Origin of the sequence: Roseovarius albus, assembly GCF_900172335.1 — a bacterium.
Classification (GTDB): domain Bacteria; phylum Pseudomonadota; class Alphaproteobacteria; order Rhodobacterales; family Rhodobacteraceae; genus Roseovarius; species Roseovarius albus.
The window spans coordinates 1-57,671 of sequence record NZ_FWFX01000017.1 but is presented as its reverse complement, the minus strand read 5'-3'; the positions used below and the strand labels follow the sequence as shown (position 1 = coordinate 57,671).

Annotated in this window: 41 protein-coding genes and 2 tRNA genes (1 of these 43 running past the window's edge); 8 read left to right on the top strand and 35 right to left on the bottom strand. The window is 52.1% G+C overall.

All coding sequences use genetic code 11. From position 1 onward, the window contains the following. Together ROA7450_RS18985 and ROA7450_RS18980 are read left to right on the top strand one after the other, a co-directional pair. On the top strand, positions 1–55 hold the end of the coding sequence (locus tag ROA7450_RS18985) for a potassium channel family protein (protein WP_085807538.1). 722 nt of this gene lie to the left of the window's left edge; the window shows 55 of its 777 coding nt (coding positions 723–777); the start codon falls outside the window, past its left edge; it ends in the stop codon at positions 53–55. Positions 56–220: 165 nt separating this feature from the next. Beyond that, positions 221–2,230 (top strand): CapA family protein, encoded by a 2,010-nt coding sequence (locus ROA7450_RS18980; RefSeq protein WP_159454109.1) that lies wholly within the window; start codon positions 221–223, stop codon positions 2,228–2,230. A gap of 33 nt (positions 2,231–2,263) precedes the next feature. Here ROA7450_RS18980 and ROA7450_RS18975 read toward each other — a convergent pair. The 5 genes from ROA7450_RS18975 to hutI form a co-directional block, all read right to left on the bottom strand. Continuing rightward, positions 2,264–2,337, bottom strand: a tRNA-Gly gene (locus ROA7450_RS18975). Between the two features lie 72 nt (positions 2,338–2,409). Further along, the gene (gene hutU / locus ROA7450_RS18970) at positions 2,410–4,080 is read right to left on the bottom strand and encodes a urocanate hydratase (RefSeq protein ID WP_085807536.1); all 1,671 of its coding nucleotides are present in this window, start codon (positions 4,078–4,080) and stop codon (positions 2,410–2,412) included. After that, the gene (gene hutG / locus ROA7450_RS18965; protein ID WP_085807535.1) at positions 4,077–4,892 is read right to left on the bottom strand and encodes an N-formylglutamate deformylase; all 816 of its coding nucleotides are present in this window, start codon (positions 4,890–4,892) and stop codon (positions 4,077–4,079) included. The genes hutU and hutG overlap by 4 nt, the downstream gene beginning before the upstream one ends. Continuing rightward, positions 4,892–6,427 (bottom strand): histidine ammonia-lyase, encoded by a 1,536-nt coding sequence (gene hutH, locus ROA7450_RS18960; RefSeq protein WP_085807534.1) that lies wholly within the window; start codon positions 6,425–6,427, stop codon positions 4,892–4,894. The genes hutG and hutH overlap by 1 nt, the downstream gene beginning before the upstream one ends. Further along, a complete protein-coding gene (gene hutI / locus ROA7450_RS18955) occupies positions 6,424–7,629 on the bottom strand; it encodes an imidazolonepropionase (protein ID WP_085807533.1) in 1,206 nt (401 codons plus the stop codon). The genes hutH and hutI overlap by 4 nt, the downstream gene beginning before the upstream one ends. A gap of 83 nt (positions 7,630–7,712) precedes the next feature. Between hutI and ROA7450_RS18950 the strand changes: the two genes are divergently transcribed. Beyond that, positions 7,713–9,074: a formimidoylglutamate deiminase gene (locus ROA7450_RS18950; RefSeq protein WP_085807532.1), complete on the top strand. Its 1,362-nt coding sequence runs from the start codon at positions 7,713–7,715 to the stop codon at positions 9,072–9,074. 9 nt (positions 9,075–9,083) lie between these two features. On the opposite strand, the gene hutC is transcribed toward ROA7450_RS18950, so the two are convergent. Together hutC and ROA7450_RS18940 are read right to left on the bottom strand one after the other, a co-directional pair. After that, complete coding sequence (gene hutC, locus ROA7450_RS18945) at positions 9,084–9,773, bottom strand: histidine utilization transcriptional repressor HutC (protein ID WP_085807531.1); 690 nt, start codon at positions 9,771–9,773, stop codon at positions 9,084–9,086. Between the two features lie 257 nt (positions 9,774–10,030). Continuing rightward, positions 10,031–10,104, bottom strand: a tRNA-Gly gene (locus ROA7450_RS18940). An 824-nt stretch (positions 10,105–10,928) separates the two neighbouring features. On the opposite strand from ROA7450_RS18940, the gene ROA7450_RS18935 reads away from it, so the two are divergent. Together ROA7450_RS18935 and ROA7450_RS18930 are read left to right on the top strand one after the other, a co-directional pair. Beyond that, complete coding sequence (locus ROA7450_RS18935; protein ID WP_143534537.1) at positions 10,929–12,734, top strand: hypothetical protein; 1,806 nt, start codon at positions 10,929–10,931, stop codon at positions 12,732–12,734. Beyond that, on the top strand, positions 12,731–13,792 hold the full coding sequence (locus tag ROA7450_RS18930) for a transporter substrate-binding domain-containing protein (protein ID WP_085807529.1): 1,062 nt from the start codon (positions 12,731–12,733) through the stop codon (positions 13,790–13,792). The genes ROA7450_RS18935 and ROA7450_RS18930 overlap by 4 nt, the downstream gene beginning before the upstream one ends. A gap of 628 nt (positions 13,793–14,420) precedes the next feature. Here ROA7450_RS18930 and ROA7450_RS18925 read toward each other — a convergent pair. From ROA7450_RS18925 to ROA7450_RS18895, 8 genes are all read right to left on the bottom strand, one after another. Further along, positions 14,421–15,308, bottom strand: coding sequence for an HNH endonuclease (locus tag ROA7450_RS18925; protein ID WP_085807528.1), 888 nt, complete (start codon positions 15,306–15,308; stop codon positions 14,421–14,423). Between the two features lie 29 nt (positions 15,309–15,337). Next, positions 15,338–17,602 (bottom strand): AAA family ATPase, encoded by a 2,265-nt coding sequence (locus tag ROA7450_RS18920; RefSeq protein WP_085807527.1) that lies wholly within the window; start codon positions 17,600–17,602, stop codon positions 15,338–15,340. A 9-nt stretch (positions 17,603–17,611) separates the two neighbouring features. After that, the gene (locus ROA7450_RS18915) at positions 17,612–18,973 is read right to left on the bottom strand and encodes a hypothetical protein (protein ID WP_234999599.1); all 1,362 of its coding nucleotides are present in this window, start codon (positions 18,971–18,973) and stop codon (positions 17,612–17,614) included. 515 nt (positions 18,974–19,488) lie between these two features. Further along, complete coding sequence (locus tag ROA7450_RS18910; protein ID WP_085807525.1) at positions 19,489–21,465, bottom strand: pentapeptide repeat-containing protein; 1,977 nt, start codon at positions 21,463–21,465, stop codon at positions 19,489–19,491. Between the two features lie 606 nt (positions 21,466–22,071). Beyond that, positions 22,072–24,081, bottom strand: a complete 2,010-nt coding sequence (locus tag ROA7450_RS18905; protein ID WP_159454108.1) for an N-acetylmuramoyl-L-alanine amidase — start codon at positions 24,079–24,081, stop codon at positions 22,072–22,074. After that, the gene (locus ROA7450_RS20840; RefSeq protein ID WP_143534536.1) at positions 24,081–26,111 is read right to left on the bottom strand and encodes a hypothetical protein; all 2,031 of its coding nucleotides are present in this window, start codon (positions 26,109–26,111) and stop codon (positions 24,081–24,083) included. The genes ROA7450_RS18905 and ROA7450_RS20840 overlap by 1 nt, the downstream gene beginning before the upstream one ends. Positions 26,112–26,151: 40 nt before the next feature. After that, positions 26,152–26,958: a hypothetical protein gene (locus tag ROA7450_RS18900; protein ID WP_085807523.1), complete on the bottom strand. Its 807-nt coding sequence runs from the start codon at positions 26,956–26,958 to the stop codon at positions 26,152–26,154. Between the two features lie 11 nt (positions 26,959–26,969). Beyond that, entirely contained in the window at positions 26,970–28,865 is a 1,896-nt protein-coding gene (locus tag ROA7450_RS18895; RefSeq protein ID WP_085807522.1) for a hypothetical protein, read from the bottom strand. Between the two features lie 269 nt (positions 28,866–29,134). On the opposite strand from ROA7450_RS18895, the gene ROA7450_RS18890 reads away from it, so the two are divergent. After that, the gene (locus tag ROA7450_RS18890) at positions 29,135–29,689 is read left to right on the top strand and encodes an IS110 family transposase (protein WP_234999598.1); all 555 of its coding nucleotides are present in this window, start codon (positions 29,135–29,137) and stop codon (positions 29,687–29,689) included. A gap of 259 nt (positions 29,690–29,948) precedes the next feature. On the opposite strand, the gene ROA7450_RS18885 is transcribed toward ROA7450_RS18890, so the two are convergent. The 18 genes from ROA7450_RS18885 to ROA7450_RS18800 form a co-directional block, all read right to left on the bottom strand. Next, on the bottom strand, positions 29,949–32,396 hold the full coding sequence (locus ROA7450_RS18885; protein WP_085807521.1) for an AAA family ATPase: 2,448 nt from the start codon (positions 32,394–32,396) through the stop codon (positions 29,949–29,951). Then, positions 32,396–32,983 (bottom strand): hypothetical protein, encoded by a 588-nt coding sequence (locus tag ROA7450_RS18880; protein ID WP_085807520.1) that lies wholly within the window; start codon positions 32,981–32,983, stop codon positions 32,396–32,398. Before ROA7450_RS18880 ends, ROA7450_RS18885 begins: the two co-directional genes overlap by 1 nt. Further along, positions 32,980–34,683 carry an SIR2 family protein gene (locus ROA7450_RS18875; protein ID WP_085807519.1) on the bottom strand — a complete coding sequence of 568 codons (1,704 nt, stop codon included), beginning with the start codon at positions 34,681–34,683 and terminating at the stop codon, positions 32,980–32,982. Before ROA7450_RS18875 ends, ROA7450_RS18880 begins: the two co-directional genes overlap by 4 nt. Positions 34,684–35,174: 491 nt before the next feature. Continuing rightward, on the bottom strand, positions 35,175–36,344 hold the full coding sequence (locus ROA7450_RS18870; protein ID WP_085807518.1) for an AAA family ATPase: 1,170 nt from the start codon (positions 36,342–36,344) through the stop codon (positions 35,175–35,177). Between the two features lie 2 nt (positions 36,345–36,346). Beyond that, positions 36,347–36,751 (bottom strand): hypothetical protein, encoded by a 405-nt coding sequence (locus ROA7450_RS18865; protein WP_143534535.1) that lies wholly within the window; start codon positions 36,749–36,751, stop codon positions 36,347–36,349. A gap of 68 nt (positions 36,752–36,819) precedes the next feature. Next, complete coding sequence (locus ROA7450_RS21550) at positions 36,820–37,035, bottom strand: helix-turn-helix transcriptional regulator (RefSeq protein ID WP_085807516.1); 216 nt, start codon at positions 37,033–37,035, stop codon at positions 36,820–36,822. 54 nt (positions 37,036–37,089) lie between these two features. Further along, positions 37,090–37,818, bottom strand: coding sequence for a hypothetical protein (locus ROA7450_RS18855; protein ID WP_085807515.1), 729 nt, complete (start codon positions 37,816–37,818; stop codon positions 37,090–37,092). Further along, complete coding sequence (locus ROA7450_RS18850) at positions 37,811–38,902, bottom strand: tyrosine-type recombinase/integrase (protein WP_085807514.1); 1,092 nt, start codon at positions 38,900–38,902, stop codon at positions 37,811–37,813. Before ROA7450_RS18850 ends, ROA7450_RS18855 begins: the two co-directional genes overlap by 8 nt. Positions 38,903–40,206: 1,304 nt before the next feature. Further along, positions 40,207–41,319: an S-(hydroxymethyl)glutathione dehydrogenase/class III alcohol dehydrogenase gene (locus ROA7450_RS18845; protein WP_085807569.1), complete on the bottom strand. Its 1,113-nt coding sequence runs from the start codon at positions 41,317–41,319 to the stop codon at positions 40,207–40,209. 111 nt (positions 41,320–41,430) lie between these two features. Then, on the bottom strand, positions 41,431–42,069 hold the full coding sequence (locus ROA7450_RS18840) for a glutathione S-transferase family protein (RefSeq protein WP_085807513.1): 639 nt from the start codon (positions 42,067–42,069) through the stop codon (positions 41,431–41,433). Positions 42,070–42,079: 10 nt separating this feature from the next. Further along, positions 42,080–43,816 carry a Rieske 2Fe-2S domain-containing protein gene (locus ROA7450_RS18835; protein ID WP_085807512.1) on the bottom strand — a complete coding sequence of 579 codons (1,737 nt, stop codon included), beginning with the start codon at positions 43,814–43,816 and terminating at the stop codon, positions 42,080–42,082. Between the two features lie 17 nt (positions 43,817–43,833). Continuing rightward, complete coding sequence (locus tag ROA7450_RS18830; protein ID WP_085807511.1) at positions 43,834–44,739, bottom strand: aromatic ring-hydroxylating oxygenase subunit alpha; 906 nt, start codon at positions 44,737–44,739, stop codon at positions 43,834–43,836. A gap of 21 nt (positions 44,740–44,760) precedes the next feature. After that, the gene (locus tag ROA7450_RS18825; RefSeq protein WP_085807510.1) at positions 44,761–45,690 is read right to left on the bottom strand and encodes an ABC transporter permease; all 930 of its coding nucleotides are present in this window, start codon (positions 45,688–45,690) and stop codon (positions 44,761–44,763) included. Next, on the bottom strand, positions 45,683–46,795 hold the full coding sequence (locus ROA7450_RS18820) for an ABC transporter permease (protein ID WP_234999597.1): 1,113 nt from the start codon (positions 46,793–46,795) through the stop codon (positions 45,683–45,685). The genes ROA7450_RS18825 and ROA7450_RS18820 overlap by 8 nt, the downstream gene beginning before the upstream one ends. Next, positions 46,792–48,318: an ABC transporter ATP-binding protein gene (locus ROA7450_RS18815; protein ID WP_085807509.1), complete on the bottom strand. Its 1,527-nt coding sequence runs from the start codon at positions 48,316–48,318 to the stop codon at positions 46,792–46,794. Before ROA7450_RS18815 ends, ROA7450_RS18820 begins: the two co-directional genes overlap by 4 nt. Before the next feature lie 79 nt (positions 48,319–48,397). Further along, the gene (locus ROA7450_RS18810) at positions 48,398–49,429 is read right to left on the bottom strand and encodes a BMP family lipoprotein (RefSeq protein WP_085807508.1); all 1,032 of its coding nucleotides are present in this window, start codon (positions 49,427–49,429) and stop codon (positions 48,398–48,400) included. A gap of 19 nt (positions 49,430–49,448) precedes the next feature. After that, the gene (locus ROA7450_RS18805; protein ID WP_234999596.1) at positions 49,449–50,414 is read right to left on the bottom strand and encodes a PDR/VanB family oxidoreductase; all 966 of its coding nucleotides are present in this window, start codon (positions 50,412–50,414) and stop codon (positions 49,449–49,451) included. Between the two features lie 20 nt (positions 50,415–50,434). Then, complete coding sequence (locus tag ROA7450_RS18800) at positions 50,435–51,487, bottom strand: aromatic ring-hydroxylating oxygenase subunit alpha (RefSeq protein ID WP_085807506.1); 1,053 nt, start codon at positions 51,485–51,487, stop codon at positions 50,435–50,437. Positions 51,488–51,724: 237 nt separating this feature from the next. Between ROA7450_RS18800 and ROA7450_RS18795 the strand changes: the two genes are divergently transcribed. Further along, positions 51,725–52,561 carry a helix-turn-helix domain-containing protein gene (locus ROA7450_RS18795; protein ID WP_085807505.1) on the top strand — a complete coding sequence of 279 codons (837 nt, stop codon included), beginning with the start codon at positions 51,725–51,727 and terminating at the stop codon, positions 52,559–52,561. A gap of 667 nt (positions 52,562–53,228) precedes the next feature. On the opposite strand, the gene ROA7450_RS18790 is transcribed toward ROA7450_RS18795, so the two are convergent. Continuing rightward, entirely contained in the window at positions 53,229–54,476 is a 1,248-nt protein-coding gene (locus tag ROA7450_RS18790) for a carbohydrate porin (protein ID WP_234999595.1), read from the bottom strand. Next, the gene (locus ROA7450_RS18785) at positions 54,448–56,337 is read right to left on the bottom strand and encodes an amidohydrolase family protein (protein WP_085807503.1); all 1,890 of its coding nucleotides are present in this window, start codon (positions 56,335–56,337) and stop codon (positions 54,448–54,450) included. The genes ROA7450_RS18790 and ROA7450_RS18785 overlap by 29 nt, the downstream gene beginning before the upstream one ends. Positions 56,338–56,444: 107 nt before the next feature. Here ROA7450_RS18785 and ROA7450_RS18780 point away from each other — a divergent pair, with 107 nt between their 5' ends. After that, positions 56,445–57,470: a helix-turn-helix domain-containing protein gene (locus ROA7450_RS18780; protein ID WP_085807502.1), complete on the top strand. Its 1,026-nt coding sequence runs from the start codon at positions 56,445–56,447 to the stop codon at positions 57,468–57,470. The last annotated feature ends 201 nt before the right edge of the window (positions 57,471–57,671 follow it).

Genomic DNA, 57,671 nt, shown 5'->3' with positions numbered 1-57,671 from the left:
CCACTGCAAACATTGCGGGGCCACGGTTGCTATAGAAAGTAGCGGGAAAGATTGAAGGGCCTGGAGCGGGTAGTGTCGGGACAGAAACTCTCTCTTGTTTTTGATTTAACGTTGCGCTTATTGGTGACTTGATTCAGCCTGCTTGCGGTTGCTTAAAGCATCAACGTTGGCTGAGGGTTTTATACTGGATTGATTGGCAATGTTCAGACGAATTCTCGCAATGTTAAAGGCATCGCTCTTTATTATTCTACAAGCTTTTGCAGCGCCAATTTCTGTTTGGGCAGATAGCCAACTAGGTAAACCGATTCCAATAATTGGCGAGTTGGAGATTGTGGATAGTCATGCCTTACTAGATGGGGTGTCTCTTACGATCAATGATGTAAATGCCACTGTTACTGCATCAGGAGATTACAGCGTCAGTGTCCCGGAGGCGGATGTTTATCAGATACGCTTCGATGGAGCCGACATCTTCACTGGCATACAAACTTTTGCTCATGTTGAACTGGAACAGCAAAACAAACGTACTTTGTCCGTGCCGAAGATTGAGCTGGTCGCCAAGAAACCGGGGCGGACTGAATTTATATTCGGTGGTGACGTCATGGCTGAACGCCGATATATAGATCCGCGCTGGAATGAACAGGTACTCATCCGACCAGAAAGCATCTCAACGGATATGGAAAAACTTTTCCGGCCAATGATGCCTTATTTTCGTTCAGCAGATTATGCCGCTATAAATTTGGAAACTACTTTGGCCGAATTTGAGCCCGCCGAAAAAGCTCCCAAATCCATAACATTCTATACGCACCCCTATATTCTTGATGCCTTGGAAACGCTGGGGATCGACTATGTTTCGTTGGGCAACAACCATACCAATGACTACTTAGACGAAGGGATTAGGACGACACTTGCAGCATTGCGGGAGTCGAAAATAGGTTTTTCCGGTGCAGGTCTGAATGAAGCGGAAGCACTTGCACCATACCGTACAAATATAAACGGGCAGAAGTTTTCTATGCTTGGTTATGTGGGTTGGAAAAACAAAGCTGAACCAAGCCAAGTCGCCGAAGGCGCAACAGGCGGCGCCGCGTTTGGCACTATGGAAAACATCATTTCCACGGTTAGCAAGGAGGTTGCCGACAACCGGGTTACAGTCGTGCAATATCATGGGAGCCGAGAATACAGCGAAGAGCCAACAGAAACGACGGAAGTCCGGCTAAAAGCTGCTGTTGATGCTGGCGCAGACCTTGTCATCGGCCACCATCCCCACGTGAGCCAGGGGTTGGAACTTTACAACGGCAAACTTATCGCTTGGTCACTTGGCAATTTCCTGTTCGATCAATTTTTCTACGAAACCCATGGGGCTTATGCCTTAAAAGTATGGATGGATGGAAACACGTTTTATCGGGCAGAAGTGATCCCACTACAGATTAAGGATTTTCGCCCAATTCCAGCAATGGCAGACACACGCAGGTATGTATTGCAACGTGTGATGGCGCTCTCCGCGCTACGGGGTACAAAATTGTATCTCTCTGGTGGACACGCTATCGTTACATCCTCCAACCACCAAAATGACAATCCGACAAGTCGAACCACCCACATACGTGGGAGCGACAATGAAATTGCCAAGACTTCATTCCCTTTGAAGCAAGAGTCGGAAAAATCCAGTTCAAGCCACCGGACTGCGTTAACGGAAGGTCGCGAGCTTTTTTTTCGAGGCGACTTTGAAACATATGGATTACTGAATCTGCATGAACGCAGCTGGAACGCAAAAAATGCGAAAATCGAATTGGTAAGAACGCCGAAAACCGGCCGGTTCGCACTACAGGTTTCCCCCGAAGAACCCGGTGAGCACATGCAGCTTGGGCTAAAGGCTTTCATGAGGGTTCTAAACCAGGATAGTTACAGCGTCTCTGTATGGGTGAAAGCTGAAGAAGACGTCGAAGTATCCGCATATTTACAGAGTCGCCCCGAAGGCATGAACCGATACAAAGCCTTGGAACATGCCCCTTTTAACTTACTAGGCTCTAAGAATGTAACAGGAGGCGAATGGACCCAGGTATCATTCGATTTTGATATTGCTAGAGATTCAAAAAACAGGGTGCTCCCAAGTCGACCAATGTTTCATTTTGCGCCTCCCAAAAAGCTATTTAGCTTTCTCTACTCGAAAGGAAGCAGGACTATAAAACCCGTCCTTGTAGATGATTTCTCTTTTGTTGAATGGCAGGAGGAGTAAATCTTTGGTGCAATCCAAAATTTAACTTGAATATGGAGCGGGTAGCGGGAATCGAACCCGCGCGTTCAGCTTGGGAAGCTGACAGGCTACCATTACATCATACCCGCCGCGCGGTATTGTTTATCACCGGGAGATTGGCGGGTTCAAGCGTCATTCGCTAAACCCGCCATCATGCGGCATCAGCCAAGGATACCGGGAAGGCGCAGGCCATTCACCCGTGCACACTCTTTCGCGCTTTCGTACCCAGCATCAGCATGACGCCAGACGCCCGAGGCCGGATCGTTCCACAACACCCGTTCCAGCCGTTTGGCCGCGTCTTCGGTGCCATCCGCACAAATCACCACGCCCGCGTGCTGGCTGAAGCCCATGCCAACCCCACCACCATGGTGCAGCGACACCCATGTCGCCCCGGACGCTGTGTTGACCAGCGCATTCAACAGAGGCCAGTCGGAAACCGCATCCGACCCGTCCTTCATGGATTCGGTTTCACGGTTGGGCGACGCAACAGAACCGGAATCCAAATGATCGCGTCCAATGACAACCGGGGCTTTCAATTCGCCGGTCTTGACCATTTCATTGAAGGCCAACCCCAAGCGGTGACGATCACCTAGACCAACCCAGCAAATGCGCGCAGGCAGTCCCTGGAAATCGATCCGTTCTCGTGCCATGTCCAGCCAGTTGTGCAGGTGCATGTTGTCAGGCAGGATCTCTTTGACCTTCTGATCGGTCTTGTAGATATCCTCTGGGTCACCCGACAGCGCAGCCCAACGGAACGGGCCGATACCACGGCAGAACAGCGGACGAATGTAAGCAGGCACAAAGCCGGGAAAAGCAAAGGCATCCTCCAGCCCTTCATCAAGCGCCACCTGACGAATGTTGTTGCCATAGTCCACGGTCGGCACGCCATTGTTGTGGAAGTCAACCATCGCAGCCACATGGACTTTCATTGAAGCGCGTGCCGCCTTTTCCACCGCTTTAGGGTTTGTTTCTGCCTTGGCACGCCATTCCGCCACGCTCCAACCCTGCGGTAGATAGCCGTTCACTGGATCATGGGCTGAGGTTTGATCAGTCACGATATCCGGGCGGATTCCGCGCTTATAAATCTCGGGGAAAATGTCGGCAGCATTGCCGATCAGGCCAACGGATTTCGCTTCACCCGCCTTGGTCCAACGGTCGATCATGTCCAGCGCATCATCAAGACTATGGGTGATTTCATCGACATAACGCGTGCGTTTGCGGAACTCGGCGCTTTTCTCGTCGCACTCGACCGCCAGACAACAGGCACCGGCCATTACGGCCGCCAAAGGTTGAGCACCCCCCATGCCCCCAAGACCACCTGTCAAAATCCAACGGCCGTTGAGATTGCCATTGTAGTGCTGACGCCCGGCCTCCATGAAGGTCTCGTAAGTGCCCTGCACGATACCCTGTGACCCGATATAGATCCAGGACCCCGCGGTCATCTGGCCGTACATCATCAGGCCCTTTTTATCGAGCTCGTTGAAATGATCCCAATTGGCCCAATGCGGCACGAGGTTGGAGTTGGCGATCAACACGCGCGGCGCATCCTTGTGCGTGCGCACAATGGCGACGGGCTTGCCGGACTGCACCACAAGGGTCTCGTCTTCATCCAGATCCTTGAGGCTGTCACAGATCAGGTCGAAATCCTTCCATGTCCGCGCGGCCCGCCCGATGCCGCCGTACACCACCAGTTCATGCGGATTTTCAGCAACGTCGGGATGCAAGTTGTTCATCATCATCCGCAGGGGGGCCTCGGTCAGCCAGCTTTTGGCATTCAGCTCAGTGCCCGTTGGGGGGAAGATGTCACGGGTGTTTTTACGAGGATCGCTCATGGGGCATTCCCTTCCGTTTGCAAGCGGCCTGACAGGGCCAGATCATTGAGAGTTTCAAGCATCTGTTGCAGATGCGGTCTAATGGCTGCAGCGCGTGCCTCATCGTAATTCCAAGGCGGGGTCTCAAACATATAGGCACGCTGAGAAATTTCCATTTGGATGGCATGAACGCCGGTATCAGGCTGGCCGTAATGGCGCGTGGACCAGCCGCCCTTGAAACGGCCGTTCAAAACGGAAGATTGACCCGAAGCTTCCGCGACGTGATGCACCGCGTGCTCGATTCCGGGTGCACAGGTTTCGCCATTGTTGGTTCCAGTATTGAAAATCGGCAGTTCACCATCGAACAGGAATGGAATGTTCGAGCGGATCGAATGGCAATCAAACAAGATCGCTACACCGTGTTTGGCTTTGACCCGTGCCAATTCCAGCTCCAGCGCCTCATGATACGGCGTATGAAACTGGGCCCTACGGTCTTCGATCTCGTCATCTGAAGGCTCCTGACCTTCACTCCAGATCGGCGCACCGTCAAAATCTGTCAACGGCACCAGTGTGGTGGTATTTTGCCCCGGGTACAGCGATACACCATGTGGGTTGCGGTTGGCGTCGATGACATAGCGATGGCTATTGGATTTCACCACCGTCGCCCCCGGGAATAGGCCTGAATAGAGCCTTTCAATATGCCAATCTGTATCTGCTAGCATGCGCCCGTTGTCATTCAAGCGTGCCTTAATTTCGTCCGGCAAATAGGTGCCCCCATGCGGCAGGCCAAGCACGATAGGGCTATCGCCAGATTGAACCTTGAACACCTGCATCAGGCCAGTTCCGGCAGCTTGACGTCTAGCGTCTCAAGGATCGCGCCGCTGGCCATCAGGTCGCAGGCAGCCTGAAGATCCGGCGCCATAAAGCGATCATCATCCAGCAGTGCAACTTCCTGACGTAACCGTGTGATCGCCTGCTGCAACGTTTTGCTTGTCTGTAGTGGTGCGCGGAACTCTACCCCGCTCGCAGCGCACAACATCTCGACCCCCAGAATGTTGTTGAGATTGGCAACCATCTGGTTCAAACGCCGCGCGCCATGGGCGGCCATAGAGACGTGATCCTCTTGGTTTGCGGATGTCGGTGTTGAATCGGTCACGCAAGGGTTGGCCAGATGTTTGTTCTCGCTCATCAGCGCAGCCGTGGTCACCTCGGCAATCATCAACCCTGAGTTCAGCCCCGGATTAGGAGTCAGGAACGGAGGCAGATCGAAGCTGAGCGTCGGATCCACCATCAGTGCCACACGACGTTGAGAAATCGCACCGATCTCGGCTAGCGCGAGCGCGATCATATCAGCTGCAAAGCCAACCGGTTCAGCGTGGAAGTTCCCGCCGGACACAATCATATCGGCCTCGGTCAGAACCAGCGGGTTGTCAGTGGCGGCGTTGGCTTCGGTCAACACCGTCGTCGCGGCCTGACGCAACACATCCATTGCCGCGCCGGTCACCTGCGGCTGACAGCGGATGCAATATGGATCTTGCACGCGGGTATCGCCCTCGCGGTGGCTTTCGCGAATTTCAGACCCCGCCAGAATGGCACGCATAGTTGCCGCCGCCTCGATCTGCCCGCGATGGCCCCTCAAGGCGTGGATCTCTGGTTGAAGCGGTGCGGTGGAGCCCATGATCGCATCGGTCGACATGGCAGAAATGACCAAGGCATTGCGCGCCGCGCGCCATCCTTGAAACAGCCCCGCTAGCGCATAGGCCGTGGTGAACTGCGTCCCATTAATGAATGCCAGACCTTCTTTCGGGCCCAAAATACCGGGTGTTAGACCCGCGCGCTTCAAAGCCTCAGCCGCCTGCAGCACTTGCCCGCCAAACTCAGCTTCCCCCTCGCCCATCAAAGCCGCAGTCATATGTGCCAGTGGGGCCAAATCGCCCGAAGCCCCAACGGACCCCTGTGCAGGTACCACTGGGGTCACGCCCTTGGCGAGCATGTTTTGCAGCAGTTCCACCAGCTCCCACCTGACACCCGACGCCCCGCGCCCAAAGGACAACAGCTTGAGCGTCATCATCAAGCGTACCAGCTTGCGCGGCATTGGTTCACCTACACCACAGCAGTGAGATAGAATCAGGTTGCGTTGCAGCGTGGCTGTATCTTCCGGGGCAACCTTGACCGAGGCCAGTTTCCCAAATCCGGTGTTCACTCCGTAAACGGCAACATCACCATCGGCTGCGACTTTGATCCGCTGCGCTGCCGCGTCGATTGCGTGTTTGCACGTCTCATCCAAACGAGCTGCCCTGTCGTTCCAATAAATACCTTCCAACTGCGCCAGCGTGGCGTGACCAGGAACCAAGGTGAGTGATGTCACAGTTGACCTCCAAAGATGCGTTGGTGAAGCGGGTTGAACCCGATGCGATAAGACAGTTCGGCAGGGTGTTTTACATCCCATACCGCGAGATCGGCACGCTTGCCCGGTGCGATGACGCCGGCATCGGATAGACCCAGCGCCTGTGCCGCGTGTCTTGTCACGCCAGTAAGCGCCTCTTCCGGTGTCATCCGAAACAAAGTGCAGCCCATATTCATGGTCAAGAGCAGCGATGTCAGCGGAGACGATCCGGGGTTACAATCCGTGGCCAAGGCCATCGGCACTTTGTGTTTGCGCAGCTGATAGATCGGCGGCCGCTGTGTTTCGCGCAGAGTATAGAACGCCCCTGGCAGAATCACGGCAGTCGTGCCTGCCTGTGCCATTGCAATCACGCCGTCTTCGTCCAAATATTCGATGTGATCCGCCGACATCGCACCATAGGATGCCGCCAATTTGGCGCCACCCAGATTGGACAGCTGCTCGGCATGCAGTTTGACGGGCAAGCCCAGTTCCTTCGCCACATCAAACACCCGCGCGATCTGTTCAGGCTGGAAAGCGATCCCCTCGCAGAATCCGTCCACGGCATCCACCAACCTCTCGGCATGCGCAGCGCGCAATGTCGGAATCACAACCTCATCAATATAGTCGTCCGCGCGATCCGCATATTCCGGCGGCACTGCATGTGCACCAAGATAGGTGGCTTTGATCCGCACCGGACGTAGCGTTTCGAGCGCGCGCGCAGCCCGCAACATTCGAAGCTCAGTGTCCTGCTCCAGCCCATAACCCGACTTGACTTCGACCGAGCTGACGCCTTCTGCGATGAGCGCGTCAAGGCGGGGCAGCGTTTGCTGCATCAACGCATCCTGATCCGCTGCCCGTGTTGCACGAACCGTGGAATTAATTCCGCCGCCTGCGCGCGCCACTTCTTCGTAAGAGGCCCCATTCAGGCGCATCTCGAATTCTTCTGCCCGATTACCGCCTGCCACGATGTGTGTATGGCAATCAATCAAGGCCGGCGTCACCAGCCGACCGCCTAAATCACTATGCTCGGCTGATTGTAGATCCTGCGGGACTTCATCAGCGGGCCCGACCCACAAAATTTTCTCACCTTCAACAGCAATAGCCGCATTATTGATCAGACCATATGCTACAGAACCAGCGGCAAGGCTTGCCACGTCTAGGTTGGTGAAAATCCTTTTATTCATCGCAATTTTACCAATGCTCGGGGTTCTTGATGTTTCGTCTATATCGCTGTAATAAATATTTGTCTATACATATTGAGGATGCCATGCAGATCCATGCCAAATCCGCCCTGTTGGGCAGTCGCTGGGGCCAGAATGTCAGAGTCACGCTGAAAGACGGCAAAATTGACCTGATTAAGGAAGACGTGGCACGCACCCCTCAGGATGAATGCGTGGATTGTCTGCTGCCCGCTTTGGCCAACCTGCACAGCCATGCTTTTCAGCGCGCGATGGCGGGGATGACGGAGTTCCGCACCTCGGGACAAGACAGTTTCTGGACTTGGCGCAGCCTGATGTATCGCTTTCTGGAGCACTTGACCCCAGACCAGGTCGAAGCAATCGCGGCCCTGGTTTTCATGGAGATGCAAGAGGCAGGCTATTCCTCGGTGGGAGAGTTCCATTATCTGCACCATCAAGCCGGCGGCGCACAGCATGACGATCCGTCTGAATTGAGCCAACGCATCTTTGCGGCCGCGCAAACAACCGGTATCGGCCTGACCCACCTGCCCGTTCTCTACACTTATGGCGGCGTCAATCAAGAGCCATTGTCTGGCGATCAACTGCGCTTTGCCAATGATGTAGATCGGTTTTTGCGCTTGGTTGATAAGTGTCGCGTAAACCTCTCACTCCTGCCGGATGACGCCAGCGTTGGAATTGCGCCGCATTCACTGCGCGCGACCTCGCCCGAAGACCTGGCCTTGGTTCTGGCGCAAACTCCCGAAGGACCGATCCATATACATACTTCGGAACAGCTTAGGGAAGTTTCTGAGGTCGAAGAGAAATTAGGGCAACGCCCCGTGGCATGGTTGCTGGACAACGTCGATGTGAACAAACGATGGTGCCTGATCCATGCAACACATATGACCGAAGATGAAACCATCAAATTGGCCCGAAGCAGTGCAGTCGCCGGTCTGTGCCCAATCACCGAAGCCAACCTTGGCGATGGTCCTTTCAATGGGACGACGTATCTAGAACATGGCGGGCGTTTCGGGCTGGGGTCTGATTCGAATGTTCGGATTTCCCTGACCGAAGAGCTGAGAACTCTTGAGTATTCTCAACGTCTTAGAGACATGAAACGCAACGTCCTTGCTGTGGACGGCGGTTCAACCGGCAAAGCACTCTACTGCGGAGCGGCAGTCGGTGGCGCGCAAGCTCTTGCTCGCGATTCTGGAGAGATCGCTGAGGGCAAACTGGCTGATCTGGTGGCCATTGATCGCGCGCATCCGTCGCTCTCGGCTCTGAATGATGAACAGCTATTGGATGGGCTCTGCTTTGCCGCCCCGGATCGGGTGATCAGCGAGGTCTGGTCCGCAGGTCGCCACATGATCAAGAATGGGCAACATGTTGAACGTGATTGCATTTTGCAGCGTTACAACAGCGCCATTCGCGCCTTGCTGGACGCCTTGTAGCAATCGAACTTAGTAACGCATCGTCATCTGATGTCCGCGCTGATGGATCATGCGGACGTAGGTAATAGGCTCATCTTGAAACGATGTCATCCGCTCCGCAACGAAAAGGGCATCACCAGCTTTACACCCCAAATGATGCGCCAAATCCGGGTCGGAGTTCAGGGCACCGAAACTGATCTGTGCATCTGTATAGGGCACTGTGGCCAACAGCCACTCATTCGGGCCAACATTTGAAAAATCGGCCTGTTTAGCTTGCGGCAAGGCCTTCAGATTGATCCAACGATCCTCGAACTGGTACGGATGCCCGTCAGCGCAATGCAGACACGTCAAATGCAAAACAGGGCTATTATCCGGTATCTCCAGTCGCGCACACAACCAGGCAGGCGCGGGCATCGCCTCCCTACTCAACAGCGTAAACTGATACCGCGACCCACGGGCTTCAATCTCTTTTCGCACAACTGGCACTTCAAAAGTGGCCTGCTTACGTGGAACATCACGCACGCGCGTGCCCGCTTTGCGACGGCGTTCGATGAGTCCTTCTTCGGCGAGTTCGCGCATCGCGCGGTTGACTGTGGCGCGGGCGCAGTTGAATTCGGCACAAAGGTCAACTTCGTTTGGAATCAGGCCACCGGGGGGCCACTCATTTGCAATAATACGCCGCCGCAGCTCGTCCCTGATATCGCGAAACGCTGTTTTCATCCCCGCCCCTCCTGAAGGATCAGTCTAGCCCTGAAGCAGATATTTTGTATAGACGATAAACATCACTTATAAATCAGCATCTTACGACATCCATACCATAAAACGTGATAAGGGATTTTCTGGAGCGGGCGGCGGGAATCGAACCCGCGTCATTAGCTTGGAAGACAGCTGCGATAATCCGAATAAATCTTTTAATTACAACAACATAAAAGTTACATATTTGATTCTTTATAGGTAATGTGTCGGAAAATATTTCTTGGAGCGGGCGGCGGGAATCGAACCCGCGTCATTAGCTTGGAAGGCTAAGGTCTTACCACTACACAACGCCCGCTCAAGTGATTCATGACCTATGCCATTGAGATTCGAAGGTCAAGTCGCATTGAATTCATCAGGATCAGATCGACTGTATCTCACGTTTTTTGACCCTAGCATTTCGCAAAATTGGGCAGGAAACAGTCATTCGCTCCATCAAACTTAAATGGCCATTGCGCGGACTTTCCGGACTTTTGCCGGCGCGACTGTTGCTGGCGCAGAAACACTTTGCATCGGCAGCAATTTGTTGCTGCGACGCAACTCATGTCGCCAAGGCGGTCGTTCAAACCGTCAGATTGGGCACTGACCTCTGAGTTGAGGCGGACTCAACGGGCGAGAAGCCTTCCGATCTACTCAGCTCAGCGCTTTCGGTTTTCCTCAGCCTGGCTCTGGCTGATCTGTTGTTTCATTGCAGCTCAGATGCCGTTTCCACTACACGGAGAATCGGCAGCGGCTTCCACAAAGCAAGATTGTGTTGCATTGGCGCTGGCGAATACTACATTTAGAGCAATTTCTAAATTTCAGCGTTTTGTGGTATAAATACTGATATTTTATACTGCTCTTAAATTAAATTCTGGGAATCAAAACATGCTATTTTCTGCCGCTACATTTATTTTCGTTTCTTTTACGATCTACACACCAACGGTGTATCCCGAGCAAGTCAACGCAACTCCGAAAGCGCCTTCGGTTGTGCAAGAGAAACTCATCGTACCGGTGTCCTGCAATCCCGCCATCCAACGCTGCTACTAGCTCAATCGCAGCGCGACAGCGCTGAACGGGCCCGGGAATGCCCAGGCCCAGACATGGGAGTTTTGCATGCTTGGTTTTGGTCTACCCTTCTGGATGTTTTTTTTCGTTGGAGCCATCACACTCTGGTTGGAAGCGCACCGGTTATTCCACGACCAGAAACTAAAGATGGTCCTCTCAAAAGGTCGATTTCCTAGGCTTTCGGGTATTAGCTATGACCAATTGTCGACGGCTCGGACGTATAATCGAGGCTATTTCTTTTATGTCGCAACTTACCTGATCATTTATGCCGTTTCAGTCTTCAGCATCGAAGTCGGCGAGTTGTGGATCAAATCGAGCAACAGCATTCAACAATCGGGTGGTCAAGGGGCCTTGCCGACGTCCACCCAAACTGAGGCACTCGTGTCTGGAGAAGCAAGCCCGTGGCCCTTGGCCGTCGCCTTGGCCATGATCAGCTTGCTCTCTGCGCGCAATCAGGCCGGAAAGACCTTGCGTTCGTTCGAGATGATGTTCCGAAACTTTGCACATCGGTTGGCCGGTATCCCAAACAGCATTTATAGGCTGGTGACTCGCCTCGGTCGCGTCAATTACACCGAGGCGATCAAGGGCAGTGACGCGCCATACCTGGACATGTTCGATAATACTCTTGAACGAATGACTGCGGACGTCAACGATCATTCGGTTACCCGACAGCGTCTCGATATTGCAAGAAACGACTTCAAAGCCATCGATTCCCTCGAACCCGCGGTGTGTGGGGCGTTTCAAGACAGCGTTTTTCCGATCGAAAACACTGAAACCATGATGCGGTTGCTGAAAGACCAGGCCAAGGAATGTGAAGCACTCCAAAAGATGCTTCAGAAAGCTCTCGATGACGCCCAACCGGTCCCGACACTCGATGAAATGCGCGCCATTGCAGAGGCGGGCCGCGATTGCCTTCGCAACCTGAAGGCTCTGTTTGCTGTTCTCTATTCCCAAACCGACTCAGATGATATTGGAAGCATTTATCCGCCGGTGAATAGGGTCCTTCAGGAATTAACGGCGCCGGATCGTTTCTTTCTCAAAGACAAGGTGGTCATTTCGGTTCTTCTCACGACCTTTGCTTTGTTCATCTTTTATCCCGCTTGGCGGCTCTATGGATTCATCATGGAGGGCCGAGAACAGGGGCGGACGGTGGCGGATGTTATGAGCGCCGATCTGATTTTTGTCGTAGAACGAGCTGCCCAAGACATACTGCCGATGGCAATTCTGTTTCTTCTTGTGTCGGTGGTCACCTTGTCGATCCGCCGCAACTTGATCGACACCGAAGATTGGGAGGATTACGATTTGGTGAATGTTCCGATAACGCGCCTCCTCAAGACGATCGCTTTCCCATCGATCTTCGCCGCGGCCGGGGGTGCCGCGACGATATTCCTGCTCCAATTCCTGCTACTTGTACTGGATGGCAGCTTCTCGTTTACGATCCTAATCGAAAAAGTACTGGTTCCCCTCTTACCCGTCTTTGCACTCTACATCCCGCTCGCGGTGATCATAGGGTTGCCAACACTAGTCGTGGCAGACCAGCATCTCAAAATGCAGTGTTGGAAAACGGTGCTTTGCGCGTCAGTCTTTGCCCTACCATTTGCTTTCGCGGCGCTTCTAGGCCAGTTCCTAATGACATCTGGGCGACCATCGCCAGGTGATCCAAATTTCGAGAACCTCAACGCCCTGTATCAAGGCCTCTTGGGATCAAATATTATGGCGGGGGCTTTCCAAAGCCTGTTTGCCCTAGCGTTTCTAGCTCTGTTTGCTTTCCTTGTCGAACAGGCAGAAAACGAAGAGGAACGGCACGGAGCAGGAGGACTTGCCACGGATCCAGACGCTCGCGGCGCCGACCAATCGCTTGGATTGGGGAGTACGCTATGAGGGGGTCTTTTTCGCCGGCAATCCGAAAGTCATCCTTACACGCAGGTCTGCTGGTTTTAATTGTCGCTTTCCTTACTGGATCGGTTGCCCAGTCGCAGGATACGCTAATCTTTGGGGTGCGGGCCGATGCGCCCCCGTTTTCCTATAATGCCGCTCCACCAGTAGGGATCGCGGATTTTGCCATTGCGGGCACACCGCGAGAAAATGGGTTCAAGGGCTATGTTGTCGACTTGTGCAACGCGGTCCTTGATGCCCTTGCCGACAAACGTCGCCTCGACCTGAAAGTGCAGACACGCCTTGTGAATGCTAGTAACCGGTTCGACTTGTTGCGCGCTGGTGAAGTGCACATTCTTTGTGATCCGGCCACTATCATGCCAGATCGCCTTGAAAGCAATGCCGTGGGGCTGAGCGGGTCAGGCGCGACACGCTATCTCAATGTTTCTGTTCCGGTCTACATGTCAGCGGTGACCTTAGCGCGGCCGCGCGACTTGCCTGGTGGTGCCGCCCCCTGTAGGATTCTGGTGAGTGCTGTTGGTGAAACGACTGCGGCCCCTAGGGGTATCGACAGGATACTCGCAGAGGGAAATTTTGGAAGGTGGACCTCGGACATCTCCATCGCTATGGATCGCGTTCGCAACGGTGAACCATCTCAGATTATCTTCGATAATGCAACGGATTGCGAGCCCAAACCCGCGTTCAAGGCCTTTCCGACGCACGCCGAACTCGCAGACGCCTTTTGTGCAGGGGAAGTACTCTACTACGTGGGCGATATCGAGATCATACGATCCCTGCTCACCAGCAATGGATGCCTTGACCGAAGCGTGATCGCACCGGCGACGTTCACGGATGAACGCTATGGCATTTACACTGCCTTGCCTAACAATGGCATTTTGTCATCCGCGATACTCACGTTTCTGGCCGAGTTGTCGTTTCAGGTACACTCGCAGCAAAAACTTTTGGATGTCACCTATAAGGAAGCGTTCAAAGAGTTTCAGCCGTCTCAGAAACTCCGTGCATTTTTCTGGAGCGTCACTGGGAGCTTTCCTTCGACCCCTTGAACCCGAGTTGCAACCGGTCAAGATCGGAAGTTGGTCAGTGTTTCTTCGATGGCGAGATCCGGAACGACTATGGTCAAATGCTTTCTCGCAGTTGTGGAAAAACCGCATTTCCGGTAATCTCGTCGGCATCCAGATCGTGAAAGCCGAAGTTAGCAGAATGTCATTTTATGCCGCGGCCCGTCGGCGGCGAAACCATTGCGCTTCCGGCAATATCTGTGCTGCGAGCGCGTGCCGCGAGAAACGGGCGCTTCCGGTGTGGGCTCAATGCGGACGGTTTCTGCGGTGCCACTCAATGTCCGGTATGGGCCGTCTTCGACCGAGTGGGCGAGACCAGAAAATCAAATGCTGCGCTGCCTCTGAGGTCCGGTTCGAGCCCAAACTATCGGATGCTGCAATTCGCATCAACGGCTGTTTGAGGGAGGGCTCTCATGCGACTGACATTCTGTGGCAGAGAACCGAGCTACATAAAAACTCGACGGGCGAAATTCTCTTCAGTGCTCTTTTGAAGTTCGCAAGCTAGAGAAGATAGCCGATTCTGATTGGACTATATAACAGAATCATTAGCCGTCGATGCACGGTCGAAGTCCGCCTGAACAAGTGGATCCCCAATATTCAGGAGACACTCACCTCAGCCATGCTGTGGACCTGTCATATCATCTACCTCTGCCTGTACTTGGGCCAGAAACGCTCGCGCCATGCCTGCAAACGGCTTATTCGCGTCAGTTTTCCGTACGAGAGTATCGATCGTTCGATTAGCCCAGCGCTCCCAACGTGTCCGGTCTGAAGGATTGTCGGCTTCCAGCCAATTGTTAATCGCTTCGATGATGTCGTTACGATCTTCGCGCATCTCAAGGAGGTGAATTCGGCGATCCTCTTCTAACCAGCGACGGTTCAATCCGAGAATTTGGCGCGTCGCTTCTCCTGCAGGGCTGTCATCTTTTGGACGCACAGTTGCAGCCCCCTTGAACAACACCCAGTCCAGATGCCTTTCCGGGTCTACATCAGCCGGATTCAGAATAAGCGGCCTTTCGTCACTTAGTTCTCCTTCAGCTGTCGTTATCCATAGATTTCCCTCGGTTGGGAATGCGTTTAACTTTCCCGCTCGACTCAGCGGTTGCCCCATCAGGAATGATGCAAGATCTTCCTCTGTCTCTATATCATCTGGAATAATCACCAAAGAAGATCGCGTCTGATTGCAGTGTTGGCAGGAAAGCACTAAATTTTCCCAAACCATCGCAAGCCACCAATATCCAGGATGGTCAATGCCGGCGGCGGCGGCCTCTGACACCCCTTTCTTGGGCCGGTAGTGTTCTACATCAGTGTCCTGAGAACCAGCGATTTTACTTTCACAATATGCGCATTTTCCATGGAACATTTCGCGTAGTGCCTCGCGGACCGCCCGGTTGCGATAGGCCTGAAAATCGTCACTGGCAAGCTTCTCGCCCCTCGCTAATTGGTCTCTCAGCTTGCGAAGTTCGCGGGGGCCTGCCTCATCTGGATAGGCCGGATCGAGCATTCGCGGACACTGGGTACGTTCTACTCTTATCATACTTTGCGCTCTCTTTCGAATAGCTTGGAAAACCGCTTTTTCAGCTCGGCCCTCTGAGGAGAAGACGCACGCGTCGGCGTCACGACGCGACCTTTTCTTCTCTCCTTCAGGGCTTCGGCATAAGCCTGCTCGCGCATGGTTGTGCCAATTACCATGTCGTCGTCCAATTGCTGTCTCAGGCGTTCCAATTTTTCGTGTTCATTTTCTGAAAGTTCCTCGATCCGGGTGGCCAAACGATTGTACTGAGCCAGCCGAGCATCGGTTTCTGGGTCCGTGGAACCGAGCCCAAAGAACTCTGATGTAAGGATCTGTTCTGCCCGCATTCCCTTAATAGAAGGCAGCTCGCTGACGCGCTCGACACGGCCGGTCTCTGGCGAACGTTGAAGTACAAATACCTCGCCGTCATGCATGCCACGCAGACACAACGGGTCGTGCGTAGTTACGATGAATTGGATTTTGGGAAACGCCCGACGCAACAGAGTCATGATCTGCATCTTCCAGCGAGGATGCAGGTGGGTTTCGATTTCGTCGATAAAGACCAGGGCGCTGGCGAATTCGAGATTGTCGAAATGATACAACATCTCACGAATGATATCGCAAACCATCGCGATCACCGATTTGAAACCAACTGATAAATCCTTCATGGCAACCCGCTGCCCGTTATGCATGACATAGATCTGACCGGGCTTTTCAGAGTCGAAATCGCGCTCGAAATCGTCATCTTCAGCAAGCATAAGGACTTCGCGCAATGCCCGAGCTGCCGCAAAGAATTGTGGGTCGTCCAATCCAACGAGCCAATGGATCGGGTTGGCAATCATATCCATCGGGTCAAAAAGGGAGCGCACCCGATGCGCTGGCGCACGCAAGCGCCGCGTTCTGCGAGAGGTGAAAAACCGGCGCGGTCCATAGCCCAGAACGACCTTGGTGCAACCATCAGAACTTGAGAATAAATCGTCTTTTGCTTTTGCGGACAGTACAACGGGTACGTCCGAATCAAGAAAATCTATCCTTACATGCATCTCATCTGCTGTTACCTCCCAATTATAGGGGTCAGGTCGGTGAATAAGTCCCATCGGTGAGACAAGCTCGTCCTTAACCTTCTTATCGAGCGCAGCAGTTTCCGCAGCACCGATCACTGCTAGGGCGATAGCCTCAAGAACCGAGGACTTACCCATCGCATTCTCGCCGAGCAGCAACATGCAGGGCGATTGGCCGGCGTTGGCCACATTTAAGGGTAGATCAAAGCTGATGTTGCGCAGCGCTTTGAAGTTGCCGATCTCCACGCGGGTGATCGGCTTCAAGGCTCTCGAAAGCATCCGGATATCAGGAATTCGGCTTGGTGTATTGTCTTTGAGGGGTAGTGGAGAAGTCTGGATGACCTTTTCTAGGTCAGCTTCATACTTAGCGCTACCTTGGCTTTGCATGTGCAAGTCGTTTATGAATGCATTTTGTTGATCTAAGTTCAACCCAGAGAGAGCGAGTAACAATCCACTCAACCCTTCGAACTGCAAGTCACGAGTTCGAGCATAAGCGAAAATGGCGGAGGTTGCAGCACCGATATGAGGAAGTTTGTAGAGTTTTTCGACATTGAACCATACATTATTGGATTCGACCCAAAGCTGGTCACGTAGTCTTTCCAAAAGGTTTAAAATAGCGGCTCGCCTGCTATCCACAAGACTGAGCCGTTGTAGGTCCAGCACGTTAGATGTCGCCTGACCAACTGGGCTTATCCAATTTACGGATCCGTCCAAATGAAAAGTCAGGTGCTCGCTAGGGTCGTGAAAGCAGGGGTCGAGCATCAGCTCCTGCTCAACTTCACGCAGCTCGTCGATCGGCATCGAAGGCTCGCCACGCCTGCCTTCTACAAAGAACAAATTTCCCTTTCGGCGTGCACAATCCGGACAGATCCAAAGCAGGTTTTCCCACTCGTACATAAGCCAAGCATAGGCGACCAAGTTGGTGTTGCCGTCTTCATCCTGCGCTAAGGCTTCGGGCCGGTGGCGACCGATCAACCCATCTCCACTTTGCGGGCTGAATGAAGTTATGCTCTCGCAGTAGGCACAATTGCCTTCGAAAAGCGCGGCCATTTGCTCTCGAAATAGCGGAGACTCGTCGAGCCAATCTGGACGCGGTGCACGACGTGTACCCCCCTTGAATTCGGTCAGGTTGATGAAATTCTGCACGTCAATGCGCGAAAGTTCCGCCTGCTTGTCGAATAGGATCTCCGGAGGATGAAGATTGCTTCGGTCGATAAAGCGCATTTGGCCTCCCTATTGTAGAATTCTTAAGGCTTTTCGCAGTTCAACAATATGATGCGGAACGTTCGGAATGACTGTTTCCGTCCCCTTGTCCAATGCCCAATAGTTGTTGTGTGAAAAAAAACTTCGCCGATGACCTTCAGCCACATGGCCCGTTTCATCCAACTTCGGCAACACGCCAATATCACGAATACCCTTGAGCACATTGCCAGTCGTTTCCAGTCCAAAAGCATCCCCAAGAGGGCCCGAAATCAGATCGCCGGTTAGGATCGCCTTATCGTCCGAATAAAGGTTCGTCCAACGTGTATAACCAAAAACCGCAGCGTGATGTGGTAGTCGCCGTTCCTCTGGTCGGCGATCTTTGTAAGCGGCATATGTGAAATGCGACAGCTTCGTTGTTCCATCATATTCTAGCACTGGCGGGCATGTTGGCAAGAGTCGGCTCTCCTGCCGGGCTCGGAGGTCCTCCTTGCTTTCTGCAATTAGGAATTCAGCATGCGTCAACGGCGCCCCGAGTGTCACGAAGTCGCTAACAATCCATCTTGCCCCTTGCTCCTTTGCCTCCGCAAATGCCTTGGATTGTTGATCCTGAAAGGTATCGATATCCAGTGGTTCCTGGCCTGCCATGGCCAAACGGACCATTTCTTCTAGTTGGTGACGTTCGGGCTGGAGCATTTCGCGCGGCTTTCCATCATCCAACAGTTTGTTGTACTTCGCGAAGAGCATAGTGATAATGTCATAGGCAATAATTGTACCAAGCGAATGGGCAACCACCACGATCCGATCATAATCACCTGACATAATAAGCTGGTCCAGCAAGTCGACACCGGTCTTTCGAATGACATGTCGCTTGGCAACATTTGGAGGCCACGCCTTTACATAGCGCGCGACATCTCCGAAACGCTTGATCAGCACCGCCGAAACGAACGCCGAAATCACAACCCCTAGCAACGCCGATACCCAAACGAACCAGGGCTTTGGCGCTTCTACTGTTGGCCAGAGTCCCCAAAGCATCATAGCGACAACCACCAGTGCTATGATCCAAAGCAAAACCCAGGCATGGAAAACACGGCGTGGTACTCGGGAGCGTGGATCGCGCAACAACAGGTCCTTGATCCAAGTCTGAATATGCTCCCAGGTGGTGCCCTGCATCAAATGCGCCCAATAATACTCGTAGAAATCCGTATAGTTTCCCGCGCTGTCTCGCTCAGTTGTGATACGACGTAGCTCGGAGGAACTGTTGCGTTCGTCAGGCTTCGCCCAGGATACATTTCCGGCCCGCGCACCACCTGTATTCGGGTCCGGTTTTTCCGGATCGATGAGGGTATCGTCTGCTGTCCAGACTGATTCAACGAAAGAATTAAGTGTTTGCATAGGGATTTGTTCCCCCATGCCATGCAAAATCAATATAGCTTGCTTCATGCTTGCCTCAGAAATTTAGAACATCAAATTAATGCCACGCTACCAAGCGTTCGAAACCATGCAAGTATTTAATAAATAGGCAATCGATGCAGTTCTTGTTCTCTTGCCATACCTTGGTGTAGTCGCGCTGCAGTCACGCTCACTCCAAGTTGGTTTGTCTACCACGTTTGCTTCGTGTTGCGCGGACAAGCCCTTTACGACGTCCTCTTGCCAAAATGATGCGAATGCGGCGACAAGATCTTGCTATTTTTGAGTACCTTTGCTCGGTAAGATGTTTTTCGGGCGATTTGGCCCAGTTAGGTCGACGTGAAGTAATCGGTATCGGAAATTCGATGGGCTTGTCCAAAGGGCAAGTTTGTCCCGCATGGCCGACGTTCATTTGGATCGAGCCCACTGATTTGCTACGAACGGCAGGATTGAGCCCATAGTCACGAATGCTGCGCGTTGAACGCAGGTCCGCTCTGGCTTTACGGTCCCATCAAAAGAGGCCAGGCATTCCACTTGCAACCCGCGGGTGGCAGTATTGCCACGACATTCTCGTAACCTTCTGGCGCATAAAATTCCCAAAGGGTGAGGGGAGCCAGATTTGATTCGACCCAACCTCGCCAGCGCGCCATGAAAGTGGCCTCATCCAGCACCTGTTCGGCCCATTGGCAGGGCCGGATGATGTCTGACGGGAGCGTAGCGGATCCGTCACCAAAGCTGTTGCGGAAATCCGTGCGTAGATCTGTGATCGCTTCCGAGAGGTCGGCAAACTGGATCGCGGTACCATGGATTGTAACGCCGCTGAGATTAGTGAGATATAACCCGATGTTCGTGACGCCCGCCTCGCCACCTAGAAGCGCGTAGCTGATGTCCGCCCCCTGCATCTGCGCCCCAATGAGTTCCGCGCCCTGCATCTGCGCCCCCTGCATCTGCGCCCGATAGAGGTACGCCTCCTGCATCTGCGCCCGACGGAGGTCCGCCCCCTCCATCTGCGCCCAACGGAGGTTCGCCCGCTGCATCTGCGCCCCAAAGAGGCCCGCCCCCTGCATCTGCGCCCAACGGAGGTCCACCCCCTGCATCTGTGCCCCAGAGAGGTTCGCTTCTTCCATCTGCGCCCAACGGAGGTTCGCTCCCTGCATCCGCGCCCCAGTGAGGTCCGCTCCCTCCATCTGCGCCCAACGGAGGTTCGCTCCCTGCATCTGCGCCCCAAAGAGGCCCGCCCCCTGCATCTGCGCCCAACGGAGGTCCGCCCCCTGCATCTGTACTCTATGGAGGTCCGCCCCCTGCATCTGCGCCCCGATCAGTTTTGCCTCTTCGAGATAGGCGTCATGCAAAAGAGCATCCTGCAGTCTGACGCCGGAGAGATTGACGCCGGTGAGGAACGCTTCGCGTAAATCCACACCGCGTAGGTTTGGCGCGCGTTCATCGTTGGCGAGTTTCAATGTTTTTGCCGCGATGTCCGCGGACCACTCATCGTAGTCAGTCACAGGTTCTGGCGGATCGGAGAGTTCAGCCTCGAACTGGGCGCTCGACAACGGCACAATGTCGGGTTTGGACAGGCCCGCAATGCGGTTCTGGCGTCGGCGCGTCCACTCCACTTCAAAGTCACCGGCCTGTTTCTCTGTTATCGGATCGCAATCAATTCTTTCTCGCTTGCACCAATGGGCCAGCAGCTCCTTGCGGGCGAAGGACCTGTCGAGCCAGTCATCGGGGCGCGCCACCAAGCGCGCGCCGACGAGGTTGACATTCGCCAACCACCCACTGCCGCCTTCCACCCGCAGATAGGTCAACGGGATCACCGCGACGAGCGCGATAAGTAAGCCAGCCATGAAGGGCACGGTGTTCCAGAGGCGGTAGTCGCCGTTGCTTTCTGGCCCCATGCGGCGGAGCATCATCGCGAAGCTCGCCGCCCCCGCCGCAAGCGTGACTAGCAGGCATAGCGCCACCATCGATGTGAGCCAGAGCGTGCGCCCAGGCATCGACATCCACCATGCAAAAGCCAACACTGCCCATCCAAAACCCCAAGCGAGCAAGATATTGAGCGCCATCGCTGGCAAGTCCATCTGTCGCGGTGTGACACAGCCATCGTTTCGGCGGCGCGCCCGAAGTTGCAGCGCCGCATCAGTGACAAGCCAGGGAGAAATCACATCACCCAACGGCTTGCCGCCCGGCTTTGGTTCTGCAACCCCGAGCACATCCCAAAGTCTGATCAAGTAAAGATGGAAATATCCGTACATCGCCGCTAAGAGCACCGGCGCGGCCACAAAGAAGAAACGCGTGGGCACCTCGATGCCGATCAACGGCAGTTCTGTTCCGCGACCAACGCCGTAGAAGTCGATGTGCTTTACACCCATGAGCGTAATCGAGATAAAGACCAGAACACCCAAGAGTGCCAGCCACGTGTTACGGGCATTTGTGGTTAGCGCGTTGATACGTTGGAGCTCGTCAGATTCGGGCACGGAAATTTCGTTTTAAGATAATATTTGATCAGGATACTCGTATGCCGGGCAAAAATCAAATTACGCGCCGCCGCATGGTACACGTGATGAAGCGCGCGACTGGCTGGCAGGATAGATCAAATACGAGAAGACGACCTATGCACATATCAATTTTAACAAGAGAGGTTAATTTCTGTCTTCTGATCGCGGGCATTGATCGGAGATGCGGTAACCGGCAGCTTTGTCCCGCAGACTGTGGGTTCGATCCCGTCTATATCTTGCGCTTGCAGCGAATGACCGCAAAGCGGGCTGCGACCGCAGCACATTGACCGACCGGCGAAAGGCAGCTCCGGGCCGTCACTGATATTGATTTACTTTTGTCCCCCGTCATGGATTTTGGGCCTTCGGGTAGCCTAATCTAAGAGAGGACCTGGCTCATCTGGTTGGTTTAATTGTGCGGCGGATTTGCGGTGAAGCAAGCGCCGTGTTTCGATGGTCTTTTGATTGATCCTTTCTCGTTGTTTCAGCAACAGGCACCGACACAGGCTCTCTCGTCAATCCAAATTCAAAGTCTGCAACAGAGCCTTCAGTCAAAACGCGTTAGTCTTGATGTGATCTGACGGACGCCTAAGCCGTGGCGATGATGTCGCGATATTGCCGGGCTTTCCGGGCAATTCCTTCACCCTTCTTCAGCCCTGAGTATCTTTTGTCTCCCCCGTGGTTCCTGTCACCATTAATCAGACCCCGCGCATTGAACCAATCAAAATCGCCATCTAGTCCCAAATCCGCAAGCAATCCGCGCCCTGTGAAACCAATTTCGCTCATCCCTCGGACAAGTATTTCCGCCGCGATCATAGGCGTCTCCACCATCTCGGGCTTGTTCACGAAGTCCCTTTTGAAGAGCTTTCCGTACTTAGTATAGTTGTGGCGGCCGGTGATTTGGACGAACCCTCGGCCGCGGTATCTGAACCCGTCGCCCTTCTGCGAATTGCCAAGGTCGCTGCGCCCTTCATAGCCGCGCTGCGCAGCGGTCGGGCCCCACAATTCTTCCATGAATTGACCGAGATTGGTTTCATGATACGCCGTCGCCAGAATATAGGCCTGATGCGAAAGGTCATTAACATTGTTTTTGACGCAGGCAGCCAAAATAGCGTCCACCGCGACACGACGCTTCTGCTGCATTGACGCGCCACCGCCTTCCAGCTTCGCTATCTTGTTGGCGATCTCGCCGATTTCCTTTTTGGACAACGGTGTTCCGGTGCTTTGGGGTTGTGTAGTGCCTCCTGCAGTCTCACTGTCGTCGGGCAACAACAGAACCTGTCCGACTCGCAGACGCCGGGCAACCTGCTCGTTCAAAAACTGACCATCTTTGGTCCGCAGTTCCTTCCATCTGCTGGCATCGCCAAGATGAATCCGGGCAATCTGTGTCGGGACCTGTCCACGCCTGACAATCACCGTTTTGGTGGCCTGCTCCTGCGCAACTGAATTCAGATGGATGCTGCCATCCGCAGCTTCGTGCATCGCCAACCCAAGACGTTCACTGACGTCAGCAGCTTCGACCCAAATCACTTCGGCACCACCTTCATCCGCCGTTCTCAGGACTTCGAACCGAAGTGATGGTTCGGTGATCGTCGCTATGTCTTCATCGAGATTAACGAAATAGTCCGGCCATTTCCGTTCGACGGCAAGGTCGGACAGTTTGATCCATGTCCGGCCGTCCATAGCAGCGCCTTCAAGCTCGGTTCCGTCTAACGTAATGACCTCAGTTGGTGGCTCTTCGACTTCGTTGGTATCATCGACGACGGGTTTGGGGGTTTTCAGGGCATCCAGATTATCCGCTACCATTTCGCGCATCTGATCGCCGATTTCAGAGTACGGCCGGTCAGGATCCCAGGGCAAGGCAAGAGGGTCCCACTTCCCTTTTTGTTTTATGTTCAGGTTTTTCTGCACCTCTCCATGTCCCAGCACGGTTTTGCGGCTGACCGGAATGTCATAGCGCAAGCACAACTCGGCAGCGACCTGCGCAAGTGTGGACCACTGCACACTTGTGATTGGGAAGGGGCCGGGACGAAACGGGCTTTCGCGAACATCTCCGCCCATCGCACACAAGGACACGCCGATCGAGTGGCTGTTACAATTCAAGGTGTGTGCGGCATAGGATTTGCTGCGCAGGGGCGGTACGTTTGCGCTGATCGCGTGGTTGCCGCGATGCAGCTCTCCGTCTCCGTCGATCAGAATGTGATAGTGCTTTTTGTCCAGGCTATTTGGCTCATGTGATCCGGCCGTCCAGTGCAATATGATCTTGTTCATCCTGGCTTTGGGCATCCAACTAGCAGGCACGGCACGATGCGCGGCGGTAGGCGTCGTGCTGCCAGTTTCCGCTCCCGGCTGTTGTGCAGGGGGGACGGAGGCTTCAAGCGCAGCGAAAGTGATTTTCCCCACGATACCATCCGGGTCCAAACCCCGCTGCCGTTGAAAATGTTTCACGACCCGTTCGGTTCCCGGACCGAACAACCCGTCAACGTCAGAAAGGTGCAGGATTCCCTTGCGCATTAACGCCGTCTGAATCGCGTGAACATCGATGCCCTGCATCATCGGCAAGATGTATTTCAGGTTCCGACTAAATTTCCCGTTCATCATACTACCCCCTGATGTAGGAAGTTCTCCGCCATGGTCAAAAGTCGGGCCAGCGCCGCCTTGGGATCTTCGCATTCGCTGGTTGCAGCGCCGAGAATTTCGAACATCTGAAGTCCACCACGGGCAGAGGAATCACCTGCCACCTTTTCAAGGGCGGACATAAGGGCCTGCGGGGACAGGCGCCCATCTCCGGGCCGCTCCAGAATCCCGGCAAGTTCTGATTGGAGCGCCTCACGGGCGGTAACGTCCAACCAACCGGCAATCAGTTGACCAAAATCGTCACGGCTGGTGAAAGACCCTGCGTGATCCGCAAAAAACGCTTCACCTTCACCGGCGCGCAATTGGCTCAGCAACTCGGCCAAATTGAGTTCGGCGCCTGACGTTGTTGAAAGCCCCGCTTCGATGTCTTCGGCATCAAGGTTTTCCAACAGGCTGATATCCGCACCCTTTGCGCCGTAGGCTACATAGCGCCAGCGTGCCATCTGCCCGGCATTTAAACTCGAGCTGACCGCCAATGCGGTTTTGGCGACTGTGCTCAAGTCGTCGCCGGCCAGAACGGTGCCAAGTGATTTTATGCCATCGGTTATCATCTTGGGTGCGATGTTCGCGGCAAGGGCCTTTGTCAGCGCGGTGTGTACCGATGCGCGGCTAGTGGGTGTATCCGCTTCCTCAAACGTTCGATGTGCGGCGTTCAAAAGGTCGCTGGCCTGCCTTGCCGCAGTGCCTGCTTTTTTAAACTCGCTGGGAAGGATTTCGGCAGCTTTCACGCTGATGTCCAGTAAGAGCGTCATATCCTTGATTTTTGTGGGTAGCTGCTCGGCGGTGCTCTTTGCATCCTTCGATGACGTCTTCGAGCCCGCGCCCGAAAGAACCTGCAGAACTGCAGACTGCATCTTGTTGGCCTTCGCCTCCGGGTTGGGCTCGTTTTGCGCTTCTTCAAACGCTTGGGCCAGATTGCCTTGTATTGCCGCTACTTCCTTCCTGCCCACGACACGCGCATTCACCTCGGCTTGCGCAAGGGCGGCCTGCATTTCCTTGCGCCGATCGGCCCTGAACATGTTACCCACGGAATCCACTAGCTTGGTGAGCAGATCATAGACAAGCTGGGCCGAGAAGCCGCCGAGGAATGCCAGTAAAATCGACGAGATCACACCTTGTTCCAGAAACGCGCTCAGAGGTTCGGCCAACAAAACTCCAGAAAAGCCACCAAGCAGGATGCGAACGAAATAGGTAGATGCCAGACGCATGTCATAGCGACCTTCGCGGACATATGTGAAGCTATCGTAGATTGATGAATACGCCGCCCCCAGCATTCCGAGCGCGCCAAAAAACAGGTATATACGCAACATCAGCGGCAAGCGTAAATCCTTGCATTCCGAGCGCATTTTGTGCAGCGTAGTATCGATTTTGACTTTGTCGTTCTCGTTGCTAAGATTTTGATCTGACGCTGTAAGCTGTTCGTCGCTGAACCGGCATCTGCCTTGCAGATATCTAATGACAGGCTGGAAATAGGGCACTGAGTCCGTGTCGGCGCCCGAAGCGTCAGCTTCTGATCCACCGAATTCCGAAACGTCGTCGTTCTGAATGGGATGCGCGTTCGGGGCAACGGTTGCACCGTCATTGTAAACCTTGTTGGCTGCCTGGATATAACTATCCGGCAGCGGACGGTAACTGTGCTGGGATAGTCCAAATCCGACCGCCAGCAGCAAGAACATCGTCAACCCTATCAGAATGGCGATTGACGGAAGCGGTGCCACACGTGTCAGAATCCAATACTTCTTGTTGTTCTTCCATTTCTCCATCTTCTGAATGGTTTCCGGCAGGGTCGGAGCCACCACCTCGGACAGGGCCTGATTCAGCCGCAAAATGTCGGCCAGCGGAATTTCTGCGCGGTCCTCTTCCGGCAAATCGAGCAGCGCCATCAAGCCTGGCTCGGGCAATTCACGTTCGATGCCGCGCTCGACGATGAATTCCACCATCGTCAGCGCTTGCTGGAACATCTGTTCTTTGAGCTCGGCTTGCGTGTGCATGGTGTGTCCTATCCTTTGTCCGGCTACCGCCGGTGTTCGCTCAGCACGGATCGGTCGGAGGCGGCAAAGCTGCGCCTCCGGCCCGTTGGCTCATATCCTGTTCAATCTTGCGGCGGGTTTGCGCGATCTGTGAGGCTTCGGCGGCATCGCCGGAAAACGCAGCCATCAAATCGCGGGCCTCGTTCAACTGTGGGCGCTGCCCGAGGAAACGGCCGCATGCCTCGGCATCGGTTATATCCGGCACACATGCGCGCGACATGGCATTGTCCGCTTCCAGCAGGCTGGTTGCCTGGTACGCTGCAACGAAAGCCGCGCCGTCGTCTGCCTCGCCGAGGCGACATAAATTTCGTGTAACCTTTGCAGTTCTGGCTTCGATATCTTTGACGATTGCAACGCGCTGCGTGTGCTGCTCGAGCGTGTTGCGGTCTAGACTGCGCAACGTATCAACATCAGCGCGCGTACCGACAAGATCCGCATAGTTTCTGGCCAGCACAACATTTCGTGAGGCGATGCCGTCGGTTGCGAGTTTGTTGGTAGACCCCGTGATCTCGGGTGCAACGGCCTGTGCCAGCCCCAGTTGACCGGTTTGAAGGAAAATCAGGCCCTCAATCAGCGTATAAAAGCTGTCGACCTGTTCGTTTTCGGCACCGTTCTGGATCAACTTTAGTGTCTTGGGGAAACTCCCGGGCTTGACATCGAGTTCCTGCGTGGAAACCGCGGTGCGGAATTCACTGTCATACGTTTCCTGCACCTGCGTAATGCGCGCGCGGTCCGCCTGATCCGGAACAGGACCGGGGCAGGCGGCCAGCACAACAACACCCAACAACATGATGATAGTCCGAAGCATCGTCTCCCTCCCTAACCAAGATCCCCCATGATTGCCTGTACTGCATCGGCAAGTTCCGCATCCGCCAGCGGTGCCGGAGTATCTCCGGCCAGTGAGCGTCCGAGCAGGCGATCGATGATGATGGGCATGTCGTTGCCGCCGGCGTTGCGGCCCAATTGTTCGAACGCCGACCGTACAGCCTGATTCAGCACCGAAGCGGTCAGGTCCCGCAAATGCTGTGCCGGATCGTCAGCCACGCCCGCGACCTCACCGAGGGTGATCCCATGAGACGAGAGCTTGCTCAGCATCACTTCGGCGATTTGCACCAGAATCGCGGTCGGAATGCGCGGCGGCACCACGTCGCTCGTCAAGACCACCCGAACAGTATCGATTAGCGTTTGCGCAAGCTCGGCATCTTGTAAGTCTTGCCAGACAGGCGCATCCGTTTCGAACCGGGCAAGAAGAACCGCGTAAATCGCTTCTATCGTCCCGGCATCCACGTGACCCCGGGTCGTGCTCAGACCCTCTATCAGGTCGGCCAGCGAGGGTAAAAGGTTGATGATCAGCGACCGGTCGGCTGTGTCCTCACGGGATACTTGCGCCATAGCACGACTGACAAGGCGCAGTACTTCGTCCTTGTCCAATCCGTGCGTCAGCAGGCCGGGGATTTCGTCAAACATGAGCTCCGCAATGTCGTGAAGACGCTCGATATCGCCGTCCGCGCCAATGTCCCCGCGTGCACGCGCAGCGGCAAAAACCTCTGCAATCAGCAAACGGGCGCCTTTCTCGCCGATCAGATTTTCGACCTGTGCAAGGGTTTGCTGCAGACCATCAGAGGTGATCCGTTCCGCAAAATCCTCGAGGATTTCTTCGGCACGGGACAGGGTCCGGTCCTGGCCCAGATTAGCCACCACATTGGACAGGTTATCCAACAGACCAAGGAATAGGGGCGCAATCAGATCGTTATTCTGAATTGCGCCCGTCCTTCCGATTGTGGAAATCACTGCCTCCAGCAGCGACCCCATGAACCGATCGCCGTCAAATTCCTGATGTAGCAGGGCGGTCGAGTTCCTGCTCAGCCCTGTCAGCGCCGCCGCGAATACGGCGCGGAACCTGTCTTCACGATCCAGCGGATCGCGAGAGCCGATATGGTCTCCGATCACGGTAACCGTATTTGTCAACGCGCCCAGAACCATCTGCAGATTTGCAGGAAGCGTCGTTGGGTCTGTCGGGTCGTAGGTTCCATCGTCGAGCCCGCGCAGATCGGCCACAAGATCGACCATCAAAGGGTCGGTGGCCAGATCGGCCAGCCAGTCCGAAACGACGGACGTAAATCCGGTATGCGTAATAATGCGGGCGACGAAGTCTTCACCATGACTGTCGCGAACACGTCCGAGCGAATTGAACAGAACCGTTGCCGCAGGGTGTTCAGATATCTCTTTGCCGTGATCAGCCGCAGCAACGGCAACAGTGCCCATAAGAGTTTTCAGCAAACGGACCGAACTGTCAGTTTCCAGGTTTGATCGAGCAGCAAACTCACGCAGAATTGTCGATATAACTAGTTTGTAGGACGAATTCGCAAGAAAAACACCGGCATTGTTACCGAGAAAATCAACCAGAGTTTCCGCGACTGCCCGCAGGATTTTGACTCCTTGCGGCTGGCCTGTTTCAACTGAGGACCGAACGAGGAAATAGTCTATTCCCGCCTCGTCGATTTCGATGTCAGAGCTCGACGATCGGTCAGCCAGCCCACCGATCTGATAGAATAGCGCCATGAACCGCCAAAACATGTCCTGGCTGCGCTCAAGCTCGAGTTCCTCTCCAGTGTTGGCATCTTTTTTTTGAAGAAATGCGTCGAACTGACTGGTCAACCCTCTAGCATCAAGTGCGGCTCGATAAACGGGGTCGACGGAAAAAGCGTCCTTCATTCTGATTGGGTCGTTCACCTCGTCAAAGAGAATTTGCTCTGACGGCGCAGGTAATAGAATCGGAAGGGGGTCATCGAGGTGCCGAAGATACCGAATCTCAACGACTCGGCGTCGTAAGGTTACGAAGCTTCGAAGGGCCGAAATTGCCACAGGAACGAGAGTTATCGAAAAGGCCAAAATAATAACCAATAAGTATAATATTATATAACACTAACCCAAATAGGTGAAAATTTCAATCATGAAGCTCATTGCGCGGGCCTCTTGCACTTTTGCCCTCTGGCTACGTCAAACCCTACTTAAAGCGCGGCGAGAACGACGCCGTTGATGCCGAGGCAATCTGTGAAGGGGTCCGTCGCCCGACCACGCGCTTTGTCGAGCTCAAGACTGAAGAAACGCAGGCCATTCTCTCAATCCACCGGACTCGAGATTTAGCCGTCCGACAGTGCACCCAACTAGCTAACATGATCCGCAGCCTTTTGCGCGAGTTTGGGCGCATTTTGTCCATTGGGGTCGAAGCAGTGACGGCTTTTGCGAAGCGTCACCTTAATGGCGACCAACCAGAGATGCTGAAGATTGCGAATGGCATGCTTGGCATACAGTACTACCAATTCATCGGCTTGAACGCGTGCATCGACAGCTATTCGAAGATGATCGAACAACATGCCATGCCAAATACAGGCGCACGCAGATTAATGCGCATCCCTGGCATTGGGCCGATCACGACGTCAGCTATTCTAAGAACACTTAAAGACGTGTGGCTTTTTCTATTCAATTCTGACTTTCTGCAAGAAAAGGCTCCCCCTCCGGTCCTCGGCAATAGGTAAAAAGTTTGGAACCCTCCCCCTCCCCTTGTCAGCCCTTTGCCGCCGTTAGCCATTACATCTCAATGCTGCGGTCGCAGCCCGCATTGCTACCATTCGTGCACTTCGCAGCATTTCCACATAGGCAATTACAGGCTCACGGACGCAGTGAGCTTTCCCTGCGCTTGCGAAAATGTGGCACACAACAAAATTGAATGTGCCATGGGTGGGAACCACGCAGGGCGCAAAAATGGCAACAACCTAAAAGGATTTTCCGAAATATTTAGGCTGCAATGGCTGGGTCTTTCTCGAAGCCATATGTTTGGGCAGAAACTACTGTATTTCCCTCAAAACTCTTTGATATTTCGACGGTTATCAAGCTGTCTCCTTGGAAAGAGGGGCTCAACTCGAGTGTCAAATAATCAAATAAGGCTCTCTCATGAACTGCAACGACTATCTGTCGGTTCATGCCTTTAGACAGTGTCCGCAGAAGTGCAGCCATTTGTGTAATATGCACGTCGTCCATAGACTGGACCGGATCGTCAAGCACCAACCATGGCTGCTTCAACGGTACGGACAGATGCAAAGCAAGGAAGAGGGTAAGCGCTGCTGTGTTCAGGTTACCTTGGCTCAAAATCGCGCCAGGCGAACCAGATACCGTGCCGGATCGATGTAATGTTTCAAGAATAGCTTCCACATTCCCCTTGGAATCGGTTGGCAATTTAAATGCCGGCACAAACTGTTCTGAGGGGGCCAATCGAAGGAACAAATCGCGCCAGAGAGTGTTTAGTGACTCACTGAATACGCGTTTAACAATTCCTGAGCGAACTGTGTTTGCGGCATTAGAAACCTTTTTGGCATCCTCACGAATTTCGGTAACTTTACCCAATGCGCTGTCAACTCGCTCAACTTGACCAGACAGTTTGGCAGCCTTTCCCTGGGCACGCGTTAATTCAGTTGCCAGGTCATCGTAGGAGGTCAACGATCTTAGGCAACTAACCTTGATGGCGTTTGAGGTTTCGACTTCAGCAACTCGTTTCTCAATCATCTCCATTGCGTTGCTGAGCGCCTTGTCGAGGTCTGTGCGATCTGAAGGCGATACATCACTGACGCCATCAACCAGTTCCCAGATTTCACTTATCAATGCAGATGCAAGCTCATTATTCTTTTGAACGGATCTAAACAGAGCTCTGGCTGCGGACGCCTGATCCATCAGAGCTGCCCCTTTTTGCATTTCAGGCTGCATGCTCTTTAGTTTTTCCCAAAACCTATGCATTACAGTTTTCTGAATTCGCAAAATCTCCATTTCGCTTTGAGAAATGCGCTCTTGTTCTGCACTAAGCAATCCTCTCTCGGCAGTTGTTAGAGTTTGGAATTCAGTAGCCCTCTCTTCCGCAACGGCCTGAAGGCGCCCGGCCTCCGTGGTTAACGCGCCAATTTTTGCTGCGACATGCGCGGCCAAGGATCCTTGGTTCATTTCAGCAAAACTGCGATCACAAACAGGGCAATTGTCGTCGGAAATATGAGGCGTAACGCCAGCAAGTGACTTCGCAAACGCCTGCACTTCTGATACGCCTGCGCGCAAGTTTTCGTCCAATTCCCGCAGTTTTGCCGACGCTCGTTCGATCGTCGAATTCAGCTTCATTACTATATTTTCGGCGTCTTCGGCTTTTCGAAGCAATGATTCACAACGTGCTAATTCACTATAAGCTCGTTCCTCCGCGAAGGCCCGTGATCGCTCTGGGCCATGATCGGACGTTAAAATATCTGGAAATGTGCTCTTCATTTCCTCGATGATAAGGTCAAGTTGTTTCCCCTGGGTGTTAGACCAATCGAGGAATGCGGCTGTCGAGCTGACGGCTCTGCTTTCCAAGTTCGATAAATCTTCGCTGGTATTGGCGTCCCGAATTTCACTCCAGTTCTCATGAGCTGATCTAAGTTCCGATCTTTGCTTATGGACTTTCTGGAGCGCCGAGTGGTCATCTCGGCTAATTTCGACACTGTTTTTTAGTTCGTTGCGGGCCTCTACGCCGTCAAAGTCAATCGTTTTCCCTGGCAAAATAACAGCGATCTCCTCAGTTAGACTGGTCTTGAGTATTGTCATCTCTGCCTCGAAATGCCGAATCTTTTCATCGGTTACCTCCAGCTCCGAAACCAGCGAAGCTTTAAGCTCCTCGATGCGCCTGTAGGAAGGTGTTAGGTTTCTTAGCCGTCCTATGTGGAACGCAGGACGAAGGCCATCGACCAAAGCATCTAATGGATCGAGCCCCAAAAGTTCTTTTACAAACAGCGTCAAAGGCGAATTTGTAGTAGCCCCCTTGTCGTCGTAGATTTCGAGTAGCCGGCCAAGAGCTGATTGAGGCAGGAAGCATCGTTCTGAAAAGAACCTTGCGTGATCTGGCTCAAGCAGCGGTTCGGCGGCGAACGCCGACTCGGAAAATTTTACTCTTCCGCCAGTGCCAATATTATTCGATATATTTTTGGCCAGCGTCAGTTCGATGTTGCCGCTGTCGGATCCAAAATTTGTCAGGTATTTTCGATAGCCATCGCCATCTTCAGCAAGGTGACCGATGCGACCAGTTAAGCCCAATTCTAACGCTGACAAAATGCTGGTTTTGCCCATGCCATTTGATCCATGAATCAAAACAACCTGAGCATCGAGTGGAATAACAACTTTACCGCGAATACTGCGGAAGTTTTCGATTACAAGTGACTGGAGCCTCGAATACATCAGTTGCCTCCCAATTCTTCATCGAGAGGACCACTCATTGCCTTCTCGATCTCAATACGTAAATGCCTTTCTACGACCTGTTTTCCTCCTTCAGATAATCGCAACAAGTCTCGCACAAAACCTTCGTCAGATTCTTTTGAGATTTCGTTCCTCACTTCACTCTCCCATTCACCGGAGTCGTCGACTGGCGTAGGAAGGGAAAGTGGAAGCAATACTGACAACCAGTCTATTAGCTCCTGTTCAGCATTTGGTCCGCTTGGAGACCCAACCGCTAGCACACGGCAAACGCGACTCAAAGAACGCACGGTATCCGGGAGCGCTTGCCCCATTGTAAGGACGACAGTTACAGAACGACGGGAGCGTAGCACATCCAAAGCCCTTGTTAGTGCAAACACCTTCCTAATTACGTCAGCGTCGTCTGTGCCGCTACTGAGCTCAATCACTAGAACCAAATCGTTGGACTTTTCCCCACCGATCAACGCATGACTGAAATCAAAAGCCAATGATCCTATGTTGAAGGGTGTTGGCAACACACGGAATCCGCCATTAGAAACTAAGATTTCCACCACTTTTTCACATGTCGTCATATTGCCACCTCTTTGCGGAAGCTATCATAAAGCGAGTCAACGTCATCTGATGCTTCAAGCATGGGACCGAAAGAAATAAAGCGTGGCTCGCCCCGGGCCCCACGTAGGTTCGCACTCGGATTTCTTTGTTGTCTTGAGCTAACGTTCTTAGAGCATACAACAACTGTATCAGTGTCGTCTTCGCTGAAGGCGCCGCAGTTTATGAGCTCTGTGATAACGTGATCATTCGCAGCAAGAAAAACACGCGAGGTAGCGTGCTGAGTAGTTAGACGTAGTGCTCCAGAGTTCGCATTCTTTGGGTCATCAACAGTGACTACCCATTCTCCTTTTTGATCAGCAAGACCGACTATTCCAAGTGCGGCAGCTGCTTCTCGCATACCAGTCGCAAACAATGCCTGCTTCCCTTGCATCAGATGAAGGGGAGCGTTGTCTAAGGGATAGTAGTTGAGAGGTCCCGTAGGACTTTCTCCATCCTGCAATTGATGCCGTGCTCTCGCAGTAGTCAGGGCAATCTTTTCCACAAGATTTCGACTATTAGACTCTCCGGCTCGGGCCGTTCGATTTCGGAGATGTTTGAGGCCGAAGCAAACCCTTTCGCGATCGTCGCCGGTTAACTTTGGGGCATTTGCGTCGCAAGCCAAAGTGACAAGCTTTTTGGTCAATATGTCGAGCAAAAGCGCCGTGAGCAAAGTCTTGGAATAAGCAGGGATCGCCGAACGGTCCAAAATTTCTTTCTCGTGCTCTTCAAATGCTTCGGGTCCGTAGGTAACGTTCAAGAGCGTTTTCTGGTCATTGCCAACGTTTTTCGAGGATATCACAATTGGAGTAGGGCTATTATCCCACTGCCAGAATTTACCCTCTCCAACGCCTCCAAATAGCGTTTTAATGTTGGAGTCTTGGGCGGATAGCCCAATCATCAACGTTCTTCTTCTTTGCAGAAGAGAGTGAAGCTGTTCCCTGACCATCTTGAAGTTGTCGTTGGTCAGCCACCCAATTATTTGAGCGTCTCGTGCAACCAATAGTTTTCGATAGTTGTCTTCGTCATCGATGGCACGAAGCGCGCATCCGTGAAATTTGTAGAGTTTCGCACACGCTTCAGGTCCCTGAAGGTCTTGCCCCGTAACAGTTACTTGATACCCCGTTCCTTCATGCCCAAGCTTCCTCATGGCAGCTTCCAGAAGACCATCCCAATTTGCGGTGGCAATGTCTTTGACAACCCCTTCAAGGACAAGCATTCCAATGGCCAAGTGCTCCAGATCAGGTTCTTGGTTGGCGAACGTCGTTTTAAACTCCAAACCGTCCCAAAGGAGATAATCGAGAGGTTCTTCCCCAACCCTAACCGACAGAACGTCAGAGTAACTGTTCCACAATTTGTCTATGATCGCATTGATACATAGCCACTCGTTCGCAGGTTGCTCAAGATCGACTTGTTCCGTCTCTTCTGCTGACAAATCAGCAATCGCAAGAACTTCGTTCAGAGACTTCTTGAATGGGCAATCAAAATCTTGCGTTGCGCGGCTTCTTAAAAACTCAAGTAACTTACTCAACACGCCATCGAGGCCAATCACACGCTCCTTGGAGATGGCAGATCCAAGCCAGAAAGCATACTCACCTTGCGAGAAGTGATTGATAACATTTGCGAATTTTTCATCCAGCAGTTCAAGCGTCTCAACGATCGAGATTTCCTTTTTGCCCGTCAATTCAAAAATCCAATAAAAGCCTCAAAACACGCCCTGATTGTGCTTCATAATTTGCAGATCTTCCAGCCTAAAAAAGTGGTTCCTCCTATGTGGACTTATCCCACAATACTTGAGTCTGCACACCTCTCAATGGATCGGAAAGGGAGTTATGCAGCCGATTGAGCTGCGATCAAATCCTGAGAATCTCGACCGTTATTTTGCGTTAGCGTCAAAACAACAAACGAATTCCAAAAATTGTTGACCAGCGCCTTCCAAGACAACGCAATCTATGAACTTTCGTAGGCGCCATGATCAGCGATGAGAGTTGTATGAATAGCCGCTTACGGGCAAGATAAGTACATTTTTGCGAAAACAGCGAAAGACCGTTTCCCGCCCTAGGTAACCATTTTTAATCCCCTCACCGGCACGTCCTACTTGCACAGGGCATATCCATCCACCACCCCCTCTATATTTATATAGAGGGGGTGGTGGATGGAGCCCATCTGACTAACTCAGGTCTCGCTGGCCCATTCGCCCACTTGTAGAACCGGGCTTGTTTTTCCGTTGTCGAGCTTCTTCATCGTCTTCTTTAGGGCCCCGGATCGTATCCAGACATCAATTATCTTTTTGATGCGCCGTTTATCCTTGGGAAGGCTCAGCGACAAAGCATGCGCGACTATGTTGCCGACCCAATCGTTTCCAGTTTGGGCAGAGTATCGGTATTCATGGCCATCAATTGCGTTCTGCACTTTGAGCAAATCCCGCACTGATAGGCCTTCAAACAAGCCTGGCTTCTTCCATAGCTCGACGACACCGACTTGATCACCTTGCTCAAGATCTACGGATACAGTCCGGAAAGTCTCTTTTTCGCCCGAAGCAGCTAAGTTCGCTTTGTCCCGCTTCACAGAAAAGTAAGTGCAGCCATCGCCAGCCACACCCGCTTCACTCAACTCATCGTCTGCAAGCCGCTGCAGAACCCTAGACGATCGCGCGGCACTGATCAGGCTACTTGCCCCCCGACTCGCATCTGATGTCGCTTCGGTCCCGTTCAGCTTTCTTGTGTGGTGAACCAGCTCAACAGCACACCCGCACTCCTCAGCAAGACGCACCCATTCTTTCGCAATGCAATCGATCTTGCCGTTATCCATCTCATTCACACGATGCGAGGATACAAATGGATCGACAATTAAAACGTCAATCCGGTGTTCCTTTAGCTGAGATTTCAGACGCTCAATTAGCGCTCTATCAAGTTGCACCTCATCACGCACCTGATGCCCAAGCATTAACTGCTGCTCCCGCCCAGTATCGACGAATAATCGATCCCCAATGTCGGAAGCCTCAATACCGTGATGTTTCATTGAAGCAGCGATACGTCGATCTAATTCACTGCGCTCATCTTCCAGATTAAACAACCAGACCTTCAATGGCCCTGCATTCCATTGCCCTAGGATCTCCCGGCCAGTCACGAGTTCCAACGCCTGTATGATGGTCAAACTTGATTTGCCAACGCCTCCAGGAGCAACAGTCACCGATACATTCTTTCGGATCAGATGCCGCCCGTACAACCACTGACGCGGCGGAATATCTCTCGGGTCAATTGGCACAAATTGTGTTGCGGTAACCCACCCAGTTCCTGGAACTGCAATTGGGCCATGAGGAGAACTTTGCTGAATTGGAGACATGATTATGCTTTCCCAGCTAATGTGTTTCCTGAAGCAGAAACATGTTTCAGAAATGACGTTTTGGTTTTCTCATCAAAATTCTTCCATATTCGAAGAAACGCGTGTTTTCGCTCGGTCAATAAATCATCCAAGATGCTTTCTTCGATTTCATTGAGATCATCACATTCAAAATCTTCTGAATGCCAATACCTGTGAGGAAGGTGGTCTGCTGAACTCAACAAGTAGGAATCTAGACCGCATTCAAGCTCGTAGCTGTCCTCTATCGAAACGTGCTCCAGAGCATCACTAACGAATTCATTCCTCTCTAATTCATCCAGGCAGTGAATGGCCCTCCAAAGCCGCGCTAACACCAGTTTTGATTGGCGCTCCCATTCATCACAATCCTCAATGGCCTTATCGAGCGTCATTACTTCGGAACTGCCGCAACACCTGCAATAGGGGTGAGAGTACAATGTGAAATCATTCGCCCCCCACATCAGCAGCTCCCAACATTTTGGAAGTTTCCGTCGCTCGACTTGGAATCCATCCAGCTGTCCAAATCTGTGCGTCGATATCGAATTGCTCTTTGCCCAACGCGCAGGTACCTCGGCCCTGGTTCGGCTAAAGTTCCCATCCGAAGCTTTGCTAAATAGCTTTCGCTAAGGCCTAGATATTCAGCGGCTTCAGCGGTTGAGAAATATACTGCTTCCATGAGTTTCCTCCATATACACTTGATTGGATAGAAGTGGCATGGAGCGCAGAACTACTAAATGGTCATCAAATCGTAATTTTGGTATTTGCCATCCATGTATTCTCGCCAACTGCGATAGACGGTTTTAAAGCTGTTTTTTTCAATGCCAAATGCCGCAAAAACATCACGCAATAATCTGCCAAGTTCGCCAGAATTGTCTAACTCAGCAGGAACGTTCATGAGTTTGTTTTTGCGGACGATATGAACAGTCGCGTCAATTAACGCCCACTCGTTAAACTTCGAGCGATTTCGCGTTGGAATACCTTCCGGCAATTCCCGGCGGGTCATTTCGATTGCGGGGATAAACTCAGTGAAATGCGTAGCCAGTACTTTGAGAGCATCATAAGATAATGACGCGCCCGGCTCGGGCAGCATGTGATTAAAGATTATGTCCAATTTTGTTTGCTTCAAAAACCCTTCCTTCTGCAGATAATCGCAATGTCGGACATCAATTTCCAATCTATCAATGACCAGCGTGGGTACCCGTGCATATGCGTCTGCCAGACTCGAAATAGATCGCTGCAAATCAGTCAAGGCTTTTGAAGCCTGATCCCTCGACCAAAAATCGAGCATGACCTCATCGTATCTATTTATGAGCTCGGCTGCATTTTGTCTGGGTGTAGGAATGGCTTCAGGGGTGAAATACCGTTCCATCAAAGGAATTATCTTATGAAACAACTCATCAAATTCATCGCTATCATGGTCGAGACCTTGATAGGTAAAAACGTTCTTTTTCTTACTCATATGCTGCCCTATCTTCGCTTCTTATAAGTAACTCACTGCACACGGTTTCCATGGCTGGCCTGAGTGCATCAATAGAAGGCAGCGCATACCGCTGACCTGTTATGGAGAGTGGCGTATGATTGAGAAGCCTTCCTACGACTTCTTCCAAAACGCCCGCCTCCATTGCAACGGTTGCAAAGGTACGTCTATGCGCATGTGGGCTCCATCCAAATTTAGCGGGGCCCGTCACATGACCTGTCACGGATTTTGGTGACGGAAAGACCCAAGTCGCACTTAATGAACGCATAGGAGCCAAGATCTCATGATGAACCTGTAAGATCGGCAAATCAAAGCTCCTGCCATTTTTGGTCATCGGCAAATGAATGCGGTCTTCCAGAACTTGCTCCCACTTCAGCGTAAGTGCCTCCGACTTGCGCAAACCTGTGAACAACAGCAGCTCGTAGAACACCGTATGGATTGGATTTTGCAAGGCCTCAACGGTCTGCCGCCAGGCTTTGAGATCCTCGATCACCCTGCCATCTGGTTGTTCGTCATACCACTCGATTGCCATTGTAGGAGACTCAGGAAGATCATGAGTTCGGCGCGCATGGTTCCAGACAGTTCGAAAGTACTTCAGCAGATGATTAGCACCAGAGGGGCGATCCGCCATCGCGCGATGGCGATCCACCACCATCTGCTTTGAGATCTCATCTAGCGGCAGTCGCATCCAATCTTTGAGGTGCAGCTCGAACTGCTGTCGTATTCCGTGCTTGTGATCCTCTGAGCGTAGTTTGGGTCGTCTGAGATAGGACTCTAGCGCGGCTTCAAGTCTAGGTGCACCAATCTGGGCCACCTTTCCTGCACCGCGCCCCATTTCCAACGCGAGCTCCAACGCAGTCTGACGCGCGGCCTGCGCGGCAATCACAGGATACCGTCCAATCAAGATGCGTTGTGTTTTCCCGCCAACATCTTTCTGGAAGTACCACGTCTTGGAGCGTTTGCCGACGAAGAGCACAAGGCCTTTAATCTCGTTATCCCAGTGTTTATCTGTTCCCCCTTTAGAGAATGGCAGGCGCTTTGCGAGGGTTTCTGTGAGCTTAGGCATTTTGTCGGCTTTTTGTAGGTAACGAATTGAAAACCAGTGACACGCAATGCATCAGCAGGAACAATAAAAGTCAACAAAAAGAATGAGTAAGAATGAATAGGAAACTACAGGAAACTTAGGTACTTTGCTTGGAAGGCTAAGGTCTTACCACTACACAACGCCCGCTCAACAGAATTACCACCTAATTCATCGCTTTTCGGTCGTCAAGTGTATGAACAAATTTGGTTACAACTTCTTGCCGATACTATGCCTGTGCCCTTGGGCAAGCAGACCTTTGTGCTCATTGCAGCTAACTCACACTATGAGCCCACTCCTACTACTGGTGGGTACCGCCCAAAATGCCATTGATGAACTCACAACTGTTGGCGTTGCTTATAGGGAAGCACGTAACCAATTGGGCTGCAGTCGTTAGGAACTCAGAACCATTCAGGAAAACGCTATGCTCGTCATCTTCGTCACCATCTTCATGAAACCTGACCCGAAACAACCATTGATCTGAATTTGTTGTGTAGTCCTCCGATGAGTAATGCACGTTGCCACAACGCCTTGTTAATCGGGCTGTTTCACATTGATCTGACCTGCAAAGTTGAACGATTTGAGGTGAATCTGCAAAGGCTGAAATGCCATCGTCAAGACATGCCGCATGCACTGGTTTGACTGGCAGGGTGACTGCCAAAGCCGAACAAATAGCCAAGTAGTGCAGTCCAATGCTCACGCGTAATCCAATAGCCTATTTTCTGTTGCGTTGGTATTCAGTGACATTATCATACCTTGAAAATCGAACGGTAGAAAAGTCCGCACACTACCAGTTCGCGACGTTCTCGATTTTTCGTGTGCAGCGAACGGCCGGAATGTGGGATGCGATCGCAGCATCACGGTTGGGTTGCGAATGTCTCTTATGGGCCATCCTTATGGAACGTATTCATACACCGGCTGAGAGGCGACGTCGGCCCCAGCGGCCGCAAGGAGCACGAAGCGGTCGTCTAAGTGTATTTTTTCGCTTTAGGCTCAGCTTGCGAGTACCACTATTACAATTCAGCTAAGACTTGTTCGACCGAAGCCCCGTCAAAAACTCCCTCAAACCTTTTGGGCGCCGGTCCGGCAGCATTACCATGTAGCCTCCGAGGCTGCTCAGACTATGGAGCGTAAGGACAGCGAGAAATAAATGAACTGGTATCTACTTGGTTCGGACCTGTGGCAGCACGTAGATGCCAAAGGTCATGTCACAGCTACAGGCCGCCGAAGCTTACCTATAGACTACGATTTCTTACGAAACACACCGCGCTTTCGCTCAGCGCCATGGATCAGAACTCCACGACTGCTCGGATTGATTTCCCTTCGTGCATCAGATCAAAACCATGGTTAATGTCATCTAGGGTCAGTTTATGGGTGATCATTGGGTCAATCTCAATCTTGCCGTCCATGTACCAGTCAACGATTTTGGGGACGTCCGTCCGGCCCGATGCGCCGCCAAAGGCGGTGCCGCGCCAGCTGCGGCCGGTAACCAACTGGAACGGACGGGTCGAGATCTCGGCCCCTGCCGGTGCAACGCCAATGATGATCGATTCCCCCCAGCCTTTGTGTGCGGCTTCCAAAGCGGTACGCATGACGCCGACATTGCCCGTGGCGTCAAAGGTGTAATCTGCACCGCCATTGGTCAATTCGACCAGATGTGCCACCAGATCGCCTTCGACTTTGGATGGGTTGACGAAATCGGTCATGCCGAACTTCGTTGCCATTTCGATCTTGCTGTCGTTGAGGTCGACACCAACGATCTGATCAGCACCCGCCATGCGCAGGCCTTGGATCACGTTCAGGCCGATTCCACCCAGACCGAACACGACACCCCGGCTACCGATTTCAACCTTGGCAGTGTTTATTACGGCACCGATTCCAGTGGTGACACCGCAGCCTATGTAGCAAATCTTATCGAATGGAGCGTCCTTGCGAACCTTGGCCAAGGCGATCTCGGGCACAACCGTGTGGTTGGCAAAAGTCGAACAGCCCATGTAGTGATGGATCGGCGTACCGTCGAGCATCGAAAAGCGAGTGGACCCATCGGGTAGCAGCCCCTGCCCCTGCGTCGAGCGGATCGATTGGCACAAGTTGGTTTTCGGGTTCAAACAATATTCGCATTCCCGGCATTCCGGGGTGTAAAGCGGGATCACATGGTCGCCCACCTCCAGGCTGGTCACCCCTTCACCCAACTCGACCACCACACCTGCGCCCTCATGGCCCAGGATCACCGGAAATATCCCCTCAGGATCGTCGCCTGACCGAGTGAATTCGTCTGTATGGCAAAGCCCGGTCGCCTTGATTTCAACCAGAACTTCACCCGCCATAGGGCCTTCAAGGTTCACTTCCATGACTTCCAGCGGTTTACCAGCTTCAACAGCAACTGCAGCTTTGGTGCGCATCATGATATTCGTCCTTATGTTATCTTAATTTGTAAGGGGCACCCGGTGAATCAAAGGGAAACTCACCGGGTGCAGGTTCCGCCAATCATACCGATCAGCGGGAGGAGACTCTTAAGCCGCAGCGGAAGTTGGGAAAACGCCAGACATACCAATGAACCCTTTGATCCTTTTGACCCGGTCACACCAGCGACGAATTGCGGGGTAATCCTGACGTGAAATACCACCTTCTTCAGATAAGATAACGTAAGGAAAACAGGCGATATCTGCGATTGTTGGATGATTTCCAGAACAAATCCAGCTTTGTCCAGCCTGTTCAGCAAACCATAGATGTTCATCCAAAATACGGAACAACCTGTGCGCGCCAGCGCGGGCTGCTTCCACATCAAGGTCATAAAACAAACCATCATGCAAACGCGCCGCCGACGCTGTGCCTGTGATCCCATCCGCAAAAGCCAACCATTGCGCAACCTCGCCCAAGCGATCCGGGTCTTGCAACGGGTACCATTCGCCGGTTTCGTCATATTTAGCAGCCAAATAGGTGAGAATTGCCTGGGCGTCGCGCAGGACTTTTCCTTCATCCTCTATAATCGGCAACTGCCCCAACGGATTCAATGCCAGCATAGGTGGCGACTTATGTTCCTGACCAGGGTAAAAATCGACCGTTTGCGTCTCAAAAGATTTGTTCAGAATGCTTAAAAACAATCTGATTTTGTAGCAGTTGCCGGATAGTTCATAATCATAAAGTTTCATGTCGAGCCTCTCATATGTCTAAAACAAGGCGTTTGGATTTTGACCGTGATACGCATGTCAGGATTTTGGAGTTAGATGCTTTCTCACTATCGGACAAATAGACATCCTGATGATCGGGCTCACCTTCGATAACGGTTGCCAGACATGTCCCGCAAGCACCTTGCTCGCACGAACTGGGGGTTTCGATGCCATTTTCTTGCAAGACATCCAGTATGGATTTTCCAGCTGGCACGTGTAGCGTCAGCGCAGAGCGGGCCAGCGCAACCTCAAAACTGGAACTGTCATCAATCGTGTTTACGTTTTTGAAGTATTCGAAATGCACCGCTTCTTCGGGCCAACCTTGGTCGCCTGCAATTTTTCGTGTGGCTTCCAACATCGGGCCTGGCCCACAGATGTAGAGGTGATGGGCATAATCGTAAGATGCCAATGCATTGCGCAGGGCCACGCCGGTTTCATCTGGAGATAACCCCAGATGAGTAATCAGATTTTCCCCGAGGTCATCCAGAATTGGGCGGAAGGACAGATGTGCTTCCGATTGTGCAAAGTAATGAAGCTGGAACGGCAGGTTCTGTGCCTTCAAAGTTTGCGCCATGGCCAACATCGGTGTGATTCCGATGCCACCAGCCACCAAGACCGTCTGTGTTGCATCCCGACGCAACGGGAAATTCGCTCGTGGGGCCGAGATGGCCAATACGTCACCTGTTTGTACTGCATTGTGCATACATTCGGATCCACCACGCGACTTAGGCTCGAGTTTCACACCTATAGTATAGTGATCTTGCTCACCCGGACCGTTGGTCAGTGAATACTGTCGGGACATGCCATTGGGCATATGGACGTCGATATGGGCCCCGGGTTGCACTGTAGGCAACTGTTCATTTAGGCTTTCCAACCGGAAGCCCATAACCCCATCCGATGCCAACCATTTTTGTGCAACTGTCACCCGCAGCTCGGCCTTGGGTCCGGATTTGGCGCGTTCGGGCATGGCGGCAAGATCAGCATCCACTTTGGAAAATGAAACCTCGATGGCTGCGGGCGTCGGTAGTTTGGCCGCATCAGACTCAATCACATCACGCAAAGCCGACAGACCACTGTTGTGATAGCGCAAGAGCGCCAAGTGATCCTCAGTGGGGTTAATCAAAACCCCACGCAGTACCGAACGATCCGCGTCGATTGGCTGGACAAACAACATCATCTGCGCACCGTCAGCGCTCAGCAAGACGTAGCCACCTTCCTTAGCTTCAACGCTGGTATCATTCGCGGCAGAACCATCGGCGGAAAAGCGATAAGTCGCGGCATGTTTCAAAGCAAGTTCCGGCGCGGCTTTGACGGGAATGGGGCGCAAAGCCAGGGTTTCTTGCCCTTCTAAGGCCTCCGGTACTGCGAAGTCTCCCATCGGCTCAACCGACGACCATACCAACCCATGTGCTTCAATCGCGTGATAGGTATTGTTGCAAATCGTACGTGCGGGGGCATCGGCGGGGTGGGCCGGAATATATGTACAACCAGCAGTACGGTTGGCATAGCGCCAGCCATGATACAAACAGCGCAACTCACGCCCTTCGTTCAATCCAATGGACAAGCGCACACCGCGATGCAGACAGCGGTTTTCCCACACATTGACAAACCCATCGTCAGCACGCCAAACGGCCAATTCCCGCCCCCAAAGCTGTCCCTGATACACGTGGCGCAAGGGAAGATCATTGCTCGAAGCAACAGGATACCAATGTTGTAGATTCTCATTCATCTTCTTATCCTTACTGTTCAGGCTTCCACTGGGATGACACCGTATGTCAGCCCCTTTCGGCTAAGCCAGCGGCGAAATGCGATCGCCGTTTTATCTGCTCGAATTGGGGTTTCGGCACGTGGATCTAACGGAAGACGTTTCGGGTATTGGTTTTCCAATATCGGCTTGTCCTGACCAAAGATTGTTTGTTGAAAATAGCGGATGTCTTCATGTGAGTTCATATCATCAACCACGCACATACCGGTATGTGCCCGTATCTGTTCTTGGCCCATAGGCTGCAGGAACAAATAGATTACATCGTTGCGGCTTTCATCTGTTGGACTGGATTTATAGAGCAACGCACAATTCACATGGGGAACGCGGTAGATATAGTCCACCATCGCACCCTCTTTAGATGCAAGTGCCGCCTGCGGTTGATAAAACTGGCACTGTGTGGCCACAACTTCGTCGCGGGTTTCTGAAACCTCGACGTCATACTCTTTGACTTCTGTATGCGGCTCTTCACCCAGAATGCCCGTGTGAACAAAGGGAAAATGCCCCATGTCGAGGAAGTTCTCGACCGCCCGGCCAGCAGAAACATGAACACCAAATACACCAGTAGGCACATTTCGACGATCACTTTCATAGAACTCGCTAAACGAAAACAGCGTCTCTGGTGGTTCACCAAGGCAAGTCCAAAGATAGCCGTGCGCATGTTTTACCGGCAGCGGATCAGTTATGGCGGCAGCATTATAGGGCTGTCCTGCCTTCAAATGATCATTGCTTAGCCAGGTCGAAAGTGTACCCTCATCATCAATTCCGTAAGAAATCGAAGCATCAAGCAACCGGGTTTTATGAACAACGCCCTTGTTGATTTCTTCCAGCGAACTGAGAGGATGCCACTGGTTCAGGATAACTGAATCTTTGCAGTTTAAATCCAACATGTTTGAATCTCCTTACGGAATTTATCGGAAATAGGGTATGCCAAGTCTTCGTGGCTCGCCTGATTTGCTTCGCAACATCATCAACAGCACAATTGAGGCGACGTATGGTAGGGCGAGGAATATCTGGTGCGGAATGTCGACACCAAGAACCTGAACATGGGTCGCTACACTTTCGAGCAGGGCAAAAACCGCGACCGCCGCCAGAACACCCCGTGGCATCCAACGACCTGCTATGATTGCCACAATCGCCAGCCAGCCACGGCCTGCCGTGATGTCCGCGAGAAAACGATCAGAAAACCCTAACATCAGAAAACCGCCGCCAAGCCCGGTCATGATACTGCCAATCAAAACGGCGGTATATTGACGTCTAACAACGCTTAATCCTTTGATATCTAGCGCTTTGGGGTTCTCACCAAGGCAACGTAGTTCCAAACCCCAGCGAGTGCGATAAAGCAGGAACCAGATCGCAGGTACGGATAGAAATGCGACATAGGTAAGGATCCGCTGAGTGAACAGGATTTCTCCCAGATAAGGAATGGATGACAGCACCGGTATTGGAACGTTTTCGAAACCTTCAAATGTCGGCTGCGCACGACCTTTGATATAAATTCGAAACCAATAGAGCGTGAGGCCAGAAATCAACAGATTGATACCGAGCCCGGTAATGAAATGGTCCACCCGCATCGTTGCGGTCATGAATGCCGTCAACAGGCCAACCACTCCACCAGCGAGCATTGCCGCCAAAACCGCAATCCAGATCGACCCTGTCGCAGTCGCAACGACATAAGCGATAAAGGCCCCCATCAGCATGGTGCCTTCGACCCCCATGTTCCAAATGCCTGCACGCTGTGTGACCAACTCACCAATGGCTGCGAAAAGGATGGGGGTCATAATCCGGACGGTTCCGGCCAGAATGCTAACCAAAATGGCTTCTTGAAACAAATCACCCATCTGATTGGATCCTTACTATCTTATATCGTGCCGCAACGGCAGCACAGAGAAATGTCAGCAACATGATTCCTTGCATTGCCGGCACCAAGGCGGCCGGCACCTGCGCCAGCAATTTCATGTAAAGAGCACCACTTGCGAGCCCGCCAAACGCGATGCCTGCAATCACCGTACCCAATGGTCGCAACCCTCCGATCATGCCTATGATGATCCCGGTGTACCCAAGGTTATAAAGCGTATCAGCGCGCAATCTGTGTGATGTGCCAAAGATCTCGGCCACCCCGGCCAGTCCTGCAACCGCACCGCTGATCACCATGACCAATACAGTTGTCCGACCAATGTTGGTGCCGCGGTAGGCTAAGGCAATTGGATTGAAGCCCATAGCGCGGATTTCATAGCCTAGCGGGGTTTTCTCTAGCAGGACGTAGCATACAAGTGCTGACACGAGAGCGAACACAAAACCCAAATGCAGTTTGCTGCTACCAAGAAGGTGAGGCAGTTGTGAGGCCTCAGGTACTGGTCCTGTTTGTTGATAAACCACGGTAGAAGACACCTCGGTCCAGGGCCCTCCGCCGATCAGATAAGACAACAAAAATACGATGAGATAGTTCATCATCACGGTCGAAATGATTTCACTCACGTCAAACCGGTCTTTCAAAATTGCGGCAATACCGCCAAGTATAGCGCCTCCGATCATGCCAGACAGAATGATAAGCGACAGATACATCCAAACAGGCAGCCCTGCAAAAATCAGGCAGCCGAAATATGCCCCCATTGCGCCAGAATAAACCTGACCTTCTTGTCCAATACTCCAGACCTGAGCCCGAAAAGCCACCACAGTTGCAAGCCCGGTTAGGATCAAAGGAGTTGATTTCGCAAGCGTGGCAAAAACGGACTTTTGACTGCCAAACGCACCTTTGAATAAAGCAGCGAACGCTTTGAAAACATCTGCACCGCTTGTCATAATCAGTAAGGCAGTCAGTGCAAATCCGATCACAACGGCAAGCAAGTACATAAAGACTGTCCATGATGTCTTTGGATTCACCCGGCGTTCAATCTTAAGTCTCGATTTGGATGCGATTTGTGTCTCAACACTGCTAATGGTCATGCCGCCTGCTCCTCTTTTCCACCAGCCATCAACAGGCCAATTTCCTCGACTGTGGTGGTCAGAGGATCAACAATGCCGGTGATCTTCCCGCCGGACATGACGGCAATCCGATCAGACAGATTCAACAGGTCTTCAAGTTCTTCTGACGCCAGAAGAATGGCGTAACCTTCCTCACGTTTGGCGATGATCTGTTTGTAGACATATTCAATGACACCCAGATCCAGACCACGCGTCGGCTGATTTGCCAAAAGCAACTTGCTGGAATGAACGAATTCTCGCGCCAAAATGACCTTCTGTGCATTTCCGCCAGACAGATGATTGACCGGCGTTGCTCCGGATGGGGTTGCGATTTGGAATTCATCAATCAAGCCATCGGCAATCGAGCCAATCTGTTTGTGATCCAAAAACATGCCATTGGTGTAGTCGTCATGGCGCTGCCATCCGAGAATCATGTTTTCGCGGATATTGAACTCAGGGATCAACCCTTCTCGGAATCGATCATCAGGTACCAATCCAACACCGCGATCCATATATTGGCGTGATGGCAGGCCTTCGATCCGCTCACCGTCCAGCGACAGACATCCGTTTTCTGGCACTAGAACGCCTGACAGGATCTCAAAAAGCTCTTTCTGACCATTCCCGGAAACACCCGCCAGTCCAAGGATCTCGCCTTTCCCGATGTGCAGGCTGACATTATCCAATGCCAATTTGCCTCGTCCATCGCGATAGCTAACTTTTTCTACATTCAAAACGGTTTCAAATTTGCGCTCGGCATCTTCAGTACGATCCCGCACCATGCGCAGTTCTACATCGCGACCCACCATCATACGGGTGAGCTCATTTGGCGTGACATTGGCAGGGCATACAGTATCCACAACCTTGCCCTTTCGTAAAACCGTCACGCGATCCGCTTGCATCACCTCAACCATCTTATGGCTGATCAGCAGGATCGACAGGCCAAGCTCTTTCATATGATCAATAATTCGAAATAACCGCAGTGATTCTTCAGGCGTAAGTACGGCAGAAGGTTCATCTAAGATCAGCACTTTAGCATCCAGAAAAAGCGCCTTTAGAATTTCGACCCATTGCTGTTGACCAACAGCAAGATCGCCAACCCGCGCATCCAAGTCCAAATCAATGCTGTATTCTGCACACAACCCTTCGACGCGTTTACGGGCGTCTGTCAGTTTTAGCTGCCAGCCACTTTCATGGGTGCCTACAACAATATTCTCAAGGACTGAAAACTCAGCCACCAACACAAAGTGCTGATGTACCATGCCAACCCCCATATGAATTGCATCACGAGGGGATTTGAAATTTGCTATTTCTCCACCAATCTCTATGTGTCCGCCTTCGGGTTGGTAAAACCCAAACAAGCAGGACGACAAAGTCGATTTTCCCGCGCCATTTTCGCCAAACAAGCAATGTACTTCACCAGCACGCAGATCAAAATTTACGTTCTCGTTTGCGATCACACCGGGGAATCGCTTTGTCAAATTTACGGCTTTCAGGATATCAGACATAGCTGGCTCCAGGCGGTTGAAGGTTAAGTAAGCTCGCCCCAAAACTGGGCATTGGCACGAGCTTTTTGGCTACGCGAACCTAGTCTGACTTGGGTTCGGAAACGTCCAAAGGAACCTCAAATGCACCAGACGTGATGTTCGCAACAGTCTCATCTACGAGAGCTTTGACATCTTCCGGAACGCGATCTGCAAGGCCATGATATGGAGCCACCATTGATCCACCAACAGCCAAGCCATTCCAGTTAATATCGGTATTGCCATCCAAGGCAGCACCATCAGTTTTGAAGCTCCACCATTCGTCGATGATCCAATTTACGTCAGGATCCCAATTGGCAACCGCGGTTGACAGAACCGTTTCAGGTGAGAAGGAGTGCTGATCGGAGAAGTTACCAAAGCAAAGCAAATTATTTTCTTCACATGGCTGGAAGTTGCCCGCGAGTGAGAAAATTATGTCTGCACCAGTGGAGATTTGCGCGGATGTCATCTCGGCTGCCTTGCCGGGATCATACCAACTCTCGATGAATGCAACCTTTTGTTTGATGTCGCCATTCACAGATCGCGCACCACTGAAAAACGCGTTGATTTCATCGTTTACATCGTCGGCTGGGAACGTCCCGACAACGCCGAGCGTGTTTGTCTTGGTTAATTTGCCAGCCATCACGCCCAGAACATAGGCGGCTTCATGAACGCGCTTGTAAACCCAGTATTGGTTTCCGCCTAAACCTTCATTGCCTGACCCTACAACAACGAACAAAATGTTAGGAAATTCATCTTTGAGATTCTTGACCTGATCTGAATACGTTGAGTGCGCCCAGATAATATCAAATTCACCAGATTCCGCGAATAGCCGCATCGCATCACCAGCATCGTCACCCCATAGTGGATCCGTATACTGCCAATCGATTGCCAACCCGTGTGGCTTCGCTGCTTTTGCCCGCTCAAATGCTTCGATCAACGAGCCATCCCATGCGGATTCAAGCCCTGCAGACAGGACAATCGCGACATTCAAATCCGTCGGATCATCCGCTAGGGCAATTGATGTTGTGCTTAACAAAGAAGTCGCGGCAATCGCTGCGGTTCCTGCCAAATTTAGAAACGTTCTTTTCTTCATTTAGTCCTCCCTTATGTTATCAGAGATCGAGCACCAACAGATCGGTTAGCGCGCGCGAACAGCACAGCGTCATTTGATCATTGTCTTCGTGTTCTTCCTCCGTCAGCACGAGATCCTTGTGATCCGGCGTGCCTTGCAGCACTGGCGTTAAGCAAGTGCCGCAAATCCCCTGCTCGCATGAGACCGGAATTTCGATCCCGACCTCTGCAAGCACTTCAACAATTGACTTGTCAGCCGGGACGTCCAGCACATCGCCTGTCGAATTAAGTTGAATCTTAAACGCCCTGTCTTCTCCATCAGACTCCACTGCGTCCGCGGAAAAATACTCTCGGTGCAAACTGGCAGCCAACCATGCTTCCTTGGCGCTACCCAAGACAGCATCCATGAAGCCAGTCGGTCCACATACATAAAGATGTGTTCCTGCATCAGGCGCTTTAGTCAGTATATCCAGGTCAAGTTTCTGGGCCTTCGGTCCATTGTCGAAATGAAACTGAACCCGGTCCGAGAAGGGGGCTGCCTCAAGCACATCGCGAAACGCCATACGCTCTGGCGCACGAGCGCAGTAGTGCAATTCAAACTCCGCACCCTGATCATGTAAAGCCTGCGCCATACTCAATATAGGCGTGATCCCAATGCCCCCTGCGAAAAGCATAGATCTTCGGGCAACTGGGTCTAATTCAAAGTTGTTGCGTGGGGCGCTGATTTGAAGTTTAGCACCCTGTTTCATCCCGTGCATTGCAGTGGAACCACCTCGACCATTAGGTTCATTGAGAACCCCCAGACAATATCGATGAGTCTCCGACGGATCATTCCAAAGCGAATACTGTCGGATCACCTCCCCCGGCAACACAACATCAATATGCGATCCAGCAGAAAACGCTGGTAGAGCCGACCCGTCTTCACGTTGTAATTCGAAACTAACAATATTCTCTGTTTGCTCGCTTCTGGCGGCAATAATCACGTCGTTTAACAGCGGTTGCATCATTCTTTTCCCCCTGCCTCGGATCAGCTGGCGATCGGTGCACCAAGTCCAAGCTTAGCCAAAGCACGTCTGTATTCGACTGACATGCGATCAGCCGGGATGTGAATTTCCTCTGTCAGATCTAGCGGCAGGTCTTCAGGGTGCTGCCCCTCAACCATCGGCTTGTCCTCATCATTGATCTGCAAGCTTTCTTTGACCAGAAAGTCGTGATCCGGTTTACCTGTCGTATCTGTGACAACCTGAAAGATGCGCGTTTCATGGGCGGATACCGGACAAACAGTATCAGCAAAATATTGACGATAATCACTGTCATCCGGGCCGATGACCAGCAGCGTGGAAAATGGCAGTGTCAGCTCATAGTGATACGTCACTTGGCGGTCATCAGCTTCTATCCCATCGGGGAAACGATTTCCCTGCTCTAGATAAGGCAGATCAAATGACAGACCATAGTCTGTCTTGTTGACTTTGTAGGGTGGGATCGGGTCGGCTTCGTAACCCCCAAATGTTTCTTTGTGAACCCAAGGGAAATGTGCCACATCGTTAAAGTTTTCTACATGCCGGCTGGCCGCAGCATTCCAAGTGCCACTGGGAATGAAAATCTTTTCCAACGTATCGTCACTAACCCCTTCCCAGATCGGCAACGGATGAGATGGCTCGCCCGAGAGACACGCAAAGATTATTCCATACCGTTCTTCTGACATGATGGACATCAGGCGAAGTTTCGGCGGGATTTTGACGTTTGGATCTCCGATGCACGGGATTTTTGTGCAAGCGCCAGCATGATCAAAGTTAAGCCCATGCATTGGGCAAACCAATGCATCATCCTTAACCCATCCGCCGCTCAACCGTGTTCCTCGGTGCGGGCAAATATCTCGAGCGACTGAAACCCCCTGAGATGTCCGATATACAACAAGATCTACATCCAGCAATCTTGCCTTGACCGGTTTGTCTTCAATCTCATGCGCAAAGGCTACAGGGTGCCACATCGACGCTAGAATACGCCAATCGCTTTCCGCAAAAGTACAATTGCGTGGTAGGTCACCTGCGAATTTCGAGTGGTTGACGGATTGAAACATGTGGAATGTCTCCTGGCTGTTAGAATGGCTGGATTGCACACTTCCCTTACTGTTATTGATTTAAATCAAACTAATAATGCTCATATTGAGCAATTTATTGACTGTAACTAATATTTGTGCTGATTATTTTCTCATCAAAACCCCTTCATCCAGAACGAAGCACTTCCGATTCGGCAGTGACGCGTTCTGACCAAACCGGTTTGGCGATAAAAATATCAAAGGTAAGAGCAGCCCCCTATGGATCAACTCGTCACATATGTCCGCGGCTATTCTTTCGGTGGTATGACCTATTCGAATGGCGGCCTATTTGGTCCTATTATGCGACCTTATCTGTCGCTGCTCGAAGTGAGCAAAGGGGCATGTACACTTAAAACACCGGAGGCATCGATTACGGTTACCGCGGGTCATATCGGAATCGCAGCTACGGCATCACGGTTCGAATTTGATTATCAAAAAGACTGCTCAACGACGGCAAGATGGTGCGAAGGTTTCTTGCCAGTATTTTCCGAAGAAGAGTTCTCCACACTCAATCGCACATACACGCCAATACCAACATCTGATGTGCTCAAAAAACTGTTTGAGGTTGGTATAGAGTTGGGCCACGGATCGTCTCCTTCTCTAAACGCCATGCGCAACTCACTTGGTTTAGCTGTTGTCCGGGGATTTCTACATAGCTCACAGAATAACCAGCGATCCCGTCAGTTGCCAGAAGTCATCGTGCGAGCACGACGCATTCTCGAAGAGAATATCTCTGATGACCGCTTAGATATGAAGACTGTTGCAGAGCACGCCAGAGTAACGCCCCAATATTTAATCACGCTGTTCAAGAAAAATGTGGGTACCACTCCTGCGCGATATCTATGGAAAATTCGCCTTCGACGCGCCCGGGAGCTTCTTGTACACACGAATATGTCTCAAGCCGATATCGCATTCGAATGTGGTTTCAAGAGTCTTCCACACTTTTCAAGGAGCGTAAAAAAACAGTTTGGAATGACTCCTGCGCAACTTCGCAAAGACGCCGACTATACACGCCCTAGTGATGTAGAAGATGACATAACCGACATGCATTTCTAAAGAACTTCATCGAGATTTTGCGAAAGATTGCCCTGAAAATCGATTACACACCTGACCTGTTCAAAACGAAAGCATCTAAATTCAATCATTTCCCACCCACCAAAGAATCAAAAGCGGTCGTTCACGTTTCGCACAACATAATACAAATTGCGTCAAAGCTGCCATTACCCGCAAAGCTTTTCAGCCCTTCGATGTGTGAGGTCTGCGGGCTTACAAGCCTTGCTACCGTCGGCGCTCTTAGTGACATTCCTGCTTTGCAAAACCAGTGACATTTCTACTTGGTAGCAACACTGCCATTCGCGGCACAAATTACTCGAGACGTCGTGCTGGCTTTAACCAACCACAAAAAGCCTCCCAAATCTTAGAGACTCGGCATATCCCCCCTTTCTAACGATGGCTTTTTCTATTCAATTCTAGCTTTGCGTAAGAAAAGGCTCCCCCTCCGGTCCTCGCCAGCGGCTAAAAAGTTTGGAACCCTCCCCCTCCCCAAACGGCGGAAAGCAGACATTCGCTGCGGTAGCGAACAAACTATGATTCAGACTTGGGAACCGACATTCAGATTGCGCCCCACCCATGCTTAGTTCTGCGACACCGCGTAATGACTATCCAGTCCTAAGTTTGCTATACGGGTTAACTGTTGTAGGCTCTGAATGCGCAGATTAGCTGCTCAGAACACGAAACGTGTCCTGAGTCCAAGAATTGTGATATTACTTTCATCTGGATTCAGAAGCGGATCATTAATGAACTGCAGAGATGGCGTAATCTGAAGTCCCGGCGAAACTGTAAATCTATAAAAGGCTTCGACAGTGAACTGATCGCCATCTAGACCGTCTGCCTCGGCCCAATTTAGACCGATACCTGCTCCATCCGTTGTTCGGCCATAGTATCCCAACCCGACTGAAACAGATCTCTCATATAAGGCGGCCTTTCCCTTCGACGCGCCCGCGCGAAAGAAGGGAAGCCATCTGTTGTCGATAAGCCAAGCGGTGGAGAATGCAACGCCGTAATCTTCCGCGCGGTTCTCGTCACTCGCCGCATCGGCGTGCCAGAATGTCAAGTGCATGTTGTCGAGATAGATGCGATCAAACGCTGGCGTATAGCCTATCTCTATGCTCTTGAAGAGATCACCGTCCGAGAAAACATTAAGGTCCGGACTATTGGGATCGGCATTCGCGTCTGCGAGACTCCCGATAACATAGAAATTGCTTCCCACCTTTGCACCAGCGGCCAAGCCAAGACCCGGATTCGGCGTATTAATCGTCGGGTTGGTATTGAACGCAAGGTTTTGAAAGGCCGTGTAAGGACTGACCGCACCATAGACATCCAGAAAGTCAGTAACATCGATCTGTCCAAACTGCAGTGTCCAATCGCCATCGACATGCCTTTGAGTCCAATAAAGATTGGTCAGCAATCTGCCGCTGTCATTGAAAGCTGTTCCGGTGATCGACAACGCGCCATTATCAAGACCAAGGAATTGAGGTGCAACCGAAGAAAACGCATGCCGGTCCTCGATTTTGAAGGTTAGAGATCCTTGCTCTGTTGCTTGCCAGTTTCCGTAGAACCGAAAAATGCCACTGGAGGCGTTGCTCGTTCCTGCGTCGGCGTTTGAAGATTGATGTAGTGCAAGATAGTCGAAATTGAACCTGAAGCCCTGTTCAGCCAGCCGATCCTTCCACGCGAACCACGAAGGCGCGATGTTGCGTGGAAAATCAGAACGGAATTGCGGATCCGTTAAACCATCGCCTGGCTCTAGGTCGGCTGCTGTGGAAGACGGTCCTGAAAGCCCTCCGTTTTGCTGCGCAGAGGATGGCTCAGCGCAGACAGCGATGAGCAGTGTCAAACTAAGGAAGTTGTAACGTGATGTTCCCTTCATTGGCTTGAAGTCTTTACTCTTGCCGTGCGAAAATTGGATCAAAACGCTTGTTTGGATCTCCCCCGTTCTTTGCGATCAGAACCTGAGCCCAGTCACGTGCTGCAGTTTCGTTGTCTTCGTACCGCCCGTGAACCTGACAAAAGAAAAGCGCACTGTCGTCAAACCCTTTACGCGGTGAGAACCAGTCAAACGGATTGTTCGGCTCAGCAGAGGCAAACTGTGTTATTGAAGGCGTAACCGGCTCAAGTTTGGCGTCATCATCAGAAATATCCTGAAGTAGCGAAGGCCGCGTACTACCTGTATCCGGCGTCAGGATACCCATAATCTGCTCACGACTAGCTGGAACAAAGCGACCTTCCTCTTCAACAGGAAAACGGATCGCTTGACCGGGGTAGACATCCTTCAGAACCTTGCTGTTTTCGACAACTATCGTCCCATTCACCAATACGTAGGGAATACCCAGTGAAGGCAATCCGTTCTTGCCGCGGCTGTACTTCGCCTGTTCAGTGACATTCGCGGGGTCAAAAATCGTAATATCGGCCACCATTCCTTCTTGCATGCGCCCGCGTACCTGCATTGCCCGCAGTCCAGTATCGCCAAGACGCTTGGCATGAATGTAGCTGAGTTGCGTGAGAGTTAGCATGAGCGGTACGTCGTTTTCTCGAGAGAGGCGTAGAACCGTTGCATGTGTGCCAGCAGAGCGTGGGTGTCCGGCATAATCCTCATAAGGCGAGTCCCATGTTAGGGCTTCGCCATCGAGATTCAATGAAGGCATGCCATCCCCAGAAACACCGTACCCAGCAATCTGGATCCAGTCCGTCAACCATTCTTCGCGCGGTGGGCTAAACGCAATGAGTGTTCTGCCCGGCTCGCTTGCAGCAAATTCGTCAAACTCTTCGCGCGTCACAAAGCGATCAAGCTGCGGATCAAAAATTGTCTCGTCAATCTTGTATCCCATATTGTCTTCCCAATTGGACGGGGCAACAATCGAGGCGCCATAGTTTCCGGAGCCCGCTGTCCAAGGATAGTAGCTAGACCAAACATTGAAGCCTTGATCTCTGGCCATTTGCAGTTTTTCTTGATTTTCCCACCACCCGTAGTCGTTATCATGGTGTACGTGTAGCGGCGCGTTAAGCACCATTGCATTTACAAGAATTTCATTCACGCCGGTTTGTGTTTCCGTTGGCGTTGAGGCACTAGGGTGGAACCGATGGTGTACTGATGTCAGTCGCCCATAGCGCGCTGCCGCTTTCTGTGCTTCGAACATCTCATACGTCGTTATACCTTCTCTTGCATAACCAATGGTTGATCCGACACCGAGCGCCCCCAAGCGCAGACCTTCGTCCAACTGTGCAGTAATCTCGTTCATCTGCTCACGATTGCTTGGTGTAATGGACCACCCGTCAACGCCGTCTTCAGCCGCTTCGGCACGATAATCGAAGAAAAACGGCATCGAGATATTTGGACCTTCAAGCGCGAGACCATCATGCACCCGCATGCGCGCGAACTCTTGACCGATAACCGTGCCGAAGTTGGCTTGGGTACTGCCCTCTCGCGCGGCATACCATTCGTCAATGTTCGCCGCACCAACTTCAAAGTCCATCTGGGTCGTCACACCATCTCGAAGATTGACCTTGAAGCCCCACGGGTCGAGGCCATGCTGTTCAAGATCGATAAATCCTGGAGCAATAACATGGTCTGAGGCGTCGATGGTTTGAGAGCCCTCAATTGGGTCAGATGTAATGGTTGTGATCCAACCATTGTTGATTCCAACGTTTGCAACCTGATCGAAATTCGTTTCAGGATCCATTACTCGACCATTAAGTATGACGACATCATAGTCTTGAGCGATGGTTGCTGCACCATAAATGGATGCAATAACAGTTATGTATGCAATGGACATTCTCATTTCGGTCTTCCTTAGAATTCAATCGAATTGTACGTAACGCAGTTACCTTTACTTTAAGGGAAAGCAATTTATCATTGCGGGTCATTTTGTGAGGTGTCGTAGTGAACCAACGCCAATCCAATGAAGAATTAATTCTCATAAAAGCGTCACAGGTCTGGCCTTTTATGGACGTCGTTTCGCGGCTCGGCGGAAATATTGAAGACCTCGCAGAAAGAGCGGGCCTGCCGCTTGATGCAGTCCTCGAAAAGAAAGGCGTGATCGGTGAGCGATCTGCGTGGCGGTTCGCTGGCTTTGCTGCACAGTCACTCGGAAACGAGCATTTAGGATACTTGGTAGCAACCGAACACCCAGTGCATTCAGTAGGAGAATTGGGTGGAATGCGTGTAAGAATGGCGCCAACCATCGGTAAACTTCTGCAGTTCTTTATCGAAGATGTGACCTACGAGAATAACGGCGCCAAATACTCCTTGATACGACACGGAGACCACGTAGTTTTCCGCAGAGAGATAATGTTCCCAGACTGCATCGGACGGTGGCAGACGGAGCAATATATAGTGACCATACTGGTACAAATCATCCGGTTGTGCGCGGAAAATTCATGGCAACCATCGTGGCTAGGCCTCGCATCAAGCGCTAAGCCTCTATCGATACCATCAGGCTGGTCAGGTATCGACATCAAATGGGGCAACCCAGCGACTGAAATTGCGATGGATGAAAGCCTTCTGCATAGGCAGGTTTCTTCTGCAATTCAGCTACTAGCAAAGCACCACGGGCGCGAACCAAGTCGTCCGATTACATCTGGTGAGATCGACTATATTGTTGATAGGCAGCTATGGTCAGGAGGCACTAGCATCGCAGAAACTGCACATGAATTGGGTGTCAGCAGTAGCACGCTGAAACGACGCTTAAAGCGAGACAATCGCACTTATTCCGGCATAGTCGGCGAGCGACGGCAATATTGGGCTGAAAGATTGCTAGTGGAAACGGACACACCACTGGCACAGATTGCTCGAACACTCGGCTACACCCATTTGCCAAACTTTACGCGGGCATTCAAAGCGCGAACCGGGCTAACTCCCAGTGGTTTTCGTGCAAACCAGAGGTCAAATTCCAATGCATCTGATTGATCAATGCATCGAAGCCGTGAGCTTGATCTTGGCCGCAATTCGCAGGACCACCTTGAAGCCCGCGATGTCTGACTTCAGCGCTTATGGGTCCAAATAGGTCGATTTGCTAAGAGAGGGTTTGTTGCTCATCGTAGCCACCAAGGAGTGGATGATGAGAAAGACAACGAAGAGCCCTGGCGAGAAGATCGTCAAAGATATCAA

Bases quoted from the DNA above. Each gene is read 5' to 3' on its own strand.
- hutG (WP_085807535.1), bottom strand. From the start codon at position 4,892: ATGCAGGTGTTCAAGGTTCAATCTGGCGATAGCCCTATCGTGCTTGGC.
- ROA7450_RS18800 (WP_085807506.1), bottom strand. From the start codon at position 51,487: ATGTTTCAATCCGTCAACCACTCGAAATTCGCAGGTGACCTACCACGC.
- ROA7450_RS18830 (WP_085807511.1), bottom strand. From the start codon at position 44,739: ATGTTGGATTTAAACTGCAAAGATTCAGTTATCCTGAACCAGTGGCAT.
- ROA7450_RS18980 (WP_159454109.1), top strand. From the start codon at position 221: ATGTTAAAGGCATCGCTCTTTATTATTCTACAAGCTTTTGCAGCGCCA.
- ROA7450_RS18935 (WP_143534537.1), top strand. From the start codon at position 10,929: ATGTTTTTTTTCGTTGGAGCCATCACACTCTGGTTGGAAGCGCACCGG.
- ROA7450_RS21550 (WP_085807516.1), bottom strand. From the start codon at position 37,035: ATGGAAGCAGTATATTTCTCAACCGCTGAAGCCGCTGAATATCTAGGC.
- ROA7450_RS18925 (WP_085807528.1), bottom strand. From the start codon at position 15,308: ATGCTCGATCCGGCCTATCCAGATGAGGCAGGCCCCCGCGAACTTCGC.
- ROA7450_RS18850 (WP_085807514.1), bottom strand. From the start codon at position 38,902: ATGCCTAAGCTCACAGAAACCCTCGCAAAGCGCCTGCCATTCTCTAAA.
- hutI (WP_085807533.1), bottom strand. From the start codon at position 7,629: ATGAATAAAAGGATTTTCACCAACCTAGACGTGGCAAGCCTTGCCGCT.
- ROA7450_RS18795 (WP_085807505.1), top strand. From the start codon at position 51,725: ATGGATCAACTCGTCACATATGTCCGCGGCTATTCTTTCGGTGGTATG.
- ROA7450_RS18845 (WP_085807569.1), bottom strand. From the start codon at position 41,319: ATGCGCACCAAAGCTGCAGTTGCTGTTGAAGCTGGTAAACCGCTGGAA.
- ROA7450_RS18825 (WP_085807510.1), bottom strand. From the start codon at position 45,690: ATGGGTGATTTGTTTCAAGAAGCCATTTTGGTTAGCATTCTGGCCGGA.
- ROA7450_RS20840 (WP_143534536.1), bottom strand. From the start codon at position 26,111: ATGCACACGCAAGCCGAGCTCAAAGAACAGATGTTCCAGCAAGCGCTG.
- ROA7450_RS18820 (WP_234999597.1), bottom strand. From the start codon at position 46,795: ATGACCATTAGCAGTGTTGAGACACAAATCGCATCCAAATCGAGACTT.
- ROA7450_RS18840 (WP_085807513.1), bottom strand. From the start codon at position 42,069: ATGAAACTTTATGATTATGAACTATCCGGCAACTGCTACAAAATCAGA.
- ROA7450_RS18805 (WP_234999596.1), bottom strand. From the start codon at position 50,414: ATGATGCAACCGCTGTTAAACGACGTGATTATTGCCGCCAGAAGCGAG.
- ROA7450_RS18930 (WP_085807529.1), top strand. From the start codon at position 12,731: ATGAGGGGGTCTTTTTCGCCGGCAATCCGAAAGTCATCCTTACACGCA.
- ROA7450_RS18920 (WP_085807527.1), bottom strand. From the start codon at position 17,602: ATGCGCTTTATCGACCGAAGCAATCTTCATCCTCCGGAGATCCTATTC.
- ROA7450_RS18900 (WP_085807523.1), bottom strand. From the start codon at position 26,958: ATGCTTCGGACTATCATCATGTTGTTGGGTGTTGTTGTGCTGGCCGCC.
- ROA7450_RS18815 (WP_085807509.1), bottom strand. From the start codon at position 48,318: ATGTCTGATATCCTGAAAGCCGTAAATTTGACAAAGCGATTCCCCGGT.
- ROA7450_RS18785 (WP_085807503.1), bottom strand. From the start codon at position 56,337: ATGTCCATTGCATACATAACTGTTATTGCATCCATTTATGGTGCAGCA.
- hutC (WP_085807531.1), bottom strand. From the start codon at position 9,773: ATGAAAACAGCGTTTCGCGATATCAGGGACGAGCTGCGGCGGCGTATT.
- ROA7450_RS18915 (WP_234999599.1), bottom strand. From the start codon at position 18,973: ATGCAAACACTTAATTCTTTCGTTGAATCAGTCTGGACAGCAGACGAT.
- ROA7450_RS18880 (WP_085807520.1), bottom strand. From the start codon at position 32,983: ATGACGACATGTGAAAAAGTGGTGGAAATCTTAGTTTCTAATGGCGGA.
- ROA7450_RS18885 (WP_085807521.1), bottom strand. From the start codon at position 32,396: ATGTATTCGAGGCTCCAGTCACTTGTAATCGAAAACTTCCGCAGTATT.
- ROA7450_RS18810 (WP_085807508.1), bottom strand. From the start codon at position 49,429: ATGAAGAAAAGAACGTTTCTAAATTTGGCAGGAACCGCAGCGATTGCC.
- ROA7450_RS18870 (WP_085807518.1), bottom strand. From the start codon at position 36,344: ATGTCTCCAATTCAGCAAAGTTCTCCTCATGGCCCAATTGCAGTTCCA.
- ROA7450_RS18905 (WP_159454108.1), bottom strand. From the start codon at position 24,081: ATGAACGGGAAATTTAGTCGGAACCTGAAATACATCTTGCCGATGATG.
- ROA7450_RS18855 (WP_085807515.1), bottom strand. From the start codon at position 37,818: ATGAGTAAGAAAAAGAACGTTTTTACCTATCAAGGTCTCGACCATGAT.
- ROA7450_RS18895 (WP_085807522.1), bottom strand. From the start codon at position 28,865: ATGAAGGACGCTTTTTCCGTCGACCCCGTTTATCGAGCCGCACTTGAT.
- ROA7450_RS18950 (WP_085807532.1), top strand. From the start codon at position 7,713: ATGCAGATCCATGCCAAATCCGCCCTGTTGGGCAGTCGCTGGGGCCAG.
- ROA7450_RS18835 (WP_085807512.1), bottom strand. From the start codon at position 43,816: ATGAATGAGAATCTACAACATTGGTATCCTGTTGCTTCGAGCAATGAT.
- hutU (WP_085807536.1), bottom strand. From the start codon at position 4,080: ATGAGCGATCCTCGTAAAAACACCCGTGACATCTTCCCCCCAACGGGC.
- ROA7450_RS18865 (WP_143534535.1), bottom strand. From the start codon at position 36,751: ATGACGCTCGATAAGGCCATTGAGGATTGTGATGAATGGGAGCGCCAA.